The following is a 45,761-nucleotide window of genomic DNA, read 5'->3' as shown; positions in this document are numbered from 1 at the left end:
GGGCGGGGGGGAGGCCACGCCAGGGGAGGGTGCCGCGCGGGGGAAGGCGGGGGCTGCGGCAGGTGGGGAGGCTGCGGTGGGCGCCGGGGAGAGGGCAGGGGCGGGGGCTGCGGCGGGGGCAGGGGAAGCGCGCGGGTCCGGGCAGGCCGGGGATCCCGCGGGAACGGCATCCGGGGCTGCAGGGGCGGCGCCGCTCGTGGGCAGCGCGGCCGCGCTGTCGTGGGTGGTGAGCAGCTACTTTGCGGAGGGGCTGCCTTACGCCATCGTCCACAAGTTTGCCTCGGAGTTCTTCACGGCGGCGCACGCGAGCACCGGGATCATCGGCCTCCTTTCCCTCTACGGGCTGGCCTGGAACAGCAAGTTCCTGTGGAGCCCCTTGCTCGACGTCCACAGCACCAGCCGGCGGTGGCTGCTGGCGACCGAGGTGCTGATCGGGCTTGCGGTGATGGCGCTGGCGTGGCCTGCGGGCGACGGAGCGCTCGGGCTCGTGGCGGGAGGTTTCGCGCTGGTGGCCTTGCTCGCGGCGACCCACGACATCGCGGTCGATGGCTTCTACCTGCAGGCGCTCCACAAGGACGCCCAGACCCGGCTCACCGGGGTGCGGGTCGGCGCTTACCGGGGGGCGCTCCTCGTCGGCGGGAGCGTGCTGGTGACGCTCGCCGCGGTGACCTCGTGGCGGTGGGCGTTCGTCGCGGCTGGCGCGCTGATCCTCGGGATCGCGGGCCTGCACGCGGCGATCCTCCCGCACCCGGCGAGCGCGCGGCCTGCGTCGCGGCCGAGCTACTTCGCGGCGCTGAAGTCCTTCGTGCGGCAGCCGCAGATCGCGCCCGTGCTCGCGTTCATCGTCCTCTACCGGGCGGGGGACGCGATGATGTTCTCCGTGTCCACGCCGTTCCTGAAGTGGCTCGGCCTGGACCTCGCGGCGCGTGGCCTCCTCAACATGCCGAGCATCGTCGCCTCCATCGGCGGGTCCATGCTCGGGGCGTTCGCCGTCTCGCGCTGGGGGCTCAGGCGCGCGCTGCTCCCGATCACGCTGCTCCAGAGCCTCGCGATCCCGCTCTTCGCGGTGCTCGCCTGGCTCCGCCCCTCGCTCCCCCTCGTGGGCGGGATCGTCATCGTCGAGCAGCTCGCGGCAGGGGTGGGTACGGCGGCGCTCATGGTGTTCCTGATGCGGCGCTGCGCTGGCGAGTACAAGGCCTCGCACTTCGCCGTGGCCAGCGCCCTGATGTCGCTGCCCGCGACCGCGATCGGAAGCGTGAGCGGGTTCCTCGCGGAGCGCGTGGGCTTCACGGTCTTCTTCGGCCTCGCGTTCGTGGCTTCTCTCCCTGGAGTTTTCCTGGCGCGGCGCGTCCCGACCGACTGAAGGCGCTGTTTCCGCGGCTTCTCACGGGGTCCCGGCGGTCGGCGCCCTGGCCGGTGGGCCCTCCGGGGGTCTCGCCCCGCTTGCATTCCCCGGCGGGCGTGGCAACGCTCGCGCCCATGGCTGTCCACAGGCGTCTTCGTGCGCTCCTCGCTCCCGCGCTCGCCGCGTCCGCGCTCGCCGCGCTCGCTGCCCCCCCTGCGGCGCAGGCCGATCTCCCGGCCCCGGCCAAGCCGCCCCGGCTCGACGTCCCTTTCACCCGGTACACGCTCCCCAACGGGCTCACGGTGATCTTGCACGAGGATCACACCCTCCCGCTGGTCGCGGTGAACACCATGGTGAAGGTCGGCTCCCGGCACGAGGAGGCGAAGCGCACCGGCTTCGCGCACCTCTTCGAGCACCTGATGTTCATGGGGACCGAGCGCGTCCCCACCAAGCGCTTCGACGCCTGGATGGAGGCGGAGGGGGGCTGGAACAACGCCTGGACCAGCGAGGATCGCACCGACTACTACGACGTCGCGCCGGCGCACGCGCTGCCGCTCCTCCTCTGGATGGAGGCCGACCGCTTCTCGTCCCTCGCCGACGACATGGACCTGCCCAAGCTCAACGCGCAGCGCGACGTGGTGCGGAACGAGCGGCGGCAGACCTCGGAGAACACGCCCTACGGCAAGGTCGAGCTGCGCTTGCCGGAGCTGATGTACCCGCCCGGTCACCCCTACCACCACCCCGTCATCGGCTCCCACGAGGACCTGCAGGCGGCCACGGTGGCGGACGTGACGGGCTTCTTCCGGAGCTGGTACGTGCCCAACAACGCCTCGCTGGTGGTGGCAGGGGACATCGACCCCGCCGCGACGAAGGCGCTCATCGAGAAGTACTTCGGCGGCATCCAGGCGGGGAAGGTGCCGCCTGCTCCCGCGGCGCCGGCCGTGACGCTGAAGGGGGTGGTCCGCGAGACGCTCACGGACAACGTGCAGCTCCCCAAGGTGATCATGGCCTGGCACAGCCCCGCGCAGTACGCGTCGGGGGACGCCGACCTCGACCTGCTCGCGACCATCCTCGACGAGGGCAAGGCCAGCCGGCTGTACAAGGCGCTCGTCTACGACAAGCCGCTCGCCCAGGAGGTCACCGCCATGCAGCTCTCGGGGGAGCTCGGCTCGCGCTTCGTCGTCGAGGCCATCGCCCGGCCTGGCGTGGACCTCGCGCAGATCGAGGCCGCCATCGACGCGGAGCTCGACAAGGTGCGCACGACGCCCGTCCAGCAGAAGGAGCTGGACCGGGCGAGGAATCAGTACGAAACGGCCTTCGTGAGCCGGCTGGAGTCGACCATGGCGCGCGCGATGATCCTGAACCAGTACGAGAGCTACCGCGGCGATCCGGGCTACGCGGAGCGCGATCTCGACCGCTACCGGGCGGTGACGCTGCAGTCGCTGCAGCAGCAGGCCAAGGCCTCGCTCGACCCGAACGCGCGGGTGATCCTGCACGTGGTGCCCGCCGCTCAGGGCAAGGGAGGGGCGCGATGATCCGCCACACCGTGCTGCGCGCCGCGCTCTGCGCCGGGCTCCTGGGAGGGGCGGCTGCCTGCGGGGGGACGCCGTCCACGACCCCGCCGCCAGCGACGCCCGACGCCGGCAAGACGCCCACCTCGGACCGCGGCAAGGCCGCCGGCTCGGCCGAGAAGCCCGACGCGCTCGGGCCCAGGCCGGAGCTGCCCTCGGCGAAGGTGTTCACGCCCCCGGCTCCGGTGGTCTTCGAGTCCAGGAGCGGGATCAAGGTGTGGCTGCTGGAGAGGCACACCTTGCCCCTCGTCTCGGTGTCGCTCTCAATTCCCTATGGCTCGGCCTCGGATCCAGCGGGCGCTGCGGGCCTCGCCTACATCACGGCCGACATGATGGACGAGGGGGCCGGGAAGCGTGACGCGGTCGACCTCTCCAGCGCCGTCAACGACCTCGGCGCCACGCTCAGCCTGGGAGCGCGCGTCGACGGGAGCATCGCCGCGCTCACCGTGCTGAAGAAGAACTTTGACCCTGCGTTCTCGATCTTCGCCGACGTCGTGGCGCGGCCGCGCTTCGACCCCAAGGAGTGGAAGCGCGTCAGCGATCTCTGGCAGAACGGCCTCCGCAAGCGCGGCGATGATCCTGCGCAGGTGGCGCGGGTCGTCTCGGGCGCGGCGCTCTATGGCCCGGGGACGCCTTACGGCCACCCGTCCGATGGGCTGATCGCGGACGCGCAGAAGATCAAGCTGCCCGATCTGAAGGCGTTCTATCAGGCCACGTGGCGGCCCGATCGGGCGACGCTGGTCGTGGTCGGTGACATCACGAAGGACGAGGTGCTGAAGGCCCTCGACCGCGATCTGGCGGGCTGGAAGGCGCCGAAGAAGGCAGCACCGCCGGAGGTGGTCCCCACCGCGAGCACCTCTTGGAAGCCGCCGCGGCTGCTCCTCGTCGACAGGTCCGAGGCGCCGCAGTCGATGATCATGGTCATGCGCAGCGGCGTCCCCGCGAGCGACCCGCGCGCGCCGTTGCTCGACCTCATCAACACGGCCCTCGGCGGCTCCTTCACCTCGCGCCTGAACCAGAACCTGCGCGAGGAGAAGGGGTGGACCTACGGCGCGGGCTCCGCGTTCACCGAGACCCGGGGCCAGGGCGCGTTCCTGGCGCGGGCTGCCGTGGTGGCGGAGGCCACGGGACCGGCGCTGAAGGAGATGATCGGGGAGCTGACCAAGATGGCCGACGCGGGCCTGACGCCCGAGGAGTTCTCCAAGGTCCGCGCCCAGGATCGCGCTGATCTCGTGGAGAACTACGAGACCACGGGCCGCACAGCCCAGCGCCTCGCGACGCTGGCGCTCCTGGGCCTCCCCCCTGCCCACGACGCCACGGCGACCGAGGCGCGGCAGAAGTCCACGCTGGCCCAGCTCGCGGAACTCGCCTCCGCGGTCGACCCGCGCGCCGCGACGGTGGTGGTGGTGGGCCCGAGGGCGCAGATCGAGCCGCAGCTCAAGGCCCTGCAGCTCGGCGAGCCGGTGGTCTGGGATGTGGAGGGTCAGCCGAGCGGCGCGAAGACCACGCCCTGAGCGTGCGGTATGTGGGCAGCCGGCGGGAGTCGCTTGTGTCGTCGGCTGTCGTCGTCTGCTGTCGGCTGCCGTCGTCTGCCAGTTTGGCGAGGTCCGAGGGCCTGACCTGACGCCGCTTCAGGGCGTGAGGGGCTCGAAATCGACGGGATGGGAAGGCGCCCCCTGGTGGAGGACTTCCTCCCCCTCCCATTCGCCCTGCCAGAAGATGAACCGGGGCTGTGCCACTCCGTCAAGGTAAGCCTCGAGGCGGACGATGGCGCCCGGGGTTGTCACGACCTCCATCTCGTCCACATCGGACGCCGTGGAGGTCTGCAGGTACGCTACCCCCTCGTCGTAGAGGGTCGCCTGGTCGCGACCTTCGAGGTTCACGCCCCCGAGGTCGATGAGCTCCGCGCCGACCTCGACGGAGACGAAGATGTCAAAAAGGCAGACCAGATCGGAGTGGTTGGTGTCGCACGTCGTCCAGACGCGCCACAGGCCGTCGGTCGCGTACTCCACGAACACGCCGACGCCCTCACCCGGCTCGGCGCTGACCGTGGCGTCGGTCTGGATGCTCATCAGCATGGGATCCGTCGCCACCGGCGGGGGCGTGGCGACATCGCCACCATCGTCCCAGCTATCACCGTGCTCGCCCTCGATGATGACGCAGCCACCGAGACCGAACGCGGCCGTGGCGAGAAGGATTGTCCACAGCCCTGGTGAACGTCGCTTCACAACATCGGAAGGAAAAGCCATGGGACCTGCTCCTCAGATTCGGGATACTCAGGTGTAAAGCATGAACCGGGCCAGCGCTACCTGCGCCGGCTCCCGCTCGAAGGTTTGGAGGATGAATGCGTCGCCTTGGGGGCCGAAGAGGCCTTGGGCGCGCGGATCCCGGAGCTGCGAGGCGCCGACGAGGGGGAGACCCGCGGGGAGGGGGAGACCCGCGGTGAGGGGGAGACCCGCGGCGAGGGCGTCGCGCGAGAGGGAGAGATGCGCGACGGGGAAGGGGAGACGCGCGAAGGCGAGGGGCTCGCGCTCGGTGCCCTGAACCGTGGCTGATTCGCCGAGGGGGCGCGCGTGGGCATGGAGCTGCCCCGGCTCGAGTCCGGGGTGCGGAACGTGGGCGTCGGCTGTCGCGACATCCGGCCCGGGTTCCCCGAGAAGCCTGGCTGCCGCGTGGAGGGGACGCGCGAGCCGCTCCCACCCGTGCTCGGCGCCACGCGCTGCGGGCCGCGCTGCTCGAAGCCGCCCTGGGGATTGATGCGCTCCGGGCCCCGGGAGGATCCGCGTGCCCCACCGCCGAGCTGCGGCTGGGAGCCAGGGGCACGTTGCGGGAGGCGGCCGAAGGCGTCGCGCGCATCGCCGCCGCGCGGCTGGAGCTGCATCCCGGGCTGGTTGCGCCTGTTCGGAGCCAGCGCCTTCGCCTGCGGAGTGGTGCTCCGGCGCGCGAAGCCCATGGCACGGCTGTCGGGAGTGACGCGCGCCTTGGGCACTGCCTTGGCGGACACGCGGGCCTCGGACAGCGAGGGCGACGCGGGCCGGTAAGATCCCGGCCGACCGGTCCCGCCATGCCCCGCGGAGGCGCCGGGGCGCGCTGGCGACCTGCCACCTGCGGAGGCTGCTGCCGGGCGGTAAGGCCTGGTGTGGGCCGCGACCCGCTGCACCACGGTGCGATCGCGGACCACGTAGGTCGTCACGTGATGATGAAAGACGTAGCTCGTCGGGCAGAACACGTAGGCGGCGCGCGGCACGGCCCACAGCGACACCGCGAGCCCGGCGGACCAGTAGAAGGTCGGCGGCATCGGCGCCCACCCGACGTATCCATAGTCGCCGGTGCGCCACACGACCCACGCCGGCGCGTAGACGCGGCCCGGGATCCACGCCCACCCGTATCCCCCCGTCCATACCCAGCGGCCATAGTGGAACGGGATGTAGCCCCAGTCGTAATCGCTGACCCACATCCACTCGTCCTGGTCCGTCAGGGCCCAGTGACCTGCCGTCTGGTAGGGCGCAAAGTCGGACCCCACGTAGTCCGCAGAGGGAACCCACACGGTGCCGTAGGTGCCGTCATCGACCCAGTCTCCGTAGGGCGCGAGGGGCTCCTCGAAGTCGGTCAGCGCGCTCGGGTCGTCGTCCTGGAAGTACTCGTCGCCGATCGCGTCCTGGGCCGGCTGTGCCACAAGGCGCTGTGAATCGGCGGTCTCACCTGCTGCACCCGGCGTGTCGTTCGCGTAGCCAGCGGGGAGGTCCTGTGCGTGCGCCCCCTCGGCCCCGACGACCATCGCGACGGCAGCTCCGAGAACACAGAGGATGCGGGCAAAGGGAGACATCGGGTTCATGATGGGTCGTCCTCCAGGGGAAAGCCAGCGCAAGTGGGGGGTCTTCCTGCGCCCAGCCTGCTTCTCAGCACCGTGCACGCTGCAAGGAGCATTCCCTTCGGCCGATCCCGGTGGACGCTGCAGGGTGCGAACCGCCGTCGGCGGCGAACTCCTCGCGGCGCGTCGCGGCGCGCGGAAGCGCCTACTTCGCCGACACTTTCGCCCCGTGGGCGCGTCGCTGTAAGGTGACCTCTTCATGCGGTCGTTCAGCGGGGGCATCTTGGCGTCGGTCCTGGTCGCGTCTCTTGTGCCGAGCGTGCCGAGCGCGGCGAGCGCGGCGCCGGTGCGGGAAGGGGTGCGCCTCGACGTCCTGCAGCCCGCCTCTCCGGAGAGCCACTTCATCCGCGCCGAGTCGCCCCACACTCCCAACGAGGACGCCGTGGAGTTCGCCGCTTCGGCGAGCGTGGAGTACGCCTCGAGGCCGGTCAGGGCCGCCGGGGTGGACAGCGCGGAAGGCGAGGTCGCGCTGGGTGACCCGGTGCGTCATGCGGTGCTCGCGCGGGTCGGCGCCTCGGTCACGCCAGGCGGCGTCGTCTCGCTCGACCTCAGCGTCCCCTTCGCCGTGTACACCGCAGGCGAGGGCGATCGTCCCATCTCCTATGCGGGTCAGCAGATCTCGCCGGCCAGCGGGGCAGGCCTCGGTGATCCGCGCTTCGGGCTGCATGCCCGGGTCCTGGACCGCGGCACCTTCGACCTGCTGCTCGGCGGCCGGGTCTGGGTGCCGGTGGGCTCGGAGGGCACCTTCATGTCGGACAAGCGCCTGCGCGGAGAGCTCGACGTCGGGGTGGCCTGCGAGGCCGGCCCGGTGCTCTGCGGCGGCATGATCAGCGTGGCGCCCGGGCTCTTCACGCTCCGCGACGGCGATCGCGCAGCCGCAGCCTTCGCGGTGCACGTCCTCCCGGTCCCAGCATTCTCCCTGGGCGTCGAGCCCTCGGTGGTGGTGCTCATGGACGAGCGGCCCGATGCCTCTCACCACGCCCAGATCGCGGTCGAAGCGCTCGCGGCCATGCGGCTCAAGCTCGGCGCCGTACGCCTCGGCCTCGCGGGCGGCCCGGTGTTCGGCAACGCCGCGGGCACGGGTGAGCTGCGGGGCGTCTTCACCGTGGGGGTGGTGGGCAGCGCGAAATCCAGCGGCCCCCGCACCAGGGCGCGGACCCCATCCGACCGCGACTTCGACGGCGTGCTCGACGCGCAGGATGCATGTCCTGCCGAGGCCGGGCCGGACAGCAAGGACCCCTCCCTGCGCGGCTGCCCGGTGCGCGACCAGGACTCGGACGACGTGCGCGACGAGGAGGACGCATGCCGGGAGCGCCCGGGCGTGAAGCACCCCGATCCCCGCGCAAACGGCTGCCCTGACGGCGACAACGACACCGTCCCCGATCCGCTCGACGGGTGCCCGCGTGAGCCGGGCGCCGCGCCTTTCGGGTGCCCCCGCTACGCCCGCCTCGAAGGCGACCGCTTCAAGATGGAGCCCCCGCTCGTGGTCGACGGCCCTGCGCTCTCGCGCGACGCCCGCGCCGCCCTGGAGGAGGTCGCCGCGACCGTCCGCGCCAACCCCCGGATCGCGCACGTGACCATCGGCATCGGCACGAAAGGCGTGAGCGCCCAGGCGGCGGACGAGCGCGCCAGGGCCATCCTGCTCGTGCTCCGCGCCGGCTACCTCGACCAGAGCCGCTACGAGGTGGAGCTGCGTGAGGACCTCAAGGCCGGCGTCGTCGAGATCACCGTCCCGCGCTGACGCGATCGCGCCCCGATCTCACTCCAGGTCGTGCTCGTCGAGCGACGGCTCCCGCGCCTGCCCTTCCTGCGGCTGCGCCGCCGTCCCTGGCGGTGACCCTGCCGCCTCGTTCGCCGGCTCCCTCGGGGGCACCGCTGCCTGTGGCTGGGCCTCCGCGAGCCGCCGATCCGCCTCGCGCAGCCGCCGGTTCAGCACCCGGATCACCGCCTCGGCGATCTCCACCGTGTCGTGGACGGCCTCGTGGAAATCCTCGGCCGACACGCGCAGCAGCTCCGCGTCTTCCGTGACAGTCGCCGTCGCCGTGCGCGGATCACGATCGAGGATCGACATCTCCCCGAACACATCGCGGGGCCCGAGCCGGGAGGTCTCGCGCCCCTTCGTGGTGAGGACGACCGAGCCGGCGACGATCGAGTAGAGCGAGCCCCCGGCCTCACCCTCCCGGAAGATCACGTCGCCCTTGCGCAGGGAGATCACGATCGAGCCCCGCGCGAGCGCCACCAGGTCGTCCCCGGCGACCCCGGCGAACAGCGGCACCCGCTGGAGGAACAGGATCTTCTCGATGGTGGTGTACATGGTGTCCTCTTCGTCGAGCCCGACGCTCCCCGTCTCGGCCCAGTACTGCGCGTACCGGGCCACCACGGCGTCATCGTCCCGGAGCATCTCGGCGAGCCGCTCGCGCCCCCCTTCGGGCAGGAGCGCCGCCACGGCGATCGCGGCCGCCTCGCGCACCAGCGGATCGGGGTGCTTCGTCGCCCCGAGGGCGTCCTGCGCCACCCCCTTCAGCCCGCGCCGGGCCGCAGCATCGAGCGCGAGCGCCGCACTGTACGGCTCACCGCGCGCGACCTCTGCCTGCACCCACGCCGTGGCCTTCGCGTGTCCCCCGCCCGTCTGCGCGAGCCCCCCGGCCTCGGTCCCCGCGCCGGCCCCACGCCTCGCCGCGAGCCCCCCGGCGCGCAGCTCCACCAGCTCCTCCAGAAGCTTGCTCAACCGCTCGAACAGCGGCCGTTCGAGGAGCGCATCGAGCACTTCCAGAGCGTTCGCCCGGAGCGCCGGATCCGCGCCGAGCACGTGACTGCGCGCCAGCGCGACCTCCTCGCGCGGGTAGCTCAGCTCGCACAGCCGGAGCGCCCGGATCAGCCCCTTGCGCAGGCGCCGCAGGAGGTGCTGATCGAGCAGCGGCCCCGCGACGGTGGGCCGCGCCGCCAGGTAACCGTCGCGCGTGCGCTGGTGCTCATCGAGCTCGCGCCCCACCTGATCCATCACGATCGCGCGGGGCACGGCGGGCGCCTTGAGCGTCAGCCGCAGCCGCGAGGCCGACGCCAGGATCTTCTGGCGTACCGCCTCGTCCGGCTCGCCGATGCGCCCCACCAGCGCTTCGAGCGCCTCCGGCGCGCAGGACCCCGCGAGGATGCGCGGGATCGCCAGCCTCGCCTCACGCGGCGTCGCCGGATCCGAGAGGCGCTCGGCCAGGTCCGGGATCGCCGACGCCCCGATCGCGGTGAGCGCGCGGCCTGCCACGCGCGACAGCCCCCGCTCCGCGAGCGCCCCCACCAGCAGCGGCGTGAGCCGCGGATCGGCGACCGTACACGCCGCCTTCACCGCCTCCCGCCGCACCTCCGGATCCGCGTCCCCGAGGAGACGCGCCAGCGCCCGCTGCAGCGACTGCTGCCCCACCATCCCCATGGCCCGCGCCGCGGCGATGCGGCTCCGCGCGTTAGGGCTGTCGAGCAGCTCGCGCAGCCTGGGCGCCCCGTCGAGCATCCCGTCGAGCCCCCCGTGCCGCATCAGCGCCGCGATCGCCGCCGCCTGCGTCGCGTGGTCTTCCCCCTTGGTCAAGGTCACCAGCTCCTCGTGCGCGTCCTCGCGCAGGAGCTCCGAGAGCGCCTCCACCCCGGCGACCCGCACCGCCTCGTCCTCGTCCCTGAGCGCTGCCCGCGCCAGGCCCGGCCCCCCCTCGATCCCCTCCATCTCTCCGAGGAGCCGCAGCGCCGTGGAGCGCACCTGCGCCGAAGGGTGCCGGACCAGGCGTGGGATCGCCGTCGCCAGCACCCCTGGCGCGAGAGCGCGGAGCTGGTCCATGGCGAAGAGCACCTGGGGCGCGTCCGAACTCCCCAGCGCCTCCTCGAAGATGGCCCTCGTCTGGGGCCCGGCCACCACGTCCTCGCCCCCGATCCCCCGCCGGATCAGGGTGCGGCGCATGGCCTCGATGTACCCCTGCCGCAGCCGCGGCGTGAGCGCGAGCACCACGAACCCGAGTGGCAGCGAGAGCAGCCCCAGGTGCGCGGCCGAGCGGATCAACCCCTCGCCCACGTTCGCTGCCGGGGCCGACGAGGTCACCAGGATGAGCAGCGTCGCGCCCACGCTGCACCCGAGCGGCTTCGCCACCGCCGAGGCCAGCGTCCGGACCCGCTCCCGCAGCGACTGCGGGAACGGGAAGAGCAGGAGCTGCGTCGCGCTGTCGTGCACGGTGAACTGCAGCCCCGTGTCGCTCGCCTTGAGCACGGACGCGATGAGGAGCGAAGGCGAGATAAGCAGCGCCGCCGTGGCCGTGACGAACGCGGCGGGCATCGCGACCAGCGCCCCGAGCACCCCGTAGCGCGACATCAGCCAGGGCATGACGAACTGCACCGCCAGGCTCAGCGTGCCCACCGCCCCGTAGAAGAACCCCATGAACGTCGCGAGCCGATCGCGCTCCGGGTACGCCACCGTGGCGATCGCCTTGAACTGGTAGTCCCCGATGGTCAGCACCGCGAAGAGCAGCAGCGTGAACAGGGCCACCGAGAGCGCATAGCGCGAGTGCCACACCGGCGTGCGAGACAGGCGCTCCTCGATCGCCTGCTCCGGGTGCTGCGCCGGCGTCGGGTGGCGCGCCGCGAGCACCCGGGTGAGCCACGCGACCGCGAGGAGCGCGCCGATGAGGATGAAGATGAGGTTCTCGGTCCCCAGGAACGACACCGCCGCGCCGGCCCCGAAGCCGCACGCCACGGTCCCTGCGATCCGCCCCAGCCCGATGAGCCCGAAGAGCCGCTTCGCGCTGCGCGGATCGTGCAGATCCTGCGCGATCCCCCACACCAGCACGGCCGTGAAGTTGGCGATGATCTCCGACCAGACGTTGAAGACCACGTACGCCGCCCGGACCTCCTGCCCGATGAGGATCCGCAGGATCGCGTAGGTGACCGCCGCGAAGATCGAGAAGGCGATCGTGAACCGCGCCCGCGGCAGACGCGGCGCGATGGCGGCGTACACCAGGCTCACCGCGCACGAAGCCACGCCGTAGACGATCCACATCGGCCCGATCCAGCTCACCGGGAAGCGGGTCAGGAACAGCGCATCGCGCGCGGTGCGCCCCACGACGAGGAGCAGCGCTGCCAGGAACAGGAGCGCGAAGAGGAGCGCGCTTCGCTCCAGCTCCACCGGCGTGAGCCGGATCCCGAGCGCCTCGGCCCGCCGCACGTTCGGCTCTGGCGGGCGCAGCGACATGCTGGGGCGCAGCGACACCGGCGTGCGCTCGAAGGATCCTCTCGGACGTGCAGCACCGGAGGCGGACGGAGGGGGAAGGCTCGACCTGGAAGTCAACGGAACGTGACAAGTTAGTCGACTTTTGGTGAAGTTCATCCCCACCAGAGAACGGAAGTCCTGTCCTGGCCGCGTGCGCCTGTGGGGCAGAAGGCCGGATCGGACGGTGCTCCCCTGCCGATCGCCGGTCCCAGCCGCAGCCTCCTGCCAACTTGGCAACGACGCGCGCGTCCGGGGCCTCTCGCGCGCCACCTCGTCAGTGGAAATGCGCGTGGCGGGTCATGGAGCGGAGCGCCGAAGAGGTTTGCTGTCTGGCACGAGGTATGCTGAAAGGACCAGCGATGACAGTCTCAGGGCGGTTCGACGGGTCGAGAAGGGGGAGGGGAGCGACTTCTCTGCGGCGCCTCTGCGCGGCGTCTGCTGTGGCCGCCGCGATCTCCGGAGGCCTGGCCACGGCCCACGCGCAGGTCACCATTCGCCCCACGGGGATCGAGCGCACCGTGGAGACGCGACCTCAGCAGTCCTACCCGTACTACGTGAGCTACTCCGACTGCTTGAGGGACAACGACTTCACGTTCACGGTGGACCTCCCCGGCCTCGCCGCGAACGAGATCTTCTCGGTCTGGGGCAGCCAGGATTCGGACTGCACGCTCAAGGAAGAGAGGACAGGCGCCTCTGCCACTTGCGTCGAGCTGTACAGCAACGCCAACCCGCAGCAGGCAGGCACGAAGGTCCCGCTCAGCGCCAAGAAGATCGTCAGTGCCGTTCACGGCAGCGAAAGCTGCAACAGCGGGAGCGACAGCAACACCGAGCCGTTCCCGGCGAGGCTGTTCTTCATGCGGTACACGTCCGCGCAGGCGGAAAGCGTGACGTCCACGGAGTGGACGCAGACGGCCGTCGATCTGCGTGGTCCCCTCGCCCCTGTCAACCTCGAGGCCGGGATCGGCGAGAAGCGGCTCATCGTCAGCTATCAGACGCTCGCCGATGAGACGGATCGCGCCGGCTTCAGGTTCTTCTGTGACGACGGCAGCGCGGAAGCCCCTGCCGGAGGCGAAGGCGGCAGCGGAGGAGACGGAGGCGCCGGAGGCAGCGGAGGGGACGGAGGTGCCGCTGCCACGGGTGGTGGGGGTAGCGGTGGTGATGGGGGCGCCGCGGCAGCGGGGGGCGGAGGTGCAGGTGGCGTTGCCGGCGCCGGTGGCAGTGGGGGGAACGGGGGTGCGGGCAACAGCGGAGCCGGGGCCGCAGGCGCGGGGGGAACCTCGGGCAGCGGCGGTGCGTCGACCCCGGGAGCGGCCGATGACCCTGCATGCGCGGGTACCGCTGAGGCCTGTACCTCGAAGGCGCTCGTGAAAGGCAGGAGGCTCTCCCCGGAAGCCGCGGCTGATCTCTCCTGCGGCAGCACCACAGGGTTCGAAGGCGAAGTCCAGCCCCTCAACAACGACACCTGTTACCGCATCGCCGTGGCCGCGTATGACGACATCGGCAACATCGGTGTCCTCTCCGACGTGGTCTGCGGCAAGCCCAGGAACGTGGACGATTTCTTCGAGGTCTACCGGGAAGCCGGGGGGCTGGCTGGCGGCGGCTTCTGCAGCGCGCACGGCCCCGCCGTTCCCCGCGGTCTCGGCATCGCGCTCGGCGCGTTCGGCGTCGCCGGCCTCGCGCTTGGGCTTCGACGGATGCAGCGGTCCACGCGGAGCACCAGGAAAGGTGACGCACGATGAGCTTCGGTCTGCGCCTCGCCGCGAGCGGCCTCCTCGTCGGCGCCGCCCTGCTCCTCACGGGGACTGCCTCGGCCCAGAAGAGCCGCTTCGGGGGTGAGTGGCGCCGCTCGAACCGGGTGGAGAGCGATGACGCCTTCTTCTCCTACTCCAGGTTCGCCTTCGAGGCGCGCTTCGGCCTCTACTCTCCCCACATCGACGACGAGTTCGAGGGCGCCGCCACCCCTTACGCCGACGTCTTCAACACCAACCCGCAGTTCTATGTGGGCCTGGAGATCGACTGGCTCCCGTTCCGCATCCCCTACCTCGGCGTGCTCGGACCCACCGTCGGCTGGGGATACACCTGGGCCAGCGCCGTCGCCCAGATCGCTGGCGGCGGAGGCCCCTCGAGCCAGGACACCTCGCTCTGGATCATGCCCATGCACGCCTCCGCGGTCCTGCGCGTGGACGCGCTGATGCGCGAGGTCGACATCCCCATCGTCCCCTACGCCAAGTTCGGCTTCGGCTGGGGCCTGTGGAGCGCCAGCTCCGGCGACAGCTCCGCAAGCTTCGACGGCGTCGTCGGGCGCGGCACCAGCCTCGGTACCCACCTCGCCCTCGGCGGCATGTTCTCCCTGAACTGGCTGGACTCCGGCGGCTCCCACGCCCTCGAAGACGCCACGGGCCTGCGCGCCATCTACCTCTTCGGCGAGTGGATGCGCACTGATCTCGGAGGCGGCTCCCAGATGAACATCGGCACCTCCACCGGCGTCTTCGGCCTCGCCGCCCAGCGCTGACTGCCCGCGCCTGACGCGGTCCTCACCCCCTCACCCCCCCGTCTCCCCGCGGCCACGCCCCCCGCTCTTCCTACCTCTCCTCGTCCTCGCCGCTCGCCCCGCCCTCCTCGATCACCGTCACGCCCTTCCGCCGCGCCGACCGCTGCGTCGCCGCCGGCCTGCCTTGCTCGATCGCCCTCACCACCTCTGGCGACGGCTCCCCCACCACCGGCATCGTCGCCTCGGCCTCCTTGCCGTCCCGCTCGTAGGCGATCCGGATCTCCTTGGCCGTCGTCAGCCCCTTCCACACCGTGAACAGATCATCGGGCCGCTCCAGCGCCTGCCCGTTCACCCGCATCACCACGTCCCCCACCTTGAGCGGCGCCTCGCCCCACGCCGGCGGCAGCCCGTTGAGCTTCCACCCCACGAAGTTCCCCCCGCGGATGACCTCTTCCACCGCCACCCGTCGCAGCACCCACGGAGGCCCCTGCAGCAGCACCTCATCCAGGGCGGCCCGCGCCACATGTCCGGGGGGGACCACTGCAGCCGCCGGCGCCGCGGTCGGCTTCGCTGCCGGGGGCGCGGTTGCCTGAACGGGTGCTGGCGGGGTCCCGCCGCACGCCGCGACCGCCGTCGCGAGCACGGCCATGGCAGAGAGCATCAGGGGTCGCATCCGCATCCCCTCGACTATGCATGGCCGCCCCACCCCGGCCAAGTTCCCCGGTACGGCGTGGCCCACCGCGTCCTCACCGTGTCAAGGCAAGGCGGTGGTGATCACTTCCTTCGTGACCTTGAGGCTGCTCCCGGGGCGTTCCAGGCACCCCGGATAGTACCAGCCCGTGCTCAACGGCTGACAGTTCAGCGCGCACGACCCCACGATCCGGATGGGCCCGCACTCCAGGATCTCGCCGTCCTCCCCCTCGTGACCCGCCGCGCAATCGCGCTTCCGGGACCGCGAATGCGAGACGTTCCAGGTGTGGTGACAGGCATGGAGAGCCGGCTCCCGGTCGAAGAGGTTGCCCCAGAACGCCCCCTCGATGGCGGGATACGTGTAGACCTCCTCGCTCCACGCTGAGGTCTTGAGCGGCTTCTTCGACGACCGAAGCGATATCGTCACCGGCTGCCCATAGAAATTGACCCGTGCCGCCACGCACGCCGACACGAGGCGCTGGCTCGGAGGATCGAGCGGCTTGGATGCCCACCTGGGCGCCAGCCCGAGCCGCCCCGGGAGCGACTCCTCGTGCACCACCCCGTCCACACCGGCCCACGTGAAATCCAGCGATTGACCGTCTTCGAGCGCGCAGCTCACCAGGTAGCGCGCAAGCTCCCGCGAGAGCCCGCCGGCGGGGGTGGGGTCGAGGAGCGCGCCGAGGTTCTCCGGGCTGAGCGTATTGAGGCTGAGCGCATTGAGGCTGAGCGCATTGAGGCTGAGCGCATTGAGGCTGAGCGCATTGAGGCTGAGCGCATTGTCGCCCATCAATGCCTCCGACGCCCCGCCCTCCGCGAGGTCGTCTTCCTCGTCCCCCTCGCCACCGCAGGCTGCGAGCCCCGAAAGGCAGCCCATCAGCACCCAGGTCGTCATCGCCCGCGCCGTTGTCGTCCGCATCGCTCTCTCGCTCCCGCACAGCACCCTGTGCCCTCTGGCGTCCTCGGCCCTCGCTCCCCGACGCGCCTTCAGGGCAACGCCGTCGTGATCACCTCTTTCACCTTGGCCGGGCCTGTCGTGTCGGGGCGCTCCTTGCATTCGGGATAGAAGTTCTCTGGCGACTTCAGCGTGTTGCACACGTCCTCGCAGGCCCCGGCGATGTGAATGGGCCCGCACGACGCCAGCGTCCCGTCCTCGCTCAGGTAGCCCGTCGCGCAGGCCCGCTGCCAGGCGCGCGAGTTGCTGACGGTCGAGCTTTTGTAACAGGCGTACAGGTAAGGCTGAGGCACGAACAGGTTGCCCCAGAACGCGCCCTCCACCTCGGGGAAGTTCGTCAGCTCGTCGAGCGTGATCTTCTTGAGCGACTTCTGGGGCGAGCGCACCGAGATTGCCACCTGCACCCCGTAGAGATTCACCCGCGCCGCCAGGCATGCCGAGACGATGCGCTGCCCGGCGAGATCCAGCGGACCCTCGCTCCACTTGTCGAGGAGCCCGAGCTGTCCCTGGTACGTCTCCTGGTGCACCACCCCGCTCGCGTCGGTCCACGGAATCGAGAACGACATGTGGCTGGAGAACGCGCACCCCACGGCGTAGCGCATGAACTGCCGCGAGTACTGTCCCACCAGTCCTGGAGCCTGGAGGGCCTGGAGGTTCTGCGCGCTCAGCCCGTTGAGGCTGAGGGCATTGAGGCTGAGGGCATTGAGGCTGAGGGCATTGAGGCTGAGCGCATTGTCCCCCACCAGCGCGCCCATGGCCTCGCCGAGGTCCGCGTCCTCCGCGTCCTCCAGAGGATCCATGTCTCCGGCACATCCCGAGACGACCATCGCGCCAGCCGACAGAAGGGACATCCAGGTAAGCTTCATGATTCTTGCAATCTCCTGTGGGGGCCCCCTGCGGAGGCTGACGTGCTGCAAGTGACCCGCCACTGCGCGCGCGCCAGATTCCGTACAGAAATGGGACAGGTGCTTGAGGGATAGATGCTGGTACGTCGTCAGCGGTTGTAGGCTGCCGATGTCGATGTCGCGCGGTGTGAGCGCCCCGAGGAGGTCACGGTCGTCGCGCCCACGATGTCGCTGAGCCACCTGCGAAGCCGGTTACCCATGACCGTCGGCGTCGTCGCGGCGGCCGCGAGCGCGCGCTCCAGGTGCTTGATCGCCTCGCCCCGGTGCCGCCGCCGCATGGCCGACAGCCCCCGCGCTTCCAGCACCTCCACCCGCTCCTGCCCTACCGAGCAGTAGGTCGATCGCGCCTCCAGTGCGTCCCACGCGGCCGAGGTCCCGTGTCCTGCCGACAGCTCGATCATCGCGCAGAACACCTCCTCCGACGGTGACAGCGCCTGCCCCGCCTCCGACTCCGCCGCCCGCACCTGAGCTGCGATCGCGAGCGCGCCTTCCTCGTCTCCTTGCAGGAGCCTCAGCCGTGCCCAGAGCAGCACCACCGATGCGGGCGGGTGGAGGTCCCCCGAGCGCGCGGCCATCGCCCGCACCGCCCGCACCTCCGGGTCTGCCCCCTCCAGATCGCCCATCAGGAACAGCGTCTCGGCGAGGTTGTAGCGCCCCACCAGCTCCAGCGCCGGCTGCCCCAGCTCTCGCCCGAGCGCCACGGTCCGCTCGAAGTCTGACACCATCCCCTCCCGGTCCTCCCGGTATCCCCGCACCAGCCCCCGGTTGCTCAGCGCCGCGCCGAGGTGCAGCAGATCGCTGCGCGCCTCGCAGCGGGCGATCACCTCGTCGAGCGCCTGGGCTGCCTCGTCCACCCGGCCCAGCATGGGCAGAATGAACCCCAGCAGGAGCTGCGCGATGAGGTGCGTCTCGTACCCCTGATCGCCGAGCGCCTCGGCTTGCTCCACCGCGAGCCTCAGCACTGCCGCCGCGTCCTCCTGGTGACTCGCGCGGTGCAGCGAGCGCCCCACACCGAGCAGCAGGCGCGCCCGCAGGAGTGGCGACACCACGCGCGACGACCGCTTCTGCGCGGCCGACACCAGCGCCTCCGCCTCCCGGTACTCGCCCATCCAGTCGAGCACCATCGCCTCGTCGAGGAGCAGCTCCAGCTCCGCCCCGATCTCTTGCTCGGCCGCGGCCGTCTCCCGCGCCGCCCGCAGGGCCGCGACCGCGTCCCGGTGCCGCCCCAGCCTGAAGCGCGTCAGCCCGCGCCCGCGCTGCGCCCCGATCGGCAGCGGCTCGAGCACCTCCGCCGCGCGCTCGTAGCACCGCTCCGCGTCCAGGTACGCCTGCCGCGCGCTCGCCAGCTCCGCCCCCCGCAGGATGTACATCGCGGCCTGCGCCGGGAACCCGCCCCGCTCCAGGTGCGCCGCGAGCACCAGCGGGTCTGCCTCCCCGGCCCCCTCCAGCCACTCCGCCGCGAGCCGATGCCCGAGCGCCCGGTCCTCCTCGGTGAGCAGCGCGTACGCCCCCTCCCGCAGGAGCCCTTGCCGGAACGCCAGCTCCTCCTCGCCCGAGAACTGGCTCTGCCGGTGCCGCACGCAGATCTCCTGGTCCACCAGCGCCGCCAGGCACGCGTGCACGTGCGCCGCCCCCTCGCTCCCCACCAGGTGCTCCACCGCTCCCCGCCAGAACACCTGCCCCATCACGCTCGCCGCGCGCAGCACGAGGCGCACCTTCGGATCGAGCGCCTCCAGCCGCACCTGCACCATCGCCACCACCGACACCGGCAGCGCGTCCACCTGCCCCCCGGCGGCCGCCCGGATCAGCTCCTCCAGGAAGAACGGGTGCCCCTCGGACTGGGCCACCACCCGCTCCACCAGCCCCGCCTCCGCGCCCTCCCCGAGCGCCTGCGTGGCGAGCCGCGTCCCTGCCTTCGGCGAGAGCTGCCCGAGCCGCATCGCCTGCCGCCCCCGCTCTGCCCAGAGCTGCGGGAAGATCTCGTCCACCTCCGGCCGCGCCGACGCCAGCACGAGCAGCGGCTGATCCGCGAGCTCCCGCAGCACCGCCTCCACCATCGTCACCGACGCCCGGTCGGCCCAGTGCACGTCCTCCAGGATCAGCACCAGCGGCGTCGCCGCGCACGTCGCCCGCAAGAGGTCCCTGAGCGCCCGCAGCATCTGCTCCCCGAGCAGGTCGGGATCTTGCCGCGCCGCCCGCAGCGGCAGGCTCTCCTCATCGTCGAAGGGCACCCCGATGAGCTCCCCCAGGAACTCCGCGACCCGCCCCTGCTCCTGGGTCGCCACGTGCCGCGCCACCAGCGCCTGCACGCGGGTCTGCTGCACTGCCAGCGCCTCGCTCCCCCGGATCCCTGCCGCCCCCCGCAGCGCCGCGGCCAGGAGCCCACCCGTCGACCCGGCCCGCAGCGGATCGCCCCGCCCGATCCACACCTCCGCTGGCGGCTCTCCCCGCGTCACGCCTTCGCGGAGCCGCCCGATGTGCTCCTGCAGCAGGCGCGACTTCCCCATCCCTGCTGGCCCCGTCACCAGCACCACCCGCGCCATCGGCTCTTCCACGCACGACGCGAAGGTCTGCTCGAGCAGCCGCAGCTCGTGATCCCTGCCCACGAACGGCGTCGACTTCCCCAGCAGCGGCCGCCAGATCTCGTCCTGCGCCCGCTCCCCCCGGAGCGCCATCATCCCCTCGGACGTCTTCGCCACCGTGAAGCGCGCTTCCAGCAGCGCCGCCGTCCCCTCGTCGCACAGGATCTGCGGCCCCCGCCCCGTGGGCTTCCCGCCCCGCCGGAGGAGCGACCCTGCCCGCTCGATCGCGTCCCCCACCGGCAGCCCCAGCCCGATCTCCCCCCAGCCGATGGTCATCGCCATCGGCCGACCTGGCGCGTACACCGCGAGCGCCAGCGCGCACCGCGCCACGCGCGCCGCAATGTCGGTGGGCACCGTCGGATGACTGACGAAGAACACCGCCGTCCCGTCCGCGAGCAGCTCGAGCCGCGCCTCGAACATCGCCGCGATGTCCTGCAGATCCCTGGCCGGCATGGCCGCGCCCGAGTCCGGCATGGTCACGTCTGCCGGCGCCGCCGTCTGGCGCCCCAGCACCACCACCCCCAGGAACCTCCGCTCGCTCCCGGTGATCGCCGACACCGGCGCGAACGACACCGGCGCCTCCACCACCTCCTGGGCTGCCAGCTCCGCCACCAGCGCCGCGCCATCGGCGGGGCGCCGCGCCGGATCCTTCATCAGCATCCGCGCCACCAGATCGTCGAGCCACTCCGGCACCTCCGGGCAGCGCATGAACACCCGCGGCGCCTCCTCGAAGATGATCCTGGCGAGGAGCGCCATCACGTGGTCTGCCTGGAACGGCCTGGTCCCCGTCAGGCACTCGAACAGCACGCACCCCAGCGCGAACACATCGGCCGGCGTGCCGATGTCGTCGCCGCTCCGCGCCTGCTCTGGCGCCATGTACCCCGGCGTCCCGATCAGCGAGCCCGCCCCCGTCAGCCTGTCGTTCCCCGTCGGCTGCGCGATCCCGAAATCCAGGATCTTCGGCTGGTTGATCCGCCCCCCCACCAGGAAGATGTTCCCCGGCTTCAGATCACGGTGAATGATCCCCCGCGTGTGCGCCGTCTCCAGCGCCGACGCCACCCGCACCGCCAGCTCCACCGTCTCGTCGACCGAGAGCTTCCGCCGCGAGAGCAGATGGGCGAGATCCTCCCCATCCAGCCACTCCATGATCAGGTACGGCGTCCCATCCGCGGGCGCCTCGTAGGCGACGTGCCGGACGATGCCCGGGTGCGACAACCGCGAGAGGAGCGCCGCCTCCCGCTCGAAGCGGGCCAGGTGCACGGGCGAGGGATCCAGCAGCACCTTTGCTGCCACCTGCTCCCCCGTCAGCAGGTCCCGGGCGCGGTACACGGCGCCCATCCCACCTGCTTCGGCCAGCGCATCCACGCGGAAGCGTCGGCCCAGTAGATCGCCCGTCCTCACTCCATCGAGCGTAGACGTCACGTGTCCCTCGTCCAGTGAATAGGTCGCGCGATCGCGCAAGATCTGCGGTTTTTACCGCCAACTGCAGCGCCCTGCGGATGCTGCTGGGGCAACTCCCTAACGTCTTTCTGGATGCATTCCTGAAGCCCTGAGGAATCCCCCGAATGTCGCCTGCTGATCGCAACGCGCTCGTCGGCCCCGCATCGCGCTCACGCCATGATCGCCACGAACTTCAGTGCCGGCTCCGCGAGCGCGCGCTCCCCCACCACCGACAGACACTGATCGGCCTCGAGCGGCGTCATCCCCTTCGTCCAGATGCGCCACACCTTGTCGGCGTCGATCGACGCCACCGCCGCTGCGCCGGCGTCCGTCGACGGCCACAGCGACCACCCCTCCACCTCGCGCCGCAGCGTCCACGAGAGATCCACGGCCCCTGTCACCACGATCGACACCTTCGTCCCGGGCGCGCATGTCACCTCCCGGTACGCGAACGGCAACCCCCGCGCGAACGTCTCCAGCACGGGCGCGAACAGCTCCTGCTCGTAGAGGGAGGGCCTTCCTGTCGCTTCCCGGAGCTGCTGCTGGTGGTGCCACTTCTCCGTGTACTCCCGCGCCACGTCGAACCAGTTGCGCGAGCGCTCCTCCCCGGCCCACGCTACCGCGAACATCGCCTCCCCCATCGGGTCCAGCCCTTCGAGGAACGCCAGGCACTCGCCGTCGAACTGCCTCACCAGCTCCGTCAGGATGCGCGGGCTCACCCGCCGCATCCCTGCCATCCACTCCCGGTTGTCGGACTGGATGAACTCCGTCAGATCCGCGACCCCCCGGATCGGCGGCGTCGGCAGCGCGAATCCGTCCCTGTGGATCGACAGCCGCCGCACGTCTCCGTGCAGCAGGTGCGCCACCAGATCCTTCACCTCCCGGGTCGGGTGCACCGTGGGCCGCAGCCAGTCCCCGGGCGCGAGCCCTTCGAGCAGCTCCAGGAGCCGCGCGTTGACCTTCGGGAACACCGCGCGCACATCGATGACATCCTGCGGACCGAGGGGAGAGGGATTGCTGCTCATCGTTTCTTCACCTGTCTTCATCTGCGCGCATTCCATAAAGCCGCATTTCGCCTTGTCCAGCGCGTGCGGCTGCCCCTGCGTCCCTTGACGCCTTTCGCACGACGTGGCACCCGCGCGACAGCGATCGTCAGGGTTCCGCCGAACCCTGCGGAGGTACGGCGTCGTGCGTGAGCGATGGGCAGCGTGGTGCGCGGCCGCGGGCGTGGTCCTGGGAGCGTTGACCCTGGAAGGTGGAGCCACGGCGGCGGATGCCCGCCAGTGCTCGTCGTGGCGTGCCCTCGCCGCCCCCAACGACCGCCTCGAATTCCGCACCTGCCGGCTCCCCGACGCGCCTGTTGCGCCCGACGCGGCTGACGCGCCCAGCGTGCCCCACACGGCGGATGCGCCCGCCGCGCCCACCGCGCTCACCGCGCTCACCGCGCTCACCGCGCTCACCGCGCTCACCGCGCTCACCGCCGACGACGAGGTCCTCCCCTCCGAGGGAGCTGCTGATGAGGCCCCCGCGAAGCCCTCCTCCGACCCTGCGAAGCCCGTCATCCAGCTCGACATCCGCAGCGCCTACCCCGAGACCCGCGCCATGCGGGTCGAGCTCACCACCCGCAGCGGCGCCATCGAGATCCTCGACGTCTCCCTCACCAAGGGCATCAACCAGGCCGGCGTCTGCGTGGCTTGCCGCGACCTCACCGACATCGCCGCCCTGCGCATCCTCGAAGGTGGCGAGCCCGAGCCGGTGCGTCAGGTCGCCGGCAACGCCCACATGGAGGTGCTCGCCCGCGACCTCCGCCTCACCGACCCCAACGCCGAGCGCCTCAAGCGCATCGCCGCCTCCTACTACAAGGCCACCCGCAAGCGCCTGGTCGTCACCGGCGGCTACCGCCCTCCTCAGCGCCAGGCAGAGCTGATGGTCGACAAGCTCAAGCGCGGCGAGGACATCGTGCTCCTCTACGAGAACAAGGCCGCTGTCGGCGAGATCCGCGCTGCCTACCGCGCCGGCGTCGCCCAGGAGCACACCCGCAAGCGCCTCGTCCGCACCATCAAGGACATCATCGAGGCCCAGGTCGCCCGCGGCGTGTACATCTCCAAGCACCTCCGCGCCGGCGCCGTCGACGTCCGCTCCTGGGACATGGTGGGCCCCATGGAGCAGGCCCTCCGCGACGCCATCAAGAAGGAGCCCGGCGTCACGCTCATGGACGAGCGCAAGAGCGCCGAGCCCCACTTCCACCTCACCATGCCCTGAAGAGCTGACCGGCAAAGCTGCTGCGCGCCCCGCGTCGTCGGTCGGCCTCCCTCGAAATCCGAGAGGATTCCTCGGTTGGCCTCCCTCGCCGCGGGGCGCTCGCGACGCTTTTCCGGTCAGCTCTTGAGGCCCCGCCCGCGGTCCGGCGCCCGCCTCCGTCGCCTCAGTCGACCGAGGCCTGGTCCACGTACACCACCACCCGCCCTCCCGACGCCGGGCTCGTCGTCCCGTTGTACCCCTCGGTGTCGGTCCACAGGTTCGTCCCCGACCCCGTGGCGTGCATCCCCTGCGGCATCCGCACCCACCGCCCCTCGCCCGACTTGTAGATGGACCGCGACGCCCCGGTCGACACCTTGAACAGCGCCCCCCCGTAGCGCGTCGAGCTGAGCCAGTACGACGTCGTCCCGCTCGCCGTCATGATCGGCGCCACCCCTTGCACGTTCGGCTCGTTCATCACGTACGCCTTCTCCGCCTTCGCCACCCCGCCCGTGAGCTTCAGCCGGTTCGTCGCCGCATCCACTGGCCACCGGTAGAGCCGCCCCCCGAGCCCCGCCGTCCCCCCGTTGGGGCACGGCGAATCCCCGTCATTGCAGTACTCCCCCGCGAGCACCACCGGCGTCGTCCCCCGCGTATCCTTCCCCAGGAACGAGAACGTCGGCCGGCAAGGCTTCACGATGCTCGCCGGCACCACGTACGCGCTCACCTGCGGCAGCACGTACTTGTACCCATAGGCACACCACGTCGTCGCCCCGCCCACCGTCGTCTTCCCGATCGCATTCGCGCACCCCGCGCCGTCGTCCACCTCGCGAATCTGCGTCAGATCGAACACCCGCATCCCCGCGCCGGTATCGGCCATGTACAGGTAATCGCCGAACCACGACAGCCCACCCCCGTGCACCGGCACCGTGGTGAAATTCCCCGCCGCCGAAGGCCGCACCAGCAGCACGTGCCGGTAATTCACCGCGCTCCCTGCCATGTCCGAGATGTCGGCCACCGACACCCGCACCCCCTTGTCCGGGCTCTGCGTGTAATGCCACGCCGTCAGCACCACATTCTTCCCCCCCGCCACCCCCGCGGTCATCCCCTGCGGAATCCACTCCTCCGTGCCCATGTCCCCGTCATTCCACCGGAACCCCCCCTTGTACCCCACCGCCGCCGGCCGCGTGCTCGCCGTCAGCACCGGCCCCACCCGGTTCAGATCCAGCAGCACCTGCGCCATGCTCCGCGCATTCGGCACCTGCGCCATGTACCCCGCATAGGTGCTCCAGGTGTTCTGATCCGTGAGCTGCAGACAGCTCGCATCGTGCGTCGCCAGCGGCGCCCCCTCCGTCAGCGCCTGCGCGTCGCTCTCGACGACCTCCCCATCGCGCGCCTCCCCCTCCTCGACCTCCTCGCCGCCCCCGCCGACGCACCCCGCGAGCCCCACGCACCCTGCCGCAGCGACCCACCGCAACCCCATCGCCCGAGCACCCATCGCGACCTCTCCTTCCGGGCGGCACATCGGCAGCCGGCACCCCCGCAGCCATAGCCGAGAACGCCCCGGAACCTCATGCAGAACACGCGCGTCGACGGCGCAACGGGCGCAGCGGTGCTCGCCAGGAGAACTTTCCACACCGTGTCTTTCGATCTCCCTTCAACACTCTCCTGCCCCTGTCTGGTCGCAGGGGCGCGGCATCAGGAAATCACTTCGATGGCGACGCGACCTCGCCAGCGGCTCACCAGCGTCCCATGCTGGTCCACGGCCATGCACCAGAGCGGGTCGAGGGGCTCGTACGCATTGCCTGGCGCGACGTGCACACCAGCCGCATCCACGAAGGGCGCTCCGGTGCGCTGGGATGCCATCCGCGCCGCGAGCTGGGAGAGGCGCACGGTCCCGGGGTGCTCCTCGGGAGCCTGCACCCTCTTCGACGCTGGCACTGCCGTGAGGAGCACCGAGGACTGCCGTTCCAGCATCCGCGGCAACCCATCCAGGTCCGCCACGCGAGGCAACTTCGCCCGGTTGTGCGGCGTGACGCACCACGCTCTCTGCGTGCCCGCAGCCTGTGGCATCAGGTCCGGGTGCATGGCCGCCGCCGAGCCGTGGTGGGGCACCTTCAGGACGGCGTGATCCCCCAGAAAATCGTACCTGCTCATGACCAGGTCCCAGCCCGTCCGAACCGGTCTCGTCGTGTTCGTGAAGTAGCGGGGCAGGTCGCTGGCGAGCACGGTCCGGCTCGTCCCGTGCGCGATCTCCAGCACGACGCTCAGGTGATTGGCATCCTGCGACGGAAGGAGCCCGAGCCGTGCGACGGCTTCATCCGGGGCCCGGGCCACGACCTGGACCGGGCTCGACCCGGCAGGCAACGTCACGCCCTCGTGAAGAGCGAGCACCTGCCTCCCCGGCTGGGCTTCCGCCCACCGCTGGATGGCGATCAGCGCAGCCCTCTCCGAACCTCTGCGGATCCGCTCGGCACGCCCCGCCCGCGGGTCGCCGAGCTTCTCGCGGATGCTGCCCGACTCGCTGAAGCCTGGTGGAGACAGGAGCCCGATGCACTGGGGCGAGAGCGCATCGATGACCTCTGCGAACCCACCCACGTGATCTTCGTGCGGATGCGTGAGCACCATCGCGACCACCGGATCGTCCGTCGGTGCTCTCCAGCGGTTGACGATCGCCTCCAGCGGGAGCCCGCGGCCATCGAGCCCTGTCGTGCAGCCGTCGATGAGGAGCCAGCCAGCTCCGGGCAACGCGACGGCGATCCCTTCTCCCAGGCCGGGCCCTGCGACGAACACATGAAGGAGATCCCGATCGAGCCGACCGAGAGCCGCGAGTGGTGCCGCCTGCGTCACCCGAGGCTCGCCGGGATGTACCGTGTCAGGAGCCTCATCTCCTCCTCATCGAGCCGGTGCTCCTCGTGCTTCACCGGGTAGATGCGGATCACCTCCTCGTCCGACCCGGGCTCCTCGTAGATGGCCAGCACGAAGTACCGGCCCAGCGCCTCCTCTGGCGGACAGAACCCGGCGTGGGTCCTCCATTCGCCCGCCGTCAGCGCCCGCGCGATGATCCGCCGCTCGTCAGGGTCGGCGTGCGGAACGGCGAGCGCGACATTCACCTCATCCTCCGAGGCCGCGACCACCCGACCCGGGAACCAGTGGCGCAGGGGCCGCCTGGAGGCGTCGTGCTCGGACACGATGGCGGGCGGGTGCGTCCACCGCTCCGACATCGGCGTCTCCGGTGGATACACGGACTCGCCGAGCCTCACCGCCTCCTCCGAGTCCAGCAGCTCGTGGCGCAGCTTCTGGAACCACTCCTCGCGCGAGACCATCTCCTCCGGGATGTCGTCGAACACCTCGCGCGCGCGGCTCACCTCGCCCATCCCGAGCCACGCCTTCACCACCCACCGGTGCATCTGCCCGGCGAGCCAGGGCGAACCGTGGACCGCTTCTCCCCGCGGATCCATGCGCTCCAGCACCTCCGCCCACGCCGCCTCGGCGTCCCGGAACCTCGCCTGGTCGATCAGGAAGGTGACCAGCCGCCCGTTGTACCAGGGGTGCGTCGGTCGCAGCTCCACCGCCTTGCGAAGGGCGTGCTCCGCTTCCTCGCGCAGCGCCCCCGCGCGGTCGAGGTTGAACCCGAGGTAATGCCACGAGTAGGCATCCCGATCGTCGAATTTGCGCAAGCACTCGCGGTAAAGCGCCGCAGCTTCCACGAAAGCATGGTGCTCGATGCTGAGCGAGCGCGCCCGATCCCAGTAAAGCTCCCGGGACGGCAGATCGAGGTCCGACCAGCGCCCCGTCGCCTCCGTCCCCGCCCGGCCGAGGTTGTGGACCTTCTCCAGCCAGTCGCGCATGTGCGGCCCTGCATCCCTGGCAGAAGGCGCACCATCGAGGCTCTGGTGATAAGCCGCGAGCCTCAGGTGTATCGCCGGATCGGGGCGGTTTCTGGCCAGCCTCGCGATCTGCTGGCGCAGATCCTCCTCGATCTCGATATCCCCAGCCTCCGTCCCGATGCATATGGTCAACAGCGGCAGGTGCTCCTCGGGGAGCGCCGCGATCTCCCGTGCCTCCTGCCGCTCCACCGGGAACCGTGCGCGCGCGATCCTCACCAGGCCCTCGCGTACCTCATCGTGCTTCGGACGGGTCAGCACCTCGCGCATGTAGTTCTCCAGGGCGGTGGTCCGCCGCTGCGAGGGCCCGAAACGAGAGAGCAGCGCACCGGGCGCCTCACCCAGGCCGACGAGCCCCACGAGGAGGCGCATCTGCCACGGGAAGAGCGTCTGCATGCGCTTGTAGGCGAGCCCCTTGTGGAGGGCCGCCGCAGCGTCGGCGTAGTCCCCCCAGGCCCGCGCATCCTGGAGCACCTCGATGGAGACCGGCTCCGGCGCGACATCGATGCGCGGCCACCCTTCGGCATTCTTCGCCAGCTCGCCGCCGAGCCCGAGCGCGCCACTGCTCGCCAGGATCATGATCGGCAAGCTCTGCTCGGCCAGCCACCGATCGAGCACCTTCGCCGCGTGCAGGCAGCGCAGCTCCATCCCTGGCCCCTCGGGCGTCGAAGCCCGCACCCTCTGCCACGAAGGCGGCACCCAGACCGCGAGCACCTGGCCTTCTTTCGCCAGCTCCCTGGCGACGTTCCAGGCCCGCTCACCAAGGTCGACACCATCGTCGAGCGCGCGCGCGACAGCCTCTTTGCCCAGCGACGAAGCTGCCTGGAGCAACCCATGCAGCGGCGCATCCGCGTCATCGAGAGGAGGCAACAGCACGGTCGCCACCTGTCGCTCGCTCCGCTTCTCCAGCGCCCCCATCAGCCCTGCGCGGTGGACGCCTGGCGCCAGGACCAGCTTCACCCGGGAAGCGTTCTCCAGCGCGCGAACCGCATCATCGGCTCTGGAGGCATTCAGGGGAGACTCATCGAGCCACACCATGGGTCACTCCGACCTTTACCACTCCCTCCCCCCCCGTAACAGGCGCAGCCGCCCCTCCGCCCCTGCTGACCCCGCCTCCTGCGCCCCCTCTGTGCGCCCCCTTCCGCCTTCCATCTCACTTCCCGACCATGCGGTTTCCGTCCCCGCGCCCCACCACCCCCGTCGCCAGCGCCAGCGCCTGCGTCGCCCTCGCCAGCCGCTGCACGCATGCTGGCAGCGCCTCTGCGGAGGGCGGCGGCGCCAGCGGCACGTGCATCCACGCCGGCCCCCACGCCGACCACCCTCCCGCGGGCACCCGCGCCGCCTCCGCCCGCACCCGCGCCGCCCGCGCCTCCACCCGCCGCTTCACCTCCGCCGCGTCCGGCCCCACCCCTCCCCGCAGCCGCCCCGCCATCTCCTCCAGCGTCATCTCCACCGCGTGCTCCGCCGCCTCCAGCGCCCCCGCGCGCACCAGCCGCGCTCCCGCCTCCAGCACGGCCCGCCGCGCCAGCCCCATCCCCCATCCCACCGAGAACACCGCCCGCTCCTCGCGCAGCCGGCTCATCGCCCGCGCCTCCTGCAGCAGCCCATCGAACCCCGCCCGGTGCGCCTCTGGCACCCGCTGCCGCAGCGCGCGCTCCCGCTCCGCCCGCTCCTTCTCCGCCGCTGCCCCGAGCGCCTTCTCCAGCGCCCTCCGCAGCGCCTCCACGTGCATCTCCGGCATCTCCTCGCCCATCGGTTCGCTCACGTCGTGCCCTGCGCACCTGAACCTCACCGCCTCCAGGTGGCCCCGCGCCGCCTCTCCAGCCGCCTCTGGCAGCCCCGCGAGCCCGGTCAGCACCTCCCGCGCGCTCCCTGCCTTCTCCAGCGCCGCGACCCCTGCCGCGCTCCCCCGCAGCACCCCTGCGAGCCTGAGCACCTCCTCGCCCGTCACCCCCACCGCCCCGGTGCTCGCCGGCTCCACCAGCGCCAGCGCCTCGCCCGTGCTCGCCCCCGTCCACGCGCACGCATGCGCCAGGTAATCCCCCACCGGGATCCCCGCCGCGAAATCGTAGCGGTGGTGCATCGCCACCATGTCCTCCACGTGCACCCGCACCCACCCCAGGTGCGCGATCAACCCCTCCGTCCCGAACTTCGACGGATCCACCGCCTGGATCGCCATGTGCCGCGCCACCGACAGCGGCCTGTCCACCCGGTCCCACAGCCGCAGCTCTGCCCGCCACCGCTGCGTCTCGAAGGCCCGCTGACACACCCGCAGGCGCGCCCGCATCGACGGCTTGAGCTCCACCATCCAGTCCAGCGGCCTTGGCGACGCCCCGCCCCGCCCCCCGCCCATCCCGGGCAGCATCCCTGGCAGCACCGCCTGGAACACCACCCGCCCGTCCCCTGCGCCGAGCTTCGCCTGCCCCAGCACCATCCCGTACCGCGCCGCCCCTTCCGAGAGCCCCCGCGGCAGCGCCCGCATCACGCTCAGCGCCACGAACCGCGACAGCGGCCTCCCCCCCTCCACCGCCTCCCGCGTCCCCGCTTCCGACCGGCGCGACGCGCTTGCCGCACTCGCCGCGCCGCCTGCGCCCTGAGCGACCCCGGGACCGTTCATCATGGCTGCCCCCCCCGCTCCCCCAACCCCCACGCCCGACGCCCCGAGCGCCCTGACGACGCCCACGATGGCCCCTTCACGTCATGTCACAGCGGCTGGAAAAGTCGACGCCTCCCCACGCCTTTGCCTCCCCGCCCGACGCCCCGGTCGATCCCTGCGCCCGTCGCCTACCCGAGCGCCTTCTCCATCGCCCCGAGCATCAGCCCCCAGGCCTTCTCGGTCCGCTCCAGGTACTCCGCCCAGCTCGGGTGCATCTCGCACGTCAGCGTCACCTCGCACCCGCTCCCGTCCGGCGCGATGTCCACGCTCACCCGATCCTTGTCCGGCGAGTACTGCGGGATCGCCCAGGTGAACACCAGCCGCCGCGGCCTGTCGAACTCCAGGTACTCCCCCACGTGCGCGATGTCCTCTCCATCCCGCCGCACCACGAACGTGAACGACCCCCCGAGCCGCGCATCCACCTCCACGCGCCCCATCACCTCCGTCGCGCCCGCGTTCGACCCCGGCGCCCCCATCCACACCTTCACCTTCTCGGGATCCAGCCACGCCTCGAACACCCGCTCCGGCGAAGCGCTGAAGCGGTGGGTCACCCTGGCCGTGAGGTTCTTTTCCGTGCTCATCGCGCCCGTCCTTTCCCTGTCCGCACGGCCCCTGCCGCGCGTTTCCTGGTCTGCACACTGCGCGTCTTGCCTGTCTCTCGGGTCTCGCGGGTCTCGCGGGTCTCGCGGGTCTCGCGGGTCCTGCGGGCCTCGCCGGTCTCTCGGGTCTCGCCGGTCTCGCGGGTCCTGCGGGCCTCGCCGGCCTCGCGGACCGCCTGGCTCTCGGCTGCCCGCGCGTCCTCGGCGCGGAGCATCTCGTCCATCGCCCTGAGCCGCCCGCCCCACGCTGCCTGCTGCGCCGTGATCCACGCCGCCGCCTCGTCGAGCGGCCGGGGATCGAACGACAGCACGTGCTCCCGCCCCACCCGCCGCCGCCGCACCAGCCGCGCCCGCTCCAGCATGCGGATGTGCTTTGACACCGAGTTCAGCGACATCGCGAACGGCTCCGCGAGATCCGTCACCCGCGCCTCCCCCCGCGAGAGCCGCTGCACAATGGCCCTCCGCGTGGGATCGGCCAGCGCCACCAGGGTCTGATCCAGATCGGTCGCCACCGCCCCGTGCATCATGTTCACCCTTTTGGGTGAATGTTCTCCAGGGCGCGCCCTCTGTCAAGCCGCGCGCGCACCCCGGCGCCTCTGCCTCAGCGCCCCAGCGCCGCCCGGATCTGCGGCACCAGCACGTCAGGCGTGAGCGTCGCGTCCACCGTGAGGGCGTCGCCCGGCTCCTCCAGCGCCTCGTACTGGCTCTCCACCAGCCCCGGCGGCATGAAATGGCCATCCCGCCCCGCGACCCGCGCCCGCGCCACCTCGATGGACACCTGCAGGAACACGAGCTTCACCCGCGCCGGATCGACCACCAGGCACTCCCGGTACATGTCCTTCAGCGCCGAGCACGCCAGCACCGTGTCCGCCGCCTCCTCCAGCCATTGTACGATGAGCGTCTGCAGCTCCGCGAGCCACGGCTTCCGGTCCTCGTCCGTGAGCGGCTCCCCCCGCCGCATCTTCGCGACATTCTCTGGTGAATGATAATCGTCGGCGTCGAAGAAGCGCACCCCCATGCTCTCGGCGAGCGCGCGCCCCACCGTCGTTTTGCCGGCTCCCGAGACCCCGAGGACGATGATCACCATTGCCCCGGGGTATAGCACGGCAGCGCCCGGAGCCCGTCCAGGCACCCCGAGCGCCGCCCTGCCCCCCGGAAACCGCGCGCGAAGGCGCACCAGGCCCGTACCAGCACCCGACACACCTCCACGCGCCCGCCGCGCCCGCTGCGCGTCGTCCAGGCGCTGGGGGCTTCAGCGAGCGAGTCCCTCCCGGGTACCCCGCCCGCCGTCACCCCTCACGCCCCGGCAGCCCCGGTCAGGCCGTCTCTTCGGCCTCGATCCGCGCCCGCAGCGCCGCCCGCTGCTTCTCCAGGGCCATGGCCGCCTTGTCGAGCTCCGCGAGCTGCGCCTTCTCGGCCTCCAGCAGCGCCGCGGCCTTCCGGGCGTCTTCCTCGGCCTGCTCCAGCTCCGCGAGCCGCAGCTCCGCTCCCGCCAGCTCCTCCTGCAGGCCCTCGATGTACTCCTGCACCGATTCCACGGTCTCTTCTTCCTCGCCCGACCCGCGCTTCCCCACCTTCCGGAGGAAGAACTGATCCGCGAACGAGGAGGGGAGCCCCGTGTGCTCGTGAGGCATCTTGGCCAGCGTCCCGTGCAGCTCCTTCCGCGCTGCATTCAGCCGCGCGATCCACTGGTAGCGCTGGCCGGTATCGCGGAAGTTCCGGTTGCCCTGCTGGACGGTATCCCGGGCCTGCACCGCAGCGTCAGCCTCGTTGACGAGGAGCGTCAGCTCCGGCGCCAGCGCCAGCAGCAGCTCATGGGGGCTCTCCGTCAGCGATTGCACCCACTTGCGCATGGTGACGAGCTGCGCCCCCAGCACCGGGCGCTTGAACTCCGTCAGGGTCTTGGTGCCGAAGTAATGAACGTAGAGCACGTGCTCGCGATCATCGTCGACGATGCCGAGCACCGTCTTCGAGAGCTTGCCCGCGAACGCATCCAGCCTGTCATCGGCAATGTCGACGCGGGCCTGTGCGCCAGCCTGTGCGTCGTTGATCTCCAGCTCGGTGGTGAGCACCTCGAGACCTTCGGCGCGCAGCGCCTCGAAGGTCGGGATGTGCGGCGCCCCCAGCGCGTGTGCCTTGAGCCGCTCCAGCGTGTAGCCCACCTGGGCCAGCAGGGGTTGGAGCGCCGTGCGTACGTCTAACGTTCTCGCAGCCATGGGAATTCCTCCGGCATGAACGATGCATTGAACCCGATGCATCTCGGTTCCGCGTTCCGTGTCAATGAACGCGTGGCAATCAATAGTCACTCCGTTCGTAGTTTCAATAGCGAAATGGGATCGAACATCCGTTTCCTGTTGCGCTGGAACGCGGGGCGAGCGCTGACGAATGGCATCGAAGTTGCGCTCCGTCGATGGTCCCGGTGTTGCAATGGCAGCGCGCGTCACAGCGCGGCTGCGGTCAGCGGCGGTTGAAGGGAGGGGGAGTCTCGCGCCGTGAGGTGTGCGCCAGCTCTCCGGAAGCCGCAGTCCGGTGGCGTCGAGTGTCGCCGTGCGCGGAGGAGGGCACCCTTCTGACCGGAGAGACTGTCGCCGGAAAGCGCAGGAGAACGCGGTCGTAGCGCAGAGAGCGTCGCCGTGAGCCGCGCATGGAGGCACTCCGCGTCCGAACGTGGGCGCTTCCTGGGAGCAAGTCCTGTTCCTGGCGCGTCGAGTCCATGGGGAGGTCGATGACGGCAGGGTTCGGCGCGCGTCGAACGTCGCCGTCGGCGGACGACGGCGTCATTCGGAGCGCGTCGACTGTCGCCGTCTTCGGACGACGAAGAGCCTCGGCGCGGTGAATCTGGCCGGAACCCGCAGGCAGGTGGTCCTGGCGCGGTGAGAATGGTGCCGGCGTCGGTGTAGGTGGAGAGGGGAGGACGTGAGAATGGCCCCTGTCGGCGGAGCTGGGGGCGGTGACGCGGTGAGAATGACGCCGTCGTCGGGTGAGGGCGAGGGTCGGAGATAGAGGAGAGGTGATCGAGAGGAGGGAGGTGGGGAGAGGAGAGGAGGAGAGCTGGCCGGGCGGAGGAAGGATGCCTCTGTAGAGGAGTGCGTTGACGTGGCCTGAGGCGTTCGTAGCCTCGGTCACCATGGCGGAGAGTGACCGGAGCAAGAAGGAGACCCCGAGGGCGCGGCGCGAGGTCCAGCCGCTGGGGTGGGAGGAGCTGATCGAGGAGCAGCGAGATGCTGCGCGGCAGGCGTGCGGGATCCTGGGCGACATTGCCGGGCAGAAGGCGGAGGCTGGGGGAGGGCGCTCGCAGTTGCAGACAGCATGCTGACGTAGGGATGCGCTGTGAGGTGACGTCTTACCTGACAGCCGCGCGGGTGCGGTCCTCATGGAAGAGCGACCCGCGGGAATGCGGAGGTTCGCTTGATCCTCGGGGGCCGAGAGGATGAAAACCCCAGGAGGTTCGCTGTTGGGCATGGACGCCGTGGACACCTGCTCCAGGCTGGTCACGATACTGCTTCCTCTGGAGACCTGAGTCGTCGTCTCGCGACCCTCGCATGACGCCATGCGCCTGCGGCGGATGCGCTCCAGTGGCTCGCGGAGCGGCGGGATCACGGGTTCAGGGGCCGGTTCACGCTGCCGGCGAGCGCGGATCCGGAGAAGCTCGCGAGGCTCCTGCCCGGGCTGCAACCCGACCCGCGTCAAGGAACTGCGCGCGGACGGTGACGCTGGGGCGTGTGGTCATTGCTGCGTCGCCCGGCGCCAGGCTGCACCAGGACGCGGTATGGCGAGCCCTGCCTTGACATCGCCGGAATTGATTTCAACATGCTCGGCTCTTTTGCCGTCAGGAGGGGACATGGATAGGGGCCGTGGTCTGCTTGTCATTGCGGTGGGTGCAGTGTCGTGCGTTCTGGCCGGGTGCGTGGTGCAGGCGGAGGAGGATGAAGGGCCGATGCCGGTCGAGGAATCGAGCGACCACCTGGACGTGTCCGGTGCGTCAGTGACGGCGCCCGAAGAGGGCGTCGGCGAGGAGTCCGTCGTCTTTCACGAGAACTTCTATGGCGATGGTGACCTCGGCCAGTGCAACAACAAGGCGTACGGCCACGTGAGCGCCACCATGGGGGCGTGGACGCCGAAGATCCGCATCGATACCGATGGGCGCAGCGGAGGGTGCTATCAGCAATTCGGGATCACGGACCCGGCGAGCACGCTTCGCACCCTCAAGGTCGAGGTCAATTTCTACGCCAATGGCGATGGCGGGCAATGCAACAACCCCGGGCTCAGGACCATCCCGATCTCGTCCGATGCGGTGCAGTGGAGTTCCAGGTACCGCATCGACACGGACGATCGCAGTGGCGGGTGCTACCAGGTCTTCAAGGTCTCGGGGCGTGACGACATCGGCCTCGACGTCGAGTTTCTGCCCGATGGCGATGGGGGGCAGTGCGGCCTGAGCGGGACGAAGACGGCGACGTCGACGAACCAGGCGAAGTTCCTGATCGACACCGATGGTCGCTCCGGGGGATGCACGCAGCGGTTCCGCCTGCGCCACCTCTGACGGCGCGGGGGATCGGGCCGCGGGCCGCAGCCGGGCCGCAGCCGGGCCGCAGCCGGGCCGCAGCCGGGCCGCAAGGTGAAGGAGCGCGGCTTGCGTCGGCGCGGAGGCGCTTGGTAGCGTGGCCGGATGCCCACTCTTCATGTCCGGTGGCGCGGCGACGCCGCGGCGGCGATGATCCTCGCGTCCCTGTCCGCCGCGGGGTGCGGCGCGGATCCCGAGGGCGCTGTGGAGCGCGCGGAGGACAGCCAGAGCGCGATCGTCTGCGCGCCGCCTCAGGATGGCCTGCGGCTCTGGCTGCGCGCCGACGATCTGCTCCTGCCCGACGGGGGTGCGGTGGCGAGCTGGGCGGACGCGTCCGGGCAAGGGAGCCATGCGTCGCAGGCCACGGCGGGCCGACGACCCACCCTGGTGGCGGCGGCCGTGGGGGGGCGCGCCGCGGTGCGCTTCGATGGCGTCGATGATCGGCTCGACCTCGCGCTCAACACGTTCGCCGCCGGCAGCTTTCCCATCACGGTCATCGCGGTGCTGCGCACGAACGACGCCGATGCGCACGTGGTGGGCACGGGCTCGTCCTCGGCAGGCTATCTCTCGACCTACGGGGGCGCGCTGACCTTGAGCGGCGGGAGCCCCACGATCAAGGCCAACAACGCGGGGAGCGGGCTCCTGCTCGGTGCGGGCGCGAGCGCTGCGAACGGGGCGCCCCGCGTGGTGGCCGCTGTGGCCCAGGCCGGTGCGAGTGCGCTGTTCGTCGACGGCCAGCTCCAGGGCGAGTCCACCGCGGCGACGAATGCTTACGGGTACGGGAAGTCGACGATCGGGGCGAGCGATGGGTCCAGTGCGCAGGCGTCGCGGGATCCCTTTGCTGGCGATCTGGCCGAGCTGATCGTCCATCACCGGGCTCTGTCGGCGGCGGAGCGTTCCGCCGTCGAGCAATGCCTCGGCGCCAGGTACGGGGTGCCGATCACGCTGCCGCCGGGGTGTGACGGGGTGCCGGGCAGTGGTCTCACCCGCGACGCGTGCGGGGTGTGCGGGGGCGATGGGTCGAGCTGCCTGGACGAGGCGGTCGTGCCCGATCAGCTCGCGCTGTGGCTGCGGGCGGATGATCTCGCGCTCCCGGACGGGGCCGCGGTGGCGCGCTGGAGCGACGTGTCCGGGCAAGGGGCCCACGCGAGCCAGGCCACGGCGAGCCGAAGGCCCATCCTGGACGCAGGGGTGATCCAGGGGCACGCGGCGGTGCGCTTCGACGGCGCCGACGATCGGCTCGATCTCGCGGTGAACACGTTCGCCGCCGCGAGCTTCCCGCTCACCGTGTTCGCGGTCCTCAAGACGACCGACGCGAGCGCGCACGTGGCGGGCACGGGCTCGTCCTCGGCGGGATACCTGACGACCTATGGCGGCGGCCTGACCCTCGTGGGCGGCGCGCCGACGCTCAAGGCGAACAACGCTGGCTACGGCCTCCACCTCACGGCGCCGAGCCCGATCCACGACGGCGCGCCGCGGCTCGTGTCCGGCGTGGCGCGGGCTGGCGGGAGCGCGCTGTCCGTGGGGTGCGCGATCGAGGGCCTCTCAGGGGCGGCCACGAATGCCTACGGCTATGGAAAGTCCACGCTGGGCGCGAGCGATGGGTCGAGCTCGGACAAGGTGATCGACCCGTTTGCGGGCGCGATCGCGGAGCTGATCGTCTACCGCCGCGCGCTCGGGGACGCGGAGCAGGCGGCGATCGAGGATTACCTCACGGGCAAGTACGGGCTCGGGACCTGCGTCCACGCGCCGCCGGATCCTGCGATCACGCTGACGTCGTCCGCGGTGATGTTCTTCCGGATGAACGAGGCCGGGCCCGCGCCGAGGGCCGACATTGCGCGGGGGCTCGACGTGGCCCCGTTCCCGCCCGATGGCGCGGGCATCTCGGCGGTGCCGGCGATCCAGGGGCTCGGCCAGTTCGTCAATGGTCCGGGCGGCTATCACTTCTGGCGCCCTAGCTCGCCCGGGATGAGCCACGGGGGCGGGAGCTTCACCTGGGCCGGGTGGATGAAGCTCGCGTCGTTCTATGACAGCCAGACCTTCGTCGGGAAATGGAACGAGGACACGGGCCACAACCGCGAGTATCGGATCTGGTACGACCTCTCGAGCCAGCAGATGAGATTCCAGGTCTCCGGGACAGGTGGAGGCGCGGCCAGCGAGACCGCCACGGCCGCGCACCCGGCAGCGATCGCGCTGGACACCTTCTATTTCATCGAGGCGTGGCACGACGCGGTCGCCGGCACCGTGAACCTGCGCGTCGGCACGACGGCGGATCGGGGCTCCGTTGCGACCGTTCCCTGGACGGGTGGCGTGCGCGTCGGCTCGGCCGATCTCAACATCGCCGCGCACAACACCTGCGCCGACGACCACCTCCACGGTGACATCGACGCGGTGGGGTACTGGACGCGGGTGCTGACCGAGGCCGAGAGTCTGCGGCTCTGGAACGGCGGCGTCGGCTACGAGCCCTGACGGAGGCATCCATCCGCGCATCACCCGCGCATCACCTGCGCATCACCTGCGCATCACCCGCGCATCACCCGCGCATCACCCGCGCATCACCCGCGCATCACCCGCGCATCACCCGTGAGAGGCAGGCCGCGGCGATCCGAGAGATGGCCATGCGGTGCTGCGATCTCACGCATGCGTTCTGGACCAGGCAGTTGCAGCGCCTGCCCCAGGCGGTGGCCTGCGAGGTGGCAGGCTGACGCCTGGCCTCGGGCGAGCCCGCCCTCAGCCCTCAACCCTCGCGGCGCATGCAGCGGCGGAGCGCTTCGGCGAGGGTGCTGTGGGTGCGTTCGCCCGGGATCTCGATGCCGAGGGTCACCATGGTCCTGGCGACGCTCGGGCCGATGCCGGAGAGCAGGGCGGTGCAGCCGAGCAGGTCGACGCTGCGCATGATGGTGAAGAGGCGCTGGGCCGTGGCGGAGTCGACCATGTCGATGCCGGTCAGGTCGAGGATGGTGAAGCGCGCGGCCTGCTGGATCACGGCCTCGAGCAAGCGCTCGGTCACCACGGATGTTCGCTCGGCGTCGAGGTCGCCCATCAGGGGCACCACCAGGACGCCGCGCCACACGCCGATGATGGGGCTGATGAGCCGGTCGATGGCCTGCTTCTGGGACTGGATCAGCGCGAGCTGGTCGCGCATCCGCTTCTCGTCCTGCGCCCGGAGGGTGATGTCCTCGGTGATGGAGAAGAGGCCGGTGACCGCACCCTTGCCGTCGAGCGCGGGGTGGTAGCTGGAGCGCCAGACGCTTTCGCCCACGGGGTGCTCGAGGGTGAACGACTCGCCAGCGAGGGCGCGGTGGAAGCGCGCGATGGCGTCGGGGTAGGCCTTGTACACCTCGAAGAGGTTCTTTCCGACCAGCTCACCGGGCGCGCGGTTGAGGAGGTGGAGGTTGTTGCCTGCGGAGAGGGTGCAGGTGCCGTCCTTCGACATGGCCCACACCACCATGGGCAGCTCGTTGATGACGCGGAGGAGGCTCTGGGCCTGGCGCATCTCCTTGACGTTCTCGGTCATCGCCAGGGCCAGGCCGACCTGGGCGACGACCTCCCCGTCCTCGCCGCGGAGCGGGTGGCACTCCTGGAGCCAGGAGACGTGCTCCTCGACGAACCAGTCCTTGCTCGACGCGCCGGCGAGGACCCGGCGGGTCGTGCTCAGGGTGTGGCTCCCCTCCGGATACATCGCGAAGGTGTTGCTTCCCACGTAATCGCCGGGGTGCAGGCCGTAATGGCCGAGCGCCTTGCCCTCGTTGAGCGCGAGGGTGCCGTCACGGAGGACCGTCCACAGCACGGCGTCCATCTGGTCGAAGATCCAGAGCAGGGTCTTCTCCTTGGAGTGCACGATGTCATCCGCGGTCGTGCGCGCCACATTGCGCGCCATCTCGTGGGCGATGGCGACGGCGCCGCGCGCGACGTCGTCGAGCCGCAAGCAGCAGGCGTCCTCGCCGGCGGCCCAGAGGGTGCACCGCATGGCCACCCCGCGCTGCGGGCCCACGGCGAGCCGGGCCACGAGCGACGCCCGGCCGGAGACCGCCTGCGCCAGGGCGGAGCGCAGGAGGGCTTGATCCTCCAGCGCGAAGCAGGCGGCGATCGACGACGCTGCCCCGAACTCCGTCTTCCATGCCGCATTGGCTTCGCGAATGACCCCGCCCACGATGACCGCGAGCGGTTCGGGGCACCCATCGAACAGCAAGGAGGTAGGCATGGGAGCTTGATGGAGGCAGTGATCTCGCCCCGCATGCGCGATGATCTGCCGTCTGTCGTTGCCAGGCAAGGGCTTCTCAGGCAGCCGGCACGCACAGATGGCAGCGACCTCGCACCTTCGTGAACGACCTGTGCGCCACATTGCTGGGCGCGAGTCCCACAGCACGGCTCACGGGGAACGCTTGACAGGGGGGAGGTGCTGCGTCCGGATCGGAGGGTGATTGCGCGCCGCCTTCTCGCAACGTACGACCCCTGCGCGCTCCACGCGGCGAGCAGCGAGGTGATGGCCGCGGTGGGGCTCGATGGATTCAGCAACGGCAGGATGTCGCTCCGCACGGCTTCGGGCTGGGTGGCGAGCGTGGGCACGGACTGCACGTGCACGGCGCTCTGGGCGGCAGGGCCGAACGATCTGTTCGTGGCCACAGGGCAGGGGCAGATCCTACGGGGCGATGGGGTGGGCTGGGTGGACACAGGGGCGCCGACGTCGCGCAACGTCCGGGCGCTGTGGGGGACGTCGGCGAGCGATGTCTGGGCAGCCGGGGACGGGGGGGCGCTGCTGCGGTACTCGCCCTGATCCATGCGGCCGGGGACATTGTCCGCTTCCCGCGGCGACGGGCGTCAGGCCCGAAGCGGCAGAGCGCTCCGGGAGCCGTGAGTGGATCGCGGAGTGGGGGGCCCCGACGAGCTTTGCGCGACGGGGGGCGGGGGGCGAGCCCCTGCCGTGTGAATGAGGGGCTATGGCGCAGGGAGAGGCGCGGGGGCGCTCTCGCTGCCCACGACCAGCGGGCCGGCGGCGAAGAGGGCAGTGAGGCGCTCGGGCAGGGTGGCGCCGGGGGGCAAGGGGACCCTGCGGCGGTGGATGACGCTGCACTCCTTCGCGTCCGGGAGCGAGGGCGAGGGCGAGGGCGAGGGCGTGGGCGTGGGGTCGGAGGCGAAGGTGAGGAAGAAGCGCAGCTCCAGGTCTTCGGGGCCGAGGCTCGGGTCGGTCCGCGCGAGCGGGATGAGCGCGTCGCAGGTGCCACCAGGCGCCGGGGTGAAGCAGAACGAGATGAGAGAGAGCTTCTCGATGGCGCGGCGGTCGATCTGCTCCACTTCGGCAGAGGTGCGCTGCGCGGGGAGCGGGATTGGCGGGGGGGTCGTGCGCGCGAACAGGGCGCGGATGAGGTCGTGGTGGCCGCGAGGGGGGCTCTGGTCGGCGGCGCGGCGGGCGGCGTTCTCGAAGCGGGTGCCGTCGTGGCGGGCGGAGAGGGTGACGGAGAAGGCGGTGAGGGTCGCGGCGTGAGGGCCCTCCAGGGAGACGTGCAAGGCGACGGGGACGATCTCGCCGCGCAGCAGGGAGGCGCCGATTTTCTCGTCGATGGCGGCGGGCTCGCGGAGGGCGAGGGAGACGCGCGCGGGGAGGAGGCGGCGGAGGGCTTCGTGGGCGCGCTGGGTCTCCTGGAGATCGGCCTCGGTGGCGCGGAGGACGAGATGGAGGTCGTCGAGGCGGCGGCAGGCGGCGAGGGGAGTGTCGAAGGAGATCTGGGGGCGCGGGGGCTCCGGGAGCAGGTGGGGGCGGCAGGCGGTGGCGAGGGAGGCGAGGGCGGCAAGTGCAGCAAGCGTGGCGAGGGGGACGGGTGCGGTGGGGGCGCGGGGTGCGGTGGGGGCGCGCGGGAGGAGGCGGGGAGGGGAGGGCAGCTTCACGGGCGGGCTCCGGGAGGGGGGGCGCGGCGGGCGGCTGCGATGAGGTCAAGGGGGCCGCTGGCGAAGAGGGCGTGCACGCGCGCGGCGAGGTCGGGGCCGGGAGGCAGGGGGAGCGCCACCTCGGTGCCGAGGTTGCAGCCGCGTTCGAGGCGGCGGTCCGGTTCGAAGACGAGGCGGACGAGAAGGGCGTCGTCCGGTGGGAGCGGGGTGGGGGCAGGGGCGGTGGAAGAGGGCGCGGAGGCTGCGGGGAAGGGCCGGGGGCGGGGGTCGAGGGAGAGGGGGTCGAGGGAGAGGGGGTCGAGGGAGAGGGGGTCGAGGGAGAGGGGGTCGAAGGGGTCGCTCGGGGCGGGCTCCGGCGCGAGGATGGTGACGGCTTCGCAGGGCTCTCCGAGGCGCGCTGGTTGGATGATGCTGCACTCGCCCTCGCGGACGCTGAGCACGGTGAGGGTCTCCTGCTGTAGCGGGGTCCCGGTGCCAGGGCGGCCAGGGACGATGTCCGGGAGGACCTTCTCGGTGCCGCGGAGCTGCGGGTCGACGGCGCCGAGGGTGAGGCCCGCGACGACGGCGTCAGCGAGGGCGCCGAGGAGGTTGTAGCCGCCAGCGATGCCGCCAGAGGTGGGGGGCTCGACGCGCGCGAGCTTCCAGAGATCGCGCTCCTCCCAGGCCGACCAGAGGCGGTCTCCGGCGCGCAGGCGGGCTTCGGGTCGGAGGCCCGCTCCGGCGTGCGCCGAGGTCTCCAGGCGGAGCTGGAGCAAGGTGACGTCGGTGGGGAAGACCTCGTGGCCGAGGCGGGCGTGCATCGCCTCGCGGCCGAGAGCACGGCCGGTCAGCGTGGCGTTGGTGCGGGAGAGGAGTGCCTGCCGCAACGCCTGGCGCTCGTCGTCGTCGAGGACCTCCTCCGAGCGGGCCCCGCGGTCGGCGCTGTGCTCGCGTTCGCAGGCGGCGAGCCAGGCTTCGTCGAGCTGGCCGTCGCGGACGAGGGTGGGGATGGAGGCGCAGCCAGTGGTGAGGGCGGTGAGGAGAGTGGCGAGAAGGGCGCGCCGTCGCCGGCCGAGGAACACGGGCTCCATGGTTCTCTTCATCGCACTCCTGGAGTGATTGCCACCAGCGTTGGTGCGGCGGGCGCTCCCGGGCGGCGCGTGGTGGAGGCCTCGCCGCCTGCACGGTGATGACGCACGTGGTCAAAGGGGCGGCGGGCTTCACGGACCCACGGGAAAGATGCGCTGGTGATGGTCGCTGCTGAAAAGAACCTGCGTGGCCACGCGGGAGATGTGCGGGGCACGCATGGAATCCGCATGGAACCCGCATGGAAACGGCGGCGGGAGGATGTAGGAGCACCAGGATTCTTCGTTGACAGTCTCCCTTGGCTCATGTTGCTATCGCCGCACTCGTGGACAGCCTCGTGGTGCGCCGCCCCGAGGCGCATTGCAGCATTCGACCATGGGCGATCCAGCATGACCTCACTGCCGGTGAGGCAGCGCGCTTTGCAGGCTGGATCGACGTGGCGTCATTTCACGGGCGCGGCCCCCTCTCGGAGCGAAGGATTCCCCTCATGCTGAGCGGTGCACGGAATGACGGCAAGGTTTCGCTGAGGCTGCTGTCCCAGTCGCCGCTGGACGAAGGGGGGTGTGGATCGGGGCCCATCGAGCAGGCGAAGCCGCTGGGGGTCGAGCAGTGGGTGCCGTCGCGGTACAACGTCCGGGCGACGACCGACACCGGGCAGGTCATTCTCTGGAACACGCTCAGCACGGCCATCAGCGTGTTCAAGCCGGAGCAGGCTCCTGCCGTGCTCCAGTTGCTGAGCGCCAAGGGCTTCGAGTCGCGCGCCGAGGGAATGGCCGGGTATCTCTCCGAGCGCGGGTACCTGGTGAAGAAGGGTACCGACGAGCTCCGCATCTTTCGCCACAAATTCGGGCAGGATCACTACCGCAGCGACACGCTGGAGCTGATCCTGATGTCCTCCGAGGACTGCAATTTCCGCTGCAAGTACTGCTACGAGGACTTTGCGCGCGGCACGATGCACCCGGGGATCCGGCAGGGGATCAAGAAGCTCGTCGAGTCGCGGATCAAGCGGCTCAACCGCATGAGCATCCGGTGGTTTGGCGGGGAGCCTCTGTACGGCTGGGAGGCGATCAAGGATCTCGCGCCGTTCTTCTCGGAGATGGCGGCGAAGCACGACGTCGTCTTCGGGAGCGGGATCACCACCAATGGGTATCTGCTCACGCCCGAGGTCGCCGACGATCTCTTCAAATGGCGGGTGCACGGCTTCCAGATCACGATCGACGGAATGCCCGAGGATCACGATTGCAGCAGGCCGACGCGGGATGGGCAGGGGTCTTTCGCGAAGATCTTCGAGAATGTCAAAGCGCTGGCGCGCCGGGACGACGATTTCCGGGCCACGCTGCGGGTGAACTTCGACCAGAAGAACCACAAGCGGTTCGACGAGTTCATTGACCTCATCCAGGATTTCGTGGGCGGGGATCAGCGGTTCCGCATCAGCCCGCGCTCCGTGGGGCGCTGGGGCGGCGAGAACGACGAGACGCTCGCGGTGTGCCACGACGAAGAGCGCTTCGTGCTGATGCGGGAGCTGAAGGCCATCGCCGGCAAGCGCGGCCTGCGCGTGGAGACGCTGCGCGACTGGAACTTCGTCGGGGGGAACGTGTGCTACGCGGCCCGCCCGTACAACATGCTCATCGGGGCGAGCGGCAAGGTGATGAAGTGCACCGTGGTGCTCGACAAGAACGAGAACAACGTGGTCGGGCGGATCACGGAAGAAGGGGAGCTGATCCTCGACGACAACCGGATGGCCCTCTGGACGGAGCCCGCCTTCGAGCGCGACTCGCAGTGCCAGAAGTGCGCGGTGTTGCCGAGCTGCCAGGGGATCTCGTGCCCCCTGCCGCGGATGGAGACGAACGACAGGCCGTGCATCCCCACGCGGAAGTACTCGAAGGCCGAGCTGCTCGAAGTGGTCAAGTACCCCACCCGGGCGGCGCGGAAGCGTCAGGTCGAGGCGCAGACGCCTCCCTCGGACGCGGAGTGATCTCGGCTCGCTGAAGGAACCGGCGAGCCCCAGGAGTTTGAGTCCAGGATCTGGGCTCTTCAACAAGGAGAACGAACAATGGATCAGAAGAAAGACATCACCCCCGAAATCGAGAAGCCCGTTGATCCGACCCAGAAGATCGAGGTCGACGAGCTCGACGACCTCGACCTCGCCAAGGTCTCCGGTGGCGTGAAGGAGTACCAGGACTCCAACACGAACTGTGGCCTCATCTGTTTCTGAGCGTGCGTGAAGGGTGAGTCGGCTCGATTCGTCGGGCCGACGGCGCCTCTGGATACGCCGCTTCCTCGTGACCCGGAAGCTGACGCGATGTGGACTCCGCTGGATGCTCTTTACGAATCTGGAAGGGTGCCCCGCTTCCCGTTGCGTTCCTGGGCAGCGACGCTCCTGACGAAGCTTTCGGCGTCCGGCGATCGGCCAGATTCCCCGCACACCTTCGAGCTCTGCATGAACAATGCGGCGCTGATCGAGGTGTACCGGGGTGATCTGCGCAGCGCCCACCGCCTCTGCCAGATGCAGCTCCGCTGGGCTGCGCGGAGCGAGGCGCGGTACGGGGGCACGACGGCAGGGGTGCTCGCCGTGCAGCCGTGGATCAACCTGGGCAGGTTGAAGCGGCTGGAGAAAGACGTCGAGGGAGCCCTCGCGCACTTCAGCCTCGTCGTGGCCACGCTCGACGGCGCGCCCGTGCGTCTGGGGCCGCTGCACCTCGATGCCGAGGCATGGCAGGAGGTGGTGCGTCACCGCTCCCTGCTGGGGATGCTGAAGGCCGTGTACCTGATCGATTCGGTGAAGACGTTCCTTGGCGCGCGCGACGAAGGCGCAGCGCTCGGGTTCCTCCGGCAGGCCCGGGAGCGGCTCGGAGGGCCTCCGTCCGTGCTCCTGAACGAGCTGGAGCTGCTGGTGCTGTCCCGGGCAGGGCGCCTCGACGAGGCCGCGTCCGTGCTGGAGCGGGAGAGCTGGGGGGAGAGCGACTACGCGAAGCTCCTGCGCGTCACGTACCGGATCGCCCTGCGCGCGGCCTCCGGAGAGGTGGACCGCGCGCGCCGCACGATGGAGCAGCTCGTCGCCAGGGTGCAGGCGCAAGAAGATTTCGGCACGCCGGCGGACATATGCATCCCCCGCTACCTGGAGTACCTCGGCACGCTGGCGGGGCGGCTGGAGCTGCCGGCCGCGGAAATGCCAGTGTGGCGTCTCGCGAGGCAGGCTGCGAAGCACCTCGACGACATGCCCTGCCGGCTGGTCTGCCTGGATGCCTTGCTGGCGCTGGAGGGGGTCGCGGAGCGCGAGGAGCTGCTGCAGGAGCGCGAGGCGCTGCTCCAGGAGTGCCTCTACGTGGCGCTGATGCGGGGGCGGGGGCTCGGCGTGGACCGCGCGGCGCTCGCCGATCCGGTCTTCGACGAGCTGCACCGGAAACTCGAAGCGATCGGCGATGCGGAGGGGAAAAGTGGCCCTCCGCCGGAAGTGGCCGTCCCCGTGGCCATCGGCGCCGCCTGAGGAACGGGGGAAACGGCGCGCCGGGGGCATGGATTCAGGGGCGCCAGTACTAGGCAACCGCCGGGCTCTGCTCTAAAGTTGGAGAAGCGCCATGGCTGATAGCGAAGACCTCGACGGCGGGATCCCGACCGCGCCGAACGCCCCGGCGATCCTGGGGGCTCCGCGTCTGTCGCTGGTCGCCGAGCAGGTGCTGGCAAACCGGTACGTGATCCGCGGGCGCATCGGCGCCGGGGGCATGGGGTCGGTCTGGCGGGTCTTCGATCGCGAGCTGGAAGAGGAGATCGCGCTCAAGGTCA

At 70.9% G+C, this 45,761-nt stretch carries 34 protein-coding genes (1 of these 34 only partly in view); 15 read left to right on the top strand and 19 right to left on the bottom strand.

Annotated elements, in window-relative coordinates; all coding sequences use genetic code 11:
* From CAP_RS28345 to CAP_RS28335, 3 genes are all read left to right on the top strand, one after another.
* A partial coding sequence (locus tag CAP_RS28345; protein WP_306413905.1) for an MFS transporter occupies positions 1-1,363 on the top strand: 1,363 nt, incomplete at its 5' end.
* Positions 1,364-1,479: 116 nt separating this feature from the next.
* Positions 1,480-2,880, top strand: coding sequence for a M16 family metallopeptidase (locus tag CAP_RS28340; protein WP_044246717.1), 1,401 nt, complete (start codon positions 1,480-1,482; stop codon positions 2,878-2,880).
* Entirely contained in the window at positions 2,877-4,430 is a 1,554-nt protein-coding gene (locus CAP_RS28335; protein WP_044246716.1) for a M16 family metallopeptidase, read from the top strand. The genes CAP_RS28340 and CAP_RS28335 overlap by 4 nt, the downstream gene beginning before the upstream one ends.
* Positions 4,431-4,547: 117 nt before the next feature.
* On the opposite strand, the gene CAP_RS28330 is transcribed toward CAP_RS28335, so the two are convergent.
* Together CAP_RS28330 and CAP_RS28325 are read right to left on the bottom strand one after the other, a co-directional pair.
* Entirely contained in the window at positions 4,548-5,165 is a 618-nt protein-coding gene (locus CAP_RS28330) for a hypothetical protein (RefSeq protein WP_044246715.1), read from the bottom strand.
* 56 nt (positions 5,166-5,221) lie between these two features.
* A complete protein-coding gene (locus CAP_RS28325) occupies positions 5,222-6,751 on the bottom strand; it encodes a DUF6600 domain-containing protein (RefSeq protein WP_044246714.1) in 1,530 nt (509 codons plus the stop codon).
* A 235-nt stretch (positions 6,752-6,986) separates the two neighbouring features.
* Here CAP_RS28325 and CAP_RS28320 point away from each other — a divergent pair, with 235 nt between their 5' ends.
* Positions 6,987-8,528: a thrombospondin type 3 repeat-containing protein gene (locus CAP_RS28320; protein WP_044246713.1), complete on the top strand. Its 1,542-nt coding sequence runs from the start codon at positions 6,987-6,989 to the stop codon at positions 8,526-8,528.
* Positions 8,529-8,546: 18 nt separating this feature from the next.
* Here the strand turns inward: CAP_RS28320 and CAP_RS28315 are convergent, their stop codons facing one another.
* A complete protein-coding gene (locus CAP_RS28315) occupies positions 8,547-12,026 on the bottom strand; it encodes an Npt1/Npt2 family nucleotide transporter (RefSeq protein ID WP_052376181.1) in 3,480 nt (1,159 codons plus the stop codon).
* A gap of 440 nt (positions 12,027-12,466) precedes the next feature.
* Between CAP_RS28315 and CAP_RS51035 the strand changes: the two genes are divergently transcribed.
* Together CAP_RS51035 and CAP_RS28305 are read left to right on the top strand one after the other, a co-directional pair.
* Positions 12,467-13,765: a hypothetical protein gene (locus CAP_RS51035; protein WP_052376179.1), complete on the top strand. Its 1,299-nt coding sequence runs from the start codon at positions 12,467-12,469 to the stop codon at positions 13,763-13,765.
* Positions 13,762-14,538, top strand: a complete 777-nt coding sequence (locus CAP_RS28305) for an MXAN_2562 family outer membrane beta-barrel protein (RefSeq protein ID WP_044246712.1) — start codon at positions 13,762-13,764, stop codon at positions 14,536-14,538. Before CAP_RS51035 ends, CAP_RS28305 begins: the two co-directional genes overlap by 4 nt.
* A gap of 70 nt (positions 14,539-14,608) precedes the next feature.
* Here the strand turns inward: CAP_RS28305 and CAP_RS28300 are convergent, their stop codons facing one another.
* From CAP_RS28300 to CAP_RS28280, 5 genes are all read right to left on the bottom strand, one after another.
* Positions 14,609-15,190, bottom strand: coding sequence for a serine protease (locus CAP_RS28300; RefSeq protein WP_156041215.1), 582 nt, complete (start codon positions 15,188-15,190; stop codon positions 14,609-14,611).
* Between the two features lie 81 nt (positions 15,191-15,271).
* Positions 15,272-16,123 carry a hypothetical protein gene (locus CAP_RS51030; RefSeq protein ID WP_156041214.1) on the bottom strand — a complete coding sequence of 284 codons (852 nt, stop codon included), beginning with the start codon at positions 16,121-16,123 and terminating at the stop codon, positions 15,272-15,274.
* Between the two features lie 68 nt (positions 16,124-16,191).
* On the bottom strand, positions 16,192-17,025 hold the full coding sequence (locus CAP_RS28290) for a hypothetical protein (RefSeq protein WP_052376176.1): 834 nt from the start codon (positions 17,023-17,025) through the stop codon (positions 16,192-16,194).
* Between the two features lie 128 nt (positions 17,026-17,153).
* The gene (locus CAP_RS55205; protein ID WP_269324706.1) at positions 17,154-21,068 is read right to left on the bottom strand and encodes a serine/threonine-protein kinase; all 3,915 of its coding nucleotides are present in this window, start codon (positions 21,066-21,068) and stop codon (positions 17,154-17,156) included.
* A gap of 188 nt (positions 21,069-21,256) precedes the next feature.
* A complete protein-coding gene (locus CAP_RS28280) occupies positions 21,257-22,111 on the bottom strand; it encodes a maleylpyruvate isomerase N-terminal domain-containing protein (RefSeq protein WP_044246750.1) in 855 nt (284 codons plus the stop codon).
* A gap of 163 nt (positions 22,112-22,274) precedes the next feature.
* On the opposite strand from CAP_RS28280, the gene CAP_RS51025 reads away from it, so the two are divergent.
* Positions 22,275-23,348 (top strand): hypothetical protein, encoded by a 1,074-nt coding sequence (locus tag CAP_RS51025; protein WP_156041213.1) that lies wholly within the window; start codon positions 22,275-22,277, stop codon positions 23,346-23,348.
* 163 nt (positions 23,349-23,511) lie between these two features.
* Here CAP_RS51025 and CAP_RS28265 read toward each other — a convergent pair whose 3' ends face one another.
* From CAP_RS28265 to CAP_RS28230, 8 genes are all read right to left on the bottom strand, one after another.
* Entirely contained in the window at positions 23,512-24,822 is a 1,311-nt protein-coding gene (locus CAP_RS28265) for a hypothetical protein (RefSeq protein WP_231511734.1), read from the bottom strand.
* A 200-nt stretch (positions 24,823-25,022) separates the two neighbouring features.
* Positions 25,023-26,174, bottom strand: coding sequence for an MBL fold metallo-hydrolase (locus CAP_RS28260; RefSeq protein ID WP_156041212.1), 1,152 nt, complete (start codon positions 26,172-26,174; stop codon positions 25,023-25,025).
* Positions 26,171-28,249, bottom strand: a complete 2,079-nt coding sequence (locus CAP_RS28255; protein WP_044246707.1) for a tetratricopeptide repeat protein — start codon at positions 28,247-28,249, stop codon at positions 26,171-26,173. The genes CAP_RS28260 and CAP_RS28255 overlap by 4 nt, the downstream gene beginning before the upstream one ends.
* Before the next feature lie 115 nt (positions 28,250-28,364).
* Entirely contained in the window at positions 28,365-29,831 is a 1,467-nt protein-coding gene (locus CAP_RS51020) for a PEP-utilizing enzyme (RefSeq protein WP_052376170.1), read from the bottom strand.
* Positions 29,832-29,995: 164 nt separating this feature from the next.
* Complete coding sequence (locus CAP_RS28245) at positions 29,996-30,448, bottom strand: SRPBCC family protein (RefSeq protein WP_044246706.1); 453 nt, start codon at positions 30,446-30,448, stop codon at positions 29,996-29,998.
* Positions 30,445-30,993 carry an ArsR/SmtB family transcription factor gene (locus tag CAP_RS51015; RefSeq protein ID WP_156041211.1) on the bottom strand — a complete coding sequence of 183 codons (549 nt, stop codon included), beginning with the start codon at positions 30,991-30,993 and terminating at the stop codon, positions 30,445-30,447. Before CAP_RS51015 ends, CAP_RS28245 begins: the two co-directional genes overlap by 4 nt.
* A gap of 74 nt (positions 30,994-31,067) precedes the next feature.
* The gene (locus tag CAP_RS28235) at positions 31,068-31,553 is read right to left on the bottom strand and encodes a gluconokinase (protein WP_044246705.1); all 486 of its coding nucleotides are present in this window, start codon (positions 31,551-31,553) and stop codon (positions 31,068-31,070) included.
* Between the two features lie 229 nt (positions 31,554-31,782).
* Positions 31,783-32,682, bottom strand: a complete 900-nt coding sequence (locus CAP_RS28230; protein WP_156041210.1) for a hypothetical protein — start codon at positions 32,680-32,682, stop codon at positions 31,783-31,785.
* Positions 32,683-33,557: 875 nt separating this feature from the next.
* Here CAP_RS28230 and CAP_RS28225 point away from each other — a divergent pair.
* The 3 genes from CAP_RS28225 to CAP_RS28215 all read left to right on the top strand — a co-directional run bounded on the left by CAP_RS28225 (position 33,558) and on the right by CAP_RS28215 (position 37,496).
* The gene (locus tag CAP_RS28225; protein ID WP_044246703.1) at positions 33,558-33,782 is read left to right on the top strand and encodes a hypothetical protein; all 225 of its coding nucleotides are present in this window, start codon (positions 33,558-33,560) and stop codon (positions 33,780-33,782) included.
* 621 nt (positions 33,783-34,403) lie between these two features.
* A complete protein-coding gene (locus CAP_RS28220; RefSeq protein WP_156041208.1) occupies positions 34,404-35,006 on the top strand; it encodes a hypothetical protein in 603 nt (200 codons plus the stop codon).
* 126 nt (positions 35,007-35,132) lie between these two features.
* Positions 35,133-37,496, top strand: a complete 2,364-nt coding sequence (locus CAP_RS28215; protein WP_081865333.1) for a LamG-like jellyroll fold domain-containing protein — start codon at positions 35,133-35,135, stop codon at positions 37,494-37,496.
* 268 nt (positions 37,497-37,764) lie between these two features.
* On the opposite strand, the gene CAP_RS28210 is transcribed toward CAP_RS28215, so the two are convergent.
* Entirely contained in the window at positions 37,765-39,231 is a 1,467-nt protein-coding gene (locus CAP_RS28210; protein WP_044246700.1) for a PAS domain-containing protein, read from the bottom strand.
* Positions 39,232-39,447: 216 nt separating this feature from the next.
* Here CAP_RS28210 and CAP_RS28205 point away from each other — a divergent pair, with 216 nt between their 5' ends.
* Positions 39,448-39,804 (top strand): hypothetical protein, encoded by a 357-nt coding sequence (locus tag CAP_RS28205; RefSeq protein WP_044246698.1) that lies wholly within the window; start codon positions 39,448-39,450, stop codon positions 39,802-39,804.
* 161 nt (positions 39,805-39,965) lie between these two features.
* Here CAP_RS28205 and CAP_RS28200 read toward each other — a convergent pair whose 3' ends face one another.
* Positions 39,966-40,913, bottom strand: a complete 948-nt coding sequence (locus tag CAP_RS28200; RefSeq protein WP_044246696.1) for a hypothetical protein — start codon at positions 40,911-40,913, stop codon at positions 39,966-39,968.
* Entirely contained in the window at positions 40,910-41,995 is a 1,086-nt protein-coding gene (locus CAP_RS28195; RefSeq protein WP_044246693.1) for a hypothetical protein, read from the bottom strand. The genes CAP_RS28200 and CAP_RS28195 overlap by 4 nt, the downstream gene beginning before the upstream one ends.
* A 470-nt stretch (positions 41,996-42,465) precedes the next feature.
* Here CAP_RS28195 and CAP_RS28190 point away from each other — a divergent pair, with 470 nt between their 5' ends.
* The 4 genes from CAP_RS28190 to CAP_RS45710 form a co-directional block, all read left to right on the top strand.
* On the top strand, positions 42,466-43,953 hold the full coding sequence (locus tag CAP_RS28190) for a radical SAM/SPASM domain-containing protein (RefSeq protein WP_052376166.1): 1,488 nt from the start codon (positions 42,466-42,468) through the stop codon (positions 43,951-43,953).
* A gap of 78 nt (positions 43,954-44,031) precedes the next feature.
* On the top strand, positions 44,032-44,193 hold the full coding sequence (locus tag CAP_RS51010) for a hypothetical protein (protein WP_156041206.1): 162 nt from the start codon (positions 44,032-44,034) through the stop codon (positions 44,191-44,193).
* A 225-nt stretch (positions 44,194-44,418) separates the two neighbouring features.
* The gene (locus tag CAP_RS28185; protein ID WP_156041205.1) at positions 44,419-45,465 is read left to right on the top strand and encodes a hypothetical protein; all 1,047 of its coding nucleotides are present in this window, start codon (positions 44,419-44,421) and stop codon (positions 45,463-45,465) included.
* A 91-nt stretch (positions 45,466-45,556) separates the two neighbouring features.
* A protein-coding gene (locus CAP_RS45710) for a serine/threonine-protein kinase (RefSeq protein WP_052376164.1) crosses the window boundary here: on the top strand, positions 45,557-45,761 show its 5' end (the start). The gene runs 2,570 nt beyond the window's last position; only the first 205 of its 2,775 coding nucleotides appear in the window; it begins with the start codon at positions 45,557-45,559; its stop codon lies beyond the right edge, outside the window.

This window comes from Chondromyces apiculatus DSM 436, assembly GCF_000601485.1.
GTDB classification, from domain to species: Bacteria; Myxococcota_A; Polyangia; order Polyangiales; family Polyangiaceae; genus Chondromyces; species Chondromyces apiculatus.
This window is presented reverse-complemented; position numbering and strand designations above follow the sequence as displayed.

What these genes read in the sequence shown, in the direction of transcription:
- CAP_RS28340 (WP_044246717.1), top strand. Translation starts at nt 1,480, where the DNA reads ATGGCTGTCCACAGGCGTCTTCGTGCGCTCCTCGCTCCCGCGCTCGCC.
- CAP_RS28335 (WP_044246716.1), top strand. Translation starts at nt 2,877, where the DNA reads ATGATCCGCCACACCGTGCTGCGCGCCGCGCTCTGCGCCGGGCTCCTG.
- CAP_RS28330 (WP_044246715.1), bottom strand. Translation starts at nt 5,165, where the DNA reads ATGGCTTTTCCTTCCGATGTTGTGAAGCGACGTTCACCAGGGCTGTGG.
- CAP_RS28325 (WP_044246714.1), bottom strand. Translation starts at nt 6,751, where the DNA reads ATGAACCCGATGTCTCCCTTTGCCCGCATCCTCTGTGTTCTCGGAGCT.
- CAP_RS28320 (WP_044246713.1), top strand. Translation starts at nt 6,987, where the DNA reads ATGCGGTCGTTCAGCGGGGGCATCTTGGCGTCGGTCCTGGTCGCGTCT.
- CAP_RS28305 (WP_044246712.1), top strand. Translation starts at nt 13,762, where the DNA reads ATGAGCTTCGGTCTGCGCCTCGCCGCGAGCGGCCTCCTCGTCGGCGCC.
- CAP_RS28300 (WP_156041215.1), bottom strand. Translation starts at nt 15,190, where the DNA reads ATGCGACCCCTGATGCTCTCTGCCATGGCCGTGCTCGCGACGGCGGTC.
- CAP_RS51030 (WP_156041214.1), bottom strand. Translation starts at nt 16,123, where the DNA reads ATGCGGACGACAACGGCGCGGGCGATGACGACCTGGGTGCTGATGGGC.
- CAP_RS28290 (WP_052376176.1), bottom strand. Translation starts at nt 17,025, where the DNA reads ATGAAGCTTACCTGGATGTCCCTTCTGTCGGCTGGCGCGATGGTCGTC.
- CAP_RS28280 (WP_044246750.1), bottom strand. Translation starts at nt 22,111, where the DNA reads ATGAGCAGCAATCCCTCTCCCCTCGGTCCGCAGGATGTCATCGATGTG.
- CAP_RS28265 (WP_231511734.1), bottom strand. Translation starts at nt 24,822, where the DNA reads ATGGGTGCTCGGGCGATGGGGTTGCGGTGGGTCGCTGCGGCAGGGTGC.
- CAP_RS28255 (WP_044246707.1), bottom strand. Translation starts at nt 28,249, where the DNA reads ATGGTGTGGCTCGATGAGTCTCCCCTGAATGCCTCCAGAGCCGATGAT.
- CAP_RS51020 (WP_052376170.1), bottom strand. Translation starts at nt 29,831, where the DNA reads ATGATGAACGGTCCCGGGGTCGCTCAGGGCGCAGGCGGCGCGGCGAGT.
- CAP_RS28245 (WP_044246706.1), bottom strand. Translation starts at nt 30,448, where the DNA reads ATGAGCACGGAAAAGAACCTCACGGCCAGGGTGACCCACCGCTTCAGC.
- CAP_RS51015 (WP_156041211.1), bottom strand. Translation starts at nt 30,993, where the DNA reads ATGATGCACGGGGCGGTGGCGACCGATCTGGATCAGACCCTGGTGGCG.
- CAP_RS28235 (WP_044246705.1), bottom strand. Translation starts at nt 31,553, where the DNA reads ATGGTGATCATCGTCCTCGGGGTCTCGGGAGCCGGCAAAACGACGGTG.
- CAP_RS28230 (WP_156041210.1), bottom strand. Translation starts at nt 32,682, where the DNA reads ATGGCTGCGAGAACGTTAGACGTACGCACGGCGCTCCAACCCCTGCTG.
- CAP_RS28220 (WP_156041208.1), top strand. Translation starts at nt 34,404, where the DNA reads ATGCCGGTCGAGGAATCGAGCGACCACCTGGACGTGTCCGGTGCGTCA.
- CAP_RS28215 (WP_081865333.1), top strand. Translation starts at nt 35,133, where the DNA reads ATGCCCACTCTTCATGTCCGGTGGCGCGGCGACGCCGCGGCGGCGATG.
- CAP_RS28210 (WP_044246700.1), bottom strand. Translation starts at nt 39,231, where the DNA reads ATGCCTACCTCCTTGCTGTTCGATGGGTGCCCCGAACCGCTCGCGGTC.
- CAP_RS28195 (WP_044246693.1), bottom strand. Translation starts at nt 41,995, where the DNA reads ATGAAGAGAACCATGGAGCCCGTGTTCCTCGGCCGGCGACGGCGCGCC.
- CAP_RS28190 (WP_052376166.1), top strand. Translation starts at nt 42,466, where the DNA reads ATGCTGAGCGGTGCACGGAATGACGGCAAGGTTTCGCTGAGGCTGCTG.
- CAP_RS51010 (WP_156041206.1), top strand. Translation starts at nt 44,032, where the DNA reads ATGGATCAGAAGAAAGACATCACCCCCGAAATCGAGAAGCCCGTTGAT.
- CAP_RS28185 (WP_156041205.1), top strand. Translation starts at nt 44,419, where the DNA reads ATGAACAATGCGGCGCTGATCGAGGTGTACCGGGGTGATCTGCGCAGC.